The sequence below is a fragment of the Maricaulis sp. genome (assembly GCF_030149235.1).
Taxonomy (GTDB): Bacteria; Pseudomonadota; Alphaproteobacteria; order Caulobacterales; family Maricaulaceae; genus Maricaulis.
Genome location: NZ_JASBRW010000068.1, coordinates 1 through 56,162 on the forward strand (window position 1 = coordinate 1; position 56,162 = coordinate 56,162).

General features: G+C 61.5%; 55 protein-coding genes and 1 pseudogene (1 of these 56 running past the window's edge). 26 read left to right on the plus strand and 30 right to left on the minus strand.

The genetic code is table 11. The annotated features are described in order from the left end of the window. Positions 1 to 319: 319 nt before the first annotated feature. Entirely contained in the window at positions 320 to 1,717 is a 1,398-nt protein-coding gene (mltF, locus tag Q1V51_RS09935; RefSeq protein ID WP_300555884.1) for a membrane-bound lytic murein transglycosylase MltF, read from the plus strand. On the opposite strand, the gene Q1V51_RS09940 is transcribed toward mltF, so the two are convergent. From Q1V51_RS09940 to fliQ, 4 genes are read right to left on the minus strand one after another with little or no spacing between them, the layout of a single operon-like run. Continuing rightward, a complete protein-coding gene (locus Q1V51_RS09940; RefSeq protein ID WP_300555886.1) occupies positions 1,714 to 4,251 on the minus strand; it encodes an ATP-binding protein in 2,538 nt (845 codons plus the stop codon). The genes mltF and Q1V51_RS09940 overlap by 4 nt on opposite strands. Positions 4,252 to 4,291: 40 nt before the next feature. Further along, positions 4,292 to 5,386 carry a flagellar biosynthesis protein FlhB gene (gene flhB / locus Q1V51_RS09945; protein WP_300555888.1) on the minus strand — a complete coding sequence of 365 codons (1,095 nt, stop codon included), beginning with the start codon at positions 5,384 to 5,386 and terminating at the stop codon, positions 4,292 to 4,294. Between the two features lie 12 nt (positions 5,387 to 5,398). Further along, a complete protein-coding gene (fliR, locus tag Q1V51_RS09950; RefSeq protein ID WP_300555890.1) occupies positions 5,399 to 6,151 on the minus strand; it encodes a flagellar biosynthetic protein FliR in 753 nt (250 codons plus the stop codon). After that, positions 6,148 to 6,411, minus strand: coding sequence for a flagellar biosynthesis protein FliQ (gene fliQ / locus Q1V51_RS09955; protein ID WP_300555892.1), 264 nt, complete (start codon positions 6,409 to 6,411; stop codon positions 6,148 to 6,150). The genes fliR and fliQ overlap by 4 nt, the downstream gene beginning before the upstream one ends. 112 nt (positions 6,412 to 6,523) lie before the next feature. Between fliQ and Q1V51_RS09960 the strand changes: the two genes are divergently transcribed. Both Q1V51_RS09960 and Q1V51_RS09965 read left to right on the plus strand, forming a co-directional pair. Continuing rightward, positions 6,524 to 8,413, plus strand: coding sequence for a DUF885 family protein (locus tag Q1V51_RS09960; RefSeq protein WP_300555894.1), 1,890 nt, complete (start codon positions 6,524 to 6,526; stop codon positions 8,411 to 8,413). Positions 8,414 to 8,519: 106 nt separating this feature from the next. After that, complete coding sequence (locus Q1V51_RS09965) at positions 8,520 to 10,403, plus strand: DUF885 family protein (RefSeq protein ID WP_300555896.1); 1,884 nt, start codon at positions 8,520 to 8,522, stop codon at positions 10,401 to 10,403. 74 nt (positions 10,404 to 10,477) lie between these two features. Here the strand turns inward: Q1V51_RS09965 and Q1V51_RS09970 are convergent, their stop codons facing one another. Genes Q1V51_RS09970 through flgB form a run of 3 tightly spaced genes read right to left on the minus strand, consistent with a single transcriptional unit; the run spans position 10,478 to position 11,688 of the window. Next, positions 10,478 to 10,795, minus strand: coding sequence for a flagellar hook-basal body complex protein FliE (locus Q1V51_RS09970; protein WP_300555898.1), 318 nt, complete (start codon positions 10,793 to 10,795; stop codon positions 10,478 to 10,480). Between the two features lie 28 nt (positions 10,796 to 10,823). Then, positions 10,824 to 11,237: a flagellar basal body rod protein FlgC gene (gene flgC / locus Q1V51_RS09975; protein ID WP_300555900.1), complete on the minus strand. Its 414-nt coding sequence runs from the start codon at positions 11,235 to 11,237 to the stop codon at positions 10,824 to 10,826. A gap of 16 nt (positions 11,238 to 11,253) precedes the next feature. Further along, positions 11,254 to 11,688 (minus strand): flagellar basal body rod protein FlgB, encoded by a 435-nt coding sequence (gene flgB, locus Q1V51_RS09980; protein WP_300555902.1) that lies wholly within the window; start codon positions 11,686 to 11,688, stop codon positions 11,254 to 11,256. Positions 11,689 to 11,796: 108 nt separating this feature from the next. On the opposite strand from flgB, the gene Q1V51_RS09985 reads away from it, so the two are divergent. After that, positions 11,797 to 12,120: a flagellar biosynthetic protein FliO gene (locus Q1V51_RS09985; protein WP_300555904.1), complete on the plus strand. Its 324-nt coding sequence runs from the start codon at positions 11,797 to 11,799 to the stop codon at positions 12,118 to 12,120. 43 nt (positions 12,121 to 12,163) lie between these two features. Then, positions 12,164 to 12,874, plus strand: coding sequence for a flagellar type III secretion system pore protein FliP (fliP, locus tag Q1V51_RS09990; protein ID WP_366522736.1), 711 nt, complete (start codon positions 12,164 to 12,166; stop codon positions 12,872 to 12,874). 53 nt (positions 12,875 to 12,927) lie between these two features. On the opposite strand, the gene Q1V51_RS09995 is transcribed toward fliP, so the two are convergent. The 5 genes from Q1V51_RS09995 to Q1V51_RS10015 are packed head-to-tail and all read right to left on the minus strand — an operon-like array spanning position 12,928 to position 19,094. After that, positions 12,928 to 16,290, minus strand: coding sequence for a hypothetical protein (locus Q1V51_RS09995; protein WP_300555908.1), 3,363 nt, complete (start codon positions 16,288 to 16,290; stop codon positions 12,928 to 12,930). Continuing rightward, positions 16,274 to 16,993 carry a hypothetical protein gene (locus Q1V51_RS10000; RefSeq protein WP_300555910.1) on the minus strand — a complete coding sequence of 240 codons (720 nt, stop codon included), beginning with the start codon at positions 16,991 to 16,993 and terminating at the stop codon, positions 16,274 to 16,276. The genes Q1V51_RS09995 and Q1V51_RS10000 overlap by 17 nt, the downstream gene beginning before the upstream one ends. 6 nt (positions 16,994 to 16,999) lie before the next feature. Further along, positions 17,000 to 17,389, minus strand: a complete 390-nt coding sequence (locus Q1V51_RS10005) for a DUF6468 domain-containing protein (protein ID WP_300555912.1) — start codon at positions 17,387 to 17,389, stop codon at positions 17,000 to 17,002. After that, on the minus strand, positions 17,386 to 18,522 hold the full coding sequence (gene fliM, locus Q1V51_RS10010; RefSeq protein WP_300555914.1) for a flagellar motor switch protein FliM: 1,137 nt from the start codon (positions 18,520 to 18,522) through the stop codon (positions 17,386 to 17,388). Before fliM ends, Q1V51_RS10005 begins: the two co-directional genes overlap by 4 nt. Before the next feature lie 11 nt (positions 18,523 to 18,533). Then, a complete protein-coding gene (locus Q1V51_RS10015) occupies positions 18,534 to 19,094 on the minus strand; it encodes a flagellar basal body-associated FliL family protein (RefSeq protein ID WP_300555916.1) in 561 nt (186 codons plus the stop codon). Between the two features lie 256 nt (positions 19,095 to 19,350). Here Q1V51_RS10015 and Q1V51_RS10020 point away from each other — a divergent pair, with 256 nt between their 5' ends. From Q1V51_RS10020 to Q1V51_RS10040, 5 genes are all read left to right on the plus strand, one after another. Next, on the plus strand, positions 19,351 to 20,097 hold the full coding sequence (locus Q1V51_RS10020; RefSeq protein WP_300555918.1) for a flagellar hook-basal body complex protein: 747 nt from the start codon (positions 19,351 to 19,353) through the stop codon (positions 20,095 to 20,097). A gap of 15 nt (positions 20,098 to 20,112) precedes the next feature. Further along, entirely contained in the window at positions 20,113 to 20,898 is a 786-nt protein-coding gene (flgG, locus tag Q1V51_RS10025) for a flagellar basal-body rod protein FlgG (protein WP_300555920.1), read from the plus strand. A gap of 11 nt (positions 20,899 to 20,909) precedes the next feature. Further along, positions 20,910 to 21,836, plus strand: a complete 927-nt coding sequence (gene flgA / locus Q1V51_RS10030) for a flagellar basal body P-ring formation chaperone FlgA (protein ID WP_300555922.1) — start codon at positions 20,910 to 20,912, stop codon at positions 21,834 to 21,836. 19 nt (positions 21,837 to 21,855) lie between these two features. Further along, positions 21,856 to 22,605, plus strand: coding sequence for a flagellar basal body L-ring protein FlgH (gene flgH, locus Q1V51_RS10035; RefSeq protein ID WP_300555923.1), 750 nt, complete (start codon positions 21,856 to 21,858; stop codon positions 22,603 to 22,605). Positions 22,606 to 22,934: 329 nt separating this feature from the next. Beyond that, positions 22,935 to 24,989, plus strand: coding sequence for a hypothetical protein (locus tag Q1V51_RS10040; protein ID WP_300555925.1), 2,055 nt, complete (start codon positions 22,935 to 22,937; stop codon positions 24,987 to 24,989). Positions 24,990 to 24,999: 10 nt separating this feature from the next. On the opposite strand, the gene dksA is transcribed toward Q1V51_RS10040, so the two are convergent. Together dksA and Q1V51_RS10050 are read right to left on the minus strand one after the other, a co-directional pair. Next, complete coding sequence (gene dksA, locus Q1V51_RS10045; protein ID WP_300555927.1) at positions 25,000 to 25,428, minus strand: RNA polymerase-binding protein DksA; 429 nt, start codon at positions 25,426 to 25,428, stop codon at positions 25,000 to 25,002. 173 nt (positions 25,429 to 25,601) lie between these two features. Further along, positions 25,602 to 26,012, minus strand: a complete 411-nt coding sequence (locus tag Q1V51_RS10050; protein ID WP_300555929.1) for a flagellar assembly protein FliX — start codon at positions 26,010 to 26,012, stop codon at positions 25,602 to 25,604. A 245-nt stretch (positions 26,013 to 26,257) separates the two neighbouring features. On the opposite strand from Q1V51_RS10050, the gene Q1V51_RS10055 reads away from it, so the two are divergent. From Q1V51_RS10055 to Q1V51_RS10065, 3 genes are read left to right on the plus strand one after another with little or no spacing between them, the layout of a single operon-like run. Further along, positions 26,258 to 27,373 (plus strand): flagellar basal body P-ring protein FlgI, encoded by a 1,116-nt coding sequence (locus tag Q1V51_RS10055; protein ID WP_300555931.1) that lies wholly within the window; start codon positions 26,258 to 26,260, stop codon positions 27,371 to 27,373. Then, complete coding sequence (locus Q1V51_RS10060) at positions 27,373 to 27,696, plus strand: rod-binding protein (protein ID WP_300555933.1); 324 nt, start codon at positions 27,373 to 27,375, stop codon at positions 27,694 to 27,696. Before Q1V51_RS10055 ends, Q1V51_RS10060 begins: the two co-directional genes overlap by 1 nt. Before the next feature lie 11 nt (positions 27,697 to 27,707). Continuing rightward, positions 27,708 to 28,157, plus strand: a complete 450-nt coding sequence (locus tag Q1V51_RS10065; protein ID WP_300555935.1) for a flagellar basal-body protein FlbY — start codon at positions 27,708 to 27,710, stop codon at positions 28,155 to 28,157. Positions 28,158 to 28,409: 252 nt separating this feature from the next. Here Q1V51_RS10065 and Q1V51_RS10070 read toward each other — a convergent pair whose 3' ends face one another. Continuing rightward, on the minus strand, positions 28,410 to 31,166 hold the full coding sequence (locus Q1V51_RS10070) for a hypothetical protein (protein ID WP_300555937.1): 2,757 nt from the start codon (positions 31,164 to 31,166) through the stop codon (positions 28,410 to 28,412). Positions 31,167 to 31,248: 82 nt separating this feature from the next. Further along, positions 31,249 to 32,130, minus strand: a complete 882-nt coding sequence (locus tag Q1V51_RS10075; protein ID WP_366522735.1) for an NTP transferase domain-containing protein — start codon at positions 32,128 to 32,130, stop codon at positions 31,249 to 31,251. A gap of 24 nt (positions 32,131 to 32,154) precedes the next feature. Between Q1V51_RS10075 and pseB the strand changes: the two genes are divergently transcribed. Both pseB and pseG read left to right on the plus strand, forming a co-directional pair. Next, positions 32,155 to 33,207 (plus strand): UDP-N-acetylglucosamine 4,6-dehydratase (inverting), encoded by a 1,053-nt coding sequence (pseB, locus tag Q1V51_RS10080; RefSeq protein ID WP_300555941.1) that lies wholly within the window; start codon positions 32,155 to 32,157, stop codon positions 33,205 to 33,207. Then, a complete protein-coding gene (gene pseG, locus Q1V51_RS10085; protein WP_300555943.1) occupies positions 33,204 to 34,232 on the plus strand; it encodes a UDP-2,4-diacetamido-2,4,6-trideoxy-beta-L-altropyranose hydrolase in 1,029 nt (342 codons plus the stop codon). Before pseB ends, pseG begins: the two co-directional genes overlap by 4 nt. Here the strand turns inward: pseG and pseC are convergent. The 7 genes and pseudogenes from pseC to flbT all read right to left on the minus strand — a co-directional run. After that, entirely contained in the window at positions 34,229 to 35,395 is a 1,167-nt protein-coding gene (gene pseC / locus Q1V51_RS10090) for a UDP-4-amino-4,6-dideoxy-N-acetyl-beta-L-altrosamine transaminase (protein ID WP_300555945.1), read from the minus strand. The two genes, pseG and pseC, sit on opposite strands and share 4 nt — an antisense overlap. Before the next feature lie 111 nt (positions 35,396 to 35,506). Next, positions 35,507 to 36,340, minus strand: coding sequence for a flagellin (locus Q1V51_RS10095; protein ID WP_300555947.1), 834 nt, complete (start codon positions 36,338 to 36,340; stop codon positions 35,507 to 35,509). Between the two features lie 202 nt (positions 36,341 to 36,542). After that, the gene (locus Q1V51_RS10100; protein WP_300555949.1) at positions 36,543 to 36,908 is read right to left on the minus strand and encodes a flagellar protein FlaG; all 366 of its coding nucleotides are present in this window, start codon (positions 36,906 to 36,908) and stop codon (positions 36,543 to 36,545) included. A 103-nt stretch (positions 36,909 to 37,011) separates the two neighbouring features. Further along, positions 37,012 to 37,836 carry a flagellin gene (locus Q1V51_RS10105; protein ID WP_300555951.1) on the minus strand — a complete coding sequence of 275 codons (825 nt, stop codon included), beginning with the start codon at positions 37,834 to 37,836 and terminating at the stop codon, positions 37,012 to 37,014. A 354-nt stretch (positions 37,837 to 38,190) separates the two neighbouring features. Then, positions 38,191 to 39,015, minus strand: coding sequence for a flagellin (locus Q1V51_RS10110; RefSeq protein ID WP_300555953.1), 825 nt, complete (start codon positions 39,013 to 39,015; stop codon positions 38,191 to 38,193). Positions 39,016 to 39,213: 198 nt separating this feature from the next. Further along, positions 39,214 to 39,585 (minus strand): flagellar biosynthesis regulator FlaF, encoded by a 372-nt coding sequence (gene flaF, locus Q1V51_RS10115; RefSeq protein ID WP_300555955.1) that lies wholly within the window; start codon positions 39,583 to 39,585, stop codon positions 39,214 to 39,216. Then, positions 39,566 to 39,971 (minus strand): annotated as a pseudogene (gene flbT, locus Q1V51_RS10120) (flagellar biosynthesis repressor FlbT); the annotation flags it as partial. The pseudogene flbT and the gene flaF, both read right to left, overlap by 20 nt. Positions 39,972 to 40,149: 178 nt before the next feature. Here flbT and Q1V51_RS10125 point away from each other — a divergent pair. Beyond that, the gene (locus tag Q1V51_RS10125; protein ID WP_300555959.1) at positions 40,150 to 41,940 is read left to right on the plus strand and encodes a tetratricopeptide repeat protein; all 1,791 of its coding nucleotides are present in this window, start codon (positions 40,150 to 40,152) and stop codon (positions 41,938 to 41,940) included. On the opposite strand, the gene Q1V51_RS10130 is transcribed toward Q1V51_RS10125, so the two are convergent. Beyond that, the gene (locus Q1V51_RS10130; protein WP_300555961.1) at positions 41,937 to 42,710 is read right to left on the minus strand and encodes a glycosyltransferase family protein; all 774 of its coding nucleotides are present in this window, start codon (positions 42,708 to 42,710) and stop codon (positions 41,937 to 41,939) included. The genes Q1V51_RS10125 and Q1V51_RS10130 overlap by 4 nt on opposite strands. A gap of 138 nt (positions 42,711 to 42,848) precedes the next feature. Here Q1V51_RS10130 and pseH point away from each other — a divergent pair, with 138 nt between their 5' ends. From pseH to Q1V51_RS10155, 5 genes are all read left to right on the plus strand, one after another. After that, entirely contained in the window at positions 42,849 to 43,382 is a 534-nt protein-coding gene (pseH, locus tag Q1V51_RS10135; RefSeq protein ID WP_300555963.1) for a UDP-4-amino-4,6-dideoxy-N-acetyl-beta-L-altrosamine N-acetyltransferase, read from the plus strand. Between the two features lies 1 nt (position 43,383). Next, positions 43,384 to 44,454 (plus strand): pseudaminic acid synthase, encoded by a 1,071-nt coding sequence (gene pseI, locus Q1V51_RS10140; RefSeq protein WP_300555965.1) that lies wholly within the window; start codon positions 43,384 to 43,386, stop codon positions 44,452 to 44,454. A 56-nt stretch (positions 44,455 to 44,510) separates the two neighbouring features. Continuing rightward, the gene (locus tag Q1V51_RS10145; protein ID WP_300555967.1) at positions 44,511 to 45,389 is read left to right on the plus strand and encodes a MoxR family ATPase; all 879 of its coding nucleotides are present in this window, start codon (positions 44,511 to 44,513) and stop codon (positions 45,387 to 45,389) included. 183 nt (positions 45,390 to 45,572) lie between these two features. After that, the gene (locus Q1V51_RS10150) at positions 45,573 to 46,109 is read left to right on the plus strand and encodes a hypothetical protein (RefSeq protein WP_300555969.1); all 537 of its coding nucleotides are present in this window, start codon (positions 45,573 to 45,575) and stop codon (positions 46,107 to 46,109) included. A gap of 43 nt (positions 46,110 to 46,152) precedes the next feature. Further along, on the plus strand, positions 46,153 to 47,328 hold the full coding sequence (locus Q1V51_RS10155; protein WP_300555971.1) for a VWA domain-containing protein: 1,176 nt from the start codon (positions 46,153 to 46,155) through the stop codon (positions 47,326 to 47,328). Here the strand turns inward: Q1V51_RS10155 and Q1V51_RS10160 are convergent. Then, positions 47,325 to 47,948, minus strand: a complete 624-nt coding sequence (locus Q1V51_RS10160) for a glutathione S-transferase family protein (RefSeq protein WP_300555973.1) — start codon at positions 47,946 to 47,948, stop codon at positions 47,325 to 47,327. The two genes, Q1V51_RS10155 and Q1V51_RS10160, sit on opposite strands and share 4 nt — an antisense overlap. Positions 47,949 to 48,111: 163 nt before the next feature. On the opposite strand from Q1V51_RS10160, the gene Q1V51_RS10165 reads away from it, so the two are divergent. Next, the gene (locus Q1V51_RS10165; protein WP_300555975.1) at positions 48,112 to 48,435 is read left to right on the plus strand and encodes a chorismate mutase; all 324 of its coding nucleotides are present in this window, start codon (positions 48,112 to 48,114) and stop codon (positions 48,433 to 48,435) included. Here the strand turns inward: Q1V51_RS10165 and Q1V51_RS10170 are convergent. Further along, positions 48,432 to 48,773 carry an Hpt domain-containing protein gene (locus tag Q1V51_RS10170; RefSeq protein WP_300555977.1) on the minus strand — a complete coding sequence of 114 codons (342 nt, stop codon included), beginning with the start codon at positions 48,771 to 48,773 and terminating at the stop codon, positions 48,432 to 48,434. The genes Q1V51_RS10165 and Q1V51_RS10170 overlap by 4 nt on opposite strands. 148 nt (positions 48,774 to 48,921) lie before the next feature. On the opposite strand from Q1V51_RS10170, the gene Q1V51_RS10175 reads away from it, so the two are divergent. Next, positions 48,922 to 49,404, plus strand: coding sequence for a hypothetical protein (locus Q1V51_RS10175; protein ID WP_300555979.1), 483 nt, complete (start codon positions 48,922 to 48,924; stop codon positions 49,402 to 49,404). A 263-nt stretch (positions 49,405 to 49,667) separates the two neighbouring features. Next, positions 49,668 to 50,312 (plus strand): hypothetical protein, encoded by a 645-nt coding sequence (locus Q1V51_RS10180; RefSeq protein ID WP_300555981.1) that lies wholly within the window; start codon positions 49,668 to 49,670, stop codon positions 50,310 to 50,312. Positions 50,313 to 50,386: 74 nt separating this feature from the next. Here Q1V51_RS10180 and Q1V51_RS10185 read toward each other — a convergent pair whose 3' ends face one another. From Q1V51_RS10185 to Q1V51_RS10195, 3 genes are all read right to left on the minus strand, one after another. Beyond that, the gene (locus tag Q1V51_RS10185; protein ID WP_300555983.1) at positions 50,387 to 52,087 is read right to left on the minus strand and encodes a HAMP domain-containing methyl-accepting chemotaxis protein; all 1,701 of its coding nucleotides are present in this window, start codon (positions 52,085 to 52,087) and stop codon (positions 50,387 to 50,389) included. An 87-nt stretch (positions 52,088 to 52,174) separates the two neighbouring features. Next, positions 52,175 to 54,190, minus strand: a complete 2,016-nt coding sequence (locus tag Q1V51_RS10190) for a TonB-dependent receptor (protein WP_300555985.1) — start codon at positions 54,188 to 54,190, stop codon at positions 52,175 to 52,177. 28 nt (positions 54,191 to 54,218) lie between these two features. After that, a complete protein-coding gene (locus Q1V51_RS10195) occupies positions 54,219 to 54,728 on the minus strand; it encodes a hypothetical protein (RefSeq protein WP_300555987.1) in 510 nt (169 codons plus the stop codon). Positions 54,729 to 55,035: 307 nt separating this feature from the next. Here Q1V51_RS10195 and Q1V51_RS10200 point away from each other — a divergent pair, with 307 nt between their 5' ends. Continuing rightward, positions 55,036 to 55,551 (plus strand): paraquat-inducible protein A, encoded by a 516-nt coding sequence (locus Q1V51_RS10200; protein ID WP_300555989.1) that lies wholly within the window; start codon positions 55,036 to 55,038, stop codon positions 55,549 to 55,551. On the opposite strand, the gene Q1V51_RS10205 is transcribed toward Q1V51_RS10200, so the two are convergent. After that, a complete protein-coding gene (locus Q1V51_RS10205; protein ID WP_300555990.1) occupies positions 55,512 to 55,985 on the minus strand; it encodes a MarR family transcriptional regulator in 474 nt (157 codons plus the stop codon). The genes Q1V51_RS10200 and Q1V51_RS10205 overlap by 40 nt on opposite strands. Positions 55,986 to 56,070: 85 nt before the next feature. On the opposite strand from Q1V51_RS10205, the gene Q1V51_RS10210 reads away from it, so the two are divergent. Further along, a protein-coding gene (locus tag Q1V51_RS10210; RefSeq protein WP_300555992.1) for a fumarylacetoacetate hydrolase family protein crosses the window boundary here: on the plus strand, positions 56,071 to 56,162 show its start. 550 nt of this gene lie beyond the right edge of the window; 92 of the gene's 642 nt are visible here — the first part of the coding sequence; it begins with the start codon at positions 56,071 to 56,073; the stop codon falls past the right edge of the window.

Below are 56,162 nucleotides of genomic sequence, written 5' to 3' on the forward strand. Positions count from 1 at the left end.
TTATCCATCTCTTCGTCTTTCACGAGTCGAATCGCGCCCCTGCTCATAACCGTATTCCCTTATTTCACGCCGCCATCGGGCGGGCAACTGACCAAAAACGTACCAGCTTTGTTCCGGGAACACAAGGAGAACATATTCCTATCCTTCAGGACTATGTCCCGCGCCTTTGAGGGTCCCCGAAGCGCCGGATAAGTCCATACTAATCACCGTGCATGACAATAACGGTCACCCCCTTTGTCACCCCCTCCGCCCGTCTGCTGCGGGCCATATCCCGGGTCGCGTCATTGCCTCGCGGCCCCACCCCGGCTAGCCTGATGGCATGGGTTTGAAACTTCGCCGCTTATACAGGGCATTCGGGGTCATAGGGCTGGCACTCGGCCTGACCCAGTGCGGGCCGCAGCCCGTCGAGCCGGCGCCCGCGGAACCTGCTGTCCGAATCGCCTCTCTTGAAGACCTGCTGATCAGCGGACGGCTGATCGTGCTGACCCTGGACGGGCCGACCATCCATACCACCGATACCGATACCGGCGCGCCAACCGGCTATGAGGTCGACCTGGTGCGCGCCTTCGCCATCGATCTGGGGGTTTCGGTCCGCTACGAGGTGATGGAAGATATTGAGTCGCTGCTGGCCGCGCTGGACGCGGGCGAAGGTCATATCGCGGCCGCCAACCTGACCGTCACGGAAGAGCGCGCCCGCCTGCATGCATTCGGCCCGGCCTATCGCACGGTGCGCGAACAGCTGGTCTGCAATGATAATGGCCCGGTTCCGACCCAGTTCGATCGCTTGCCAGAAGCCCGTATCGTCGCGCTGGAGGGCTCCAGCTATCTCGACACGCTGCAAACCCATGCCCGCATGCTGGGCGGGCTGGTATGGGACGAGGCCGGCGCCGGATCCGCCATGCCCCTGCTGGAGCAGGTACAGGCCGATCGGTATGACTGCACCCTCGCCGACAGCCACCTGGCCGATTTCGCCCGCCGGCGCCTGCCCGATCTGGTGGTGGGCCTCGATCTGAGCGAGGAACAATCACTGGCCTGGGCCTATGACAGTGAGATCGATGGCCTGGGCGAGGCGCTGGAAACCTGGTTTGCCGGCGCCCACGCCACCGGCTTTCTCGAGGAACTCGACGAGCGCTGGTTCGGTCGATTTGGCGATTTTGACTATGTCGATATCGCCGAATTCATCAACCGGGTCGAAACGCGATTGCCTGAATACGAAGCCCTGTTTCGCCTCGCGGCTGATGATTCCCCGTTTGAATGGGAATTGATCGCAGCCCAGTCCTACCAGGAAAGTCATTGGGACCCCGACGCCGTCAGCGCCACGGGAGTCGAAGGGCTGATGATGCTGACCCTGTCGACGGCAGAACGTGTCGGTATCGAAGACCGCACCGATCCGCGCCAGAGCATTGAAGGCGGGGTGGCCTATCTCAGCGATCTCTATCGCCGCGTGCCCGAAAGTGTGACAGGCCAGGACCGGCTCTGGTTCGCCCTCGCTGCCTATAATGTCGGCATGGGTCACATGTATGACACGCGCGCGCTGGCGGAACGGCTGGGGCGCGACAAGAACAGCTGGGCAGACCTGGAAGCGACCCTGCCTTTGCTATCCGACCCGGAATACTATCCGAGCCTGCGCTATGGCTATGCCCGCGGCTACGAGCCCGTCGCCTATGTCCAGAAAGTGCGCGAATACCGCGCCCTGCTGGAAGCCAACCGGCTCTAGTCCTGGGCGGCAGCCGCTGCGGTCAGCTCTTCCTTCACCTTCTCGGCCAGCTGCGTCAGCGTGAAGGGTTTGGGCAGGAAGGAAATGTCCTGCTCTTCCGACAGCGTCTTGGAGAACTGCTCGGCAGCATAGCCGGAAATGAAGACGATGCGTGTCTCCGTCAGCATGTCCCGCGCCTTTTCCAGCAGGCCCGGACCATCCAGCCCCGGCATGACGACATCGGAGATCAGGAGATCGAAGCCTTCCGGCGTATCCTCGAGGATCTCGAAGGCTTCTTCGCCATCACAGGCCTCGACGACGTCATAGCCGCGCTTGGCCAGGGTCTTGGCCGCGATATTGCGCACCGCGTCCTCGTCCTCGACCAGCAGGATTCGGCCCTTGCCAGACAGGTCGGCCGGCGCCGGTTCGGCGGTCTTGGCCACCTCGGCCTCGGCCAGCTCGACGGTTTCTTCCTCGGTCGGCTGATAGCCCGGCAGGTAAATGGTGAAGGTTGTGCCCTTGCCCACTTCGGAATCGGCGAACAGGAAGCCACCGGACTGTTTGACGATGCCGTAGACAGTGGCGAGGCCCAGACCGGTTCCCTTGCCCGCTTCCTTGGTGGTGAAGAAGGGCTCGAAGATTTTCGACAGGGTCGCCTCGTCCATGCCGTGGCCCTGGTCCTCCACCTCGATGGCGACCCAGTCCCCGTCGCGCACACTGGGGGCGCCGGCGCGGGTGACGTCCTCGTCCTTGACCGATTTGGTCCGGATGATCAGCTCGCCACCGCCCTGATCGCGCATGGCATCACGGGCATTGGCGGCGAGGTTGATGATCGCCGTCTCCAGCTGGCCCTTATCGGCCTTGATCAGCGGCATGTTGCGGCCGTGGACAATGTCCAGCTTGACGGTTTCCTCGACGATCTGGCGCAACAGGACAGAGACTTCAGACAGCATGTCACCGACATCAAGTGTCTCGGTGCGGAAGGTCTGCTTGCGCGAGAAGGCCAGCAATTTCTTCACCAGGCCGGCGGCCCGGGCCACGGTCTGGTTGATTGACTGCAACTCACCATAATCGGGATCGCCGACCGGGTGACGGTTCAACAGCTCATCCGTATTGAGCCGGACCGCGGTGAGCAGATTGTTGAAATCATGCGCCACACCCCCGGCCAGCTGGCCGACGGCCTGCATCTTGTTGGCCTGGGAGAATTGCCGTTCCAGATCCTTCCAGCTGGTCACATCGATGATGTAGGCCACCCGCTTACCGCCACGCGAGGGGGCAAAGGCGAGGTGGACGTAGACCGGCTTTTCTGCCGCCAAGCAGGCCTCGGCCGGCTCGCTCGACCCGGTCATGGCGAAGGCGAAGGTGTCCTGTGCGGTGCGTCCATCTTCCCACTGGAAGATGTCGCAGAATTTCACGCCGGGCACCGCCTTGCCCTCCGTGAGCTGGACCAGGGCCGGATTGACGTCTTCAATAATGGCGCTTTCCGGATCGGCACCGTCCAGGCGGACGACACCGAAGGGGGCGCTGGCAAACATGTCATCAAGCGTACGCCCGGCACTGCTCGCCGGGGTCATGGCCTGGGCCACACCGGGAGGTGCTCCGGTAGCCGACAGTCCATAGATCACACCGCGGCCAACAGGCTTTTCGCCGGCGGCCCACTCGATAACGATGGTGATCGGGCTTTCAATCCCGTCGCGGGCGCGCAGGCGGGTATCGATCCGCGCCAGCCCTTCACCGCCGCGCGAGCGGAGGACGGTGCGCGCCGCATCGCCGGCCAGGATCTTATCCAGCGCCGGGAAGGCCTCGCCCTCGGCCAGGCCCAGCCAGGCCCGCAGTGTGGAATTGCCCATGGCGATCTCGCCATTGGCGCGCAGGGAGAAAAGTCCGACCGGCGCATGCTGGGACCAGTCGGCCAGCGATACCGAAGTGGCGCTATCTTCGCCGGAGACCGGCGCCAGGCGCCACAGGATCAGCTCGTCATCCTGGCGCTTCGCCTCGAGCCGGTATTGCCGGGTTTCACCATCGCTGAGTGGCAGGGGCGGCAGGAGTTCGCAGCCCGTCTCGCCCTTGGCCGCGCTGCGGGCCAAGCGATAGACGGCGCCGTCGCCGCCCCCGGCGCCAGACCAGAGCCGGTCGATGGTCGGCAGGCCGAAACTCTGACCGAAACTGCCCGCGGCCTTGGCCAGCGCGCGATAAGCTTCATTCCCCCAGCGCACACCGCCGCGGCGATCGGTAATCACCACCGGGTCCGGGAAGACGTCCATGGCGGCATAGCCCAGCTCTGCCGGGGCCGGCATGGCATTGCGCGCCACGGTGTTGCGGAGGGTCCGTCCCGCGGTTTCACCGGCCGCGATGGCGTAGAGGACAACCAGGCCGGCCAGGGCGAGACCGGCGAGGAAGATGAAGCCTTCCCAGCCCTCTTCGCCATTGCCGAACAGGGCCGCACCGGCCGCCGCGACCACGACGAGGACGAGGATATACAGCGTCATTCGTCCGAAAGGCTTGTCCCAGAAGGACTTTCGGTTCTGGCTATTGGCGGTTGGGGTATCGGCCATGACGGAACTCCGGCACGAATCAGAAAGAAGGGCTTACAGACTACTCGCTCGGGCGATATTGCGCCCGTCTATTTCCGCCGGACAGTGACAGAACATAGCCGATCACACGAGCTACAGCCTTGAAGTGATCAACAGGAATTTCCTCGTCCAGTTCGGCCGTGGCCCACAGCGCCCGTGCCAGTGGCGGATCCTCGACGATCGGGACGTCATTCTCCTTGCCCAGTTCGCGAATGCGTAGGGCCACAGCATCAACGCCCTTGGCCACACAGATCGGAGCCGGGGTTTCACCCTGCTCGTAATGCAGCGCGATGGCATAGTGGGTCGGGTTGGTCACGATGACCGTCGCATCGGGGACCTTGGCCATCATGCGCTTCTGCGCCCGTTCCTGGCGGATCTGGCGCAGCTTGGCCCGCACCATCGGGTCGCCTTCGGACTGTTTCAGCTCGTCCTTCACCTCGCGGCGTGACATCCGATTGCGTTTGATGAAGGTCTGGCGCTGATACATGTAATCAAGCGCCGCGATCACGGCGTAAACGGCCAGGCAGGCGATCAGCAGCTCGATCGCCGTCTGCTGCACGATTGGCAGGATCGCGGTGACGTCCAGGAAAGGCAGTCCGGACAGCGTATCCCGCTTGGGATAGATAACGATGAAAGCGGCCAGCGCGACCAGCGCCATCTTGCCGACCCCCTTGAGGAAGTTGGCAATTGCCTCCATGCCGAAGACGCGCTTGAAGCCGCTGATCGGGTTGATCTTGGACAGTTTGGGCTGGATTTTCTCGGTGGTGAACAGCATGCCCTGCTGCACGTAGTGACCGGCGAAACCGGCGATGACCAGGACCAGGACCGGGAAGCCGACCATGGCCGCGATCATCCAGATCGTTTCCTGCATGGTGCCCATCATGGCCTGCGGCTCGACCGCAAACATGTGCGCTTCACCGAAAAAGACCTGCATTGATCCGGCCATGCGTCGCGCAACGGCGGGGAAAATGAAGGCGAGCAAGAGAAGCGCCGACATCAGGATGAACCAGCCGGGGATTTCCTGAGACTTGGCGACATCACCCTTCTTGCGCGCGTCCTCAAGCCGTTTCTGGGTCGGTTCTTCGGTTTTTTGACTTTCGTCTTCGCCCTCGGCCATGGACCGGTCTCCCTAGCTCAGCTCGAAGGCGAAGCGCTGCATGCGCTCCAGCCAGACAGCAGCCATCGCCCCGATGGCGATGAGGAGGATGAGCAGCCCGAACATGATGTTGGCGGGCATGGCGACGAAGAAGATCTGCAATTGCGGCATCAGACGCGAGAGGATGCCGAGGGCGAAATAGAAGGTGAGGCCAAAGACGATCAGCGGCGCGGCGATCTGGATGGCGATCCGGAAGGTGTCGATGAAGGCCTGCAGCGCCCAGTTGGCCGCATCCGCCATAGAGGGAAACTCCCCGGCCGGGAACATGGCGTAGGAATTCACCCCGGCCTGCAACAGGAGATGATGCGTATTGGTCGCGAACAGCAAGGTGATGAAGACCAGGTTCAGGAAGGTACTGATCAGGGCGCCCTGTGCCCCCTGCGACGGGTCAAAACTCTGCGCCATGGCCAGGCCGGTCTGCATCGAGATGACCTGACCGGCGATCGCCGCGGTGGACATCAGCAAGCGCGCAATACCGCCGATCATCAGCCCAATCAGCACTTCGCCGAGGACCAGGCCGGTCATCATTAACGGCTCAGCCGGCATGGGCGGCATGGAAGGCGCCAGGATCGGCCCCAGCGTCAGGCAGACCAGCAGCGCGAAGGACAGGCGGATGCGCACGGGAATGCTCGGCTCGCCGAAGCCCGGCATCAGCATCAAGATCGCCCCGAGCCGGGCGAAGACCAGACCGGCCGCAAAGATTATCGCCGGCAGGTCGAAACTCATGGCATGGCGATCCGGTCGGTGATGGCGATCATGAAACCGCCCAGCAGCGCCCCCATGAGCGGCAGGAAGACCAGCAGGGCAATGAAAATGGCGATAATCTTGGGCACGAAGACCAGGGTCATTTCCTGGATCTGCGTCAGCGCCTGGAACAGGGCGACAATGACTCCGACCGCCAGCCCGATGATCATGACCGGCGCGGCCATGGCCAGCATCAGCCAGATCGCCTCTCGGGCATAGTCGAGAACCTCGGAGCCGGTCACGTCCGTCGTCGCCTTTCAGGGTAAGGAATCAATTACCGTTAATTATCTTTACCATTCCGGGATCGCCGTTAAGAAAGAGTCAATTCTGGTAAACGAGGGGGAAGGACAGCCCATGTCCATTCGTGAAATTCTCGCCGGTGCGAGCGCACTGGCCGTTCTGGCAGCCTGTTCGCCGACAACAGACGAAACCACCACGCCGGCCGCGCCGCAGACGACCGCAAGCAGCACTGAAACTGCGCCGGCAACGAGCAGCGAGCAGACCGAAACCGAGCGCCTTTTCGCCTGGTTCCAGAGCGAATTCGAACAGGAAATCGCCCGTTCTCCGCTCGGCCAGACCTATCTCGGCATGGTCACCGACATGGAAGCCTATGGTCAGTGGGACGATGTGTCGGAAGCAGAATTCCGCGCCAACCTGCAGCGCGAAGCCGACCGCATCCGCTACATGAACGAGAATTTCGACTTCGAAGCCCTGACCCAGGAAGCCCAGGTCTCCTGGCGCTTTGCCGAGTTTATCGCCGCCAATAACCAGCAGCAGGCGGAATTCTGGGATCACGGCCTGGTCTTCACCCAGTTCTTCGGCCCGCACTCGCAAATGCCGACCATCCTCATCGGCTATCACCGGGTCGATTCGGTCGAGCACGCTGAAGCCTATATCTCCCGCCTCAACGGCCTCGGCCCGCTGATGCGGGAGTTCACTTCCCAGGCCGATCAGCGCGCCCAGAATGGCGTGGTGCCGCCCGCTTTCGCCTTCCCGGTTATCATCGGAACGGCAGAGGGCATGATCACCGGCGCCCCGTTCGACGACAGCGGTGAAGACAGCCCGCTGATGGGTGATTTCCGCCGCAAGATTGATGCGCTGGAGATTTCCGACGAGCAAAAACAAGACCTTGAGGATCGTGCAGCGGCGGCCCTGACGGACAGCGTCGGCCCGGCCTATCGCGATCTCATCGCCACCATGCGGCGCCATGAAGAGCTGGCCGGCGGCGCCAATAACGGCGCCTGGGCCCTGCCGGAAGGCGCGGCCTATTATGAAAGCCAGCTGCGCAATTACACCACGCGCACCGACATGACGGCGGAGCAGATCCACGAGATCGGTCTGGCTGAAGTCGAGCGTATCCATGGCGAAATGCGCGACATCATGGCCCAGGTCGGCTTTGAGGGCTCGCTGCAGGACTTCTTCGAATTCGTCCGCACCGACGACCAGTTCTACTATCCCGATACCGAGGAAGGCCGTCAGCGCTATCTCGACGAATCCGCCGCCATGATTGACGAACTCATGGTCGTGGCGCCGCAGTATTTCGGCCAGCTGCCGCGAGGCCAGATGGATGTCCGCGCTGTCGAGCCCTATCGCATCGAGACGGCCACCGGCGCGTTCTACGAGCAGGGCTCACTCGATGGCACGCGTCCGGGCGCCTATTATGTCAACCTCGCCAATATGCGCGACAACCCGACCTATCTCATGCAGTCCCTGGCTTTCCATGAAGGCGCTCCGGGGCACCATTTCCAGGTCGCCCTGTCGCAGGAGCTTGAGAACACGCCAATGTTCCAGCGTCTTGCCTGGTATTCCGCCTATGGCGAAGGCTGGGCGCTCTATGCCGAGAATCTCGGCAAGGAGATGGGCTTCTTCACCGACCCGTACCAGGACTTCGGCCGCCTCTCCTATGAGGTCTTCCGCGCGGCCCGCCTCGTCGTCGATACTGGCATCCACCACTATCAGTGGTCCGAGGAGCAGGCCAATGAGTACATGCTCGAGGCCACGCCGATGCCGGCCGGTGATATCGCCAATGAAGTCCGCCGCTACATCGTCTGGCCAGGGCAGGCGGTGTCCTACAAGGTCGGCATGCTGACCATTCTCGAACTGCGCGGCCGCGCCCAGGAAGCCCTCGGCGAGGACTTTGACTGGGGTGAGTTCCACGATGTTGTTCTGACAAATGGTTCTGTTCCGCTGAGCCTGCTGGAAGAGCTGGTCGAGAACTACATCGCCGAAAAACAGGCCGGCTAGACCGGGACCCAATACGATGCGGTGAGGCCGGCCCTGATGAGGGGCTGGCCTTGTCCGTTTAAAGACTTAAATTCTGGCGCAGCCAGTTCACTCGAGGGGAGTACCCATGTCTTTGATCAAACGCCTCGCGCTCGGCGCCTCGATCGCCGTTCTCGTCACCGCCTGCTCTCAGCCGGGCGATGACGATGCCACCACAGCCGCTGCCCCGGCCGCCGAAACCGCAGCACCGGCCGCTGAGGTCGCCAATGAGGCCGCCGAAACGGAAACCGCACGCCTGAATGCCTGGTTCGAACAGGTCTTCCAGGATGGCATCGCGCGCAGCCCGATGTACCAGACCTTCCTGGGCATGAAGACGAATTACGACCAGTGGGGCGATGCCTCGCCGGAGTTTGCCCAGGAAAGCTACGAGATCGGGCAGCAGAACTATCAATACATGCTGGCGAATTTCGACTTTGATCAGCTGGATGAAAGCGCCCAGATTTCCTGGCGCCTGTTCGAACGCAACGCCCTGCGCGACCAGGACGGCCAGCGCTGGGTGGATCACGGCTACACGTTCACGCCGCGCTCCGGCCCGCACATGAACACGCCGACCTTCCTGATCAACAATCATCGCGTCGATACGCTGGAAGATGCCGAAGCCTATATCGGCCGCCTCAACGGCATGGGTGATTATCTCGACCAGCACATTGCCAATGCGCGCCGCTCCGCCGAGCTGGGCGTTTACACGCCGCGCTGGACCTATCAGCCAATGATCGAGACATCGCGCAATGTCATTTCCGGCGCCCCGTTTGACGCCAGCGAGACGGATAGCCCTCTGATGGGCGATTTCCGCCGCAAGGTCACCGCGCTCGAGCTCTCCGAAGACGAGACGGCCCGCCTGATCGGTGAGGCCGAAGCCGCCCTCACCGGTGTGGTTCAGCCGGCCTATGAGCGCATCATTGCCCTGTTTGAAGAGCAGGAAGCCGTAGCCAGCGAAGATGACGGCGTCTGGAAGCACCCGGACGGTGCGGAGTTCTACAACTACCTGCTCAATGGCTATACGACGATGGATATCTCCGCTGAGGAGATCCATCAGATCGGCCTGTCCGAAGTGGCCCGCATCCATGGCGAGATGCAGGACATCATGACCGAGGTCGGTTTTGAGGGCTCGCTGCAGGACTTCTTTGAGTTCATGCGGACCGATGAACAGTTCTATTATCCGAACACGGATGAAGGCCGTCAGCAGTATCTCGATGAAGCCACCGCGCTGATCGATACGATGACGGAGACCTTGCCGCAGATGTTCAACACCTTCCCGCAGGCCGAGCTGGAAGTGCGTCGCGTCGAGCCGTTCCGTGAAGCGTCCGCGGGCAAGGCCTTCTATCAGCGTCCGGCTCCGAACGGATCGCGTCCGGGCGTCTACTACGCCAATCTGCGCGATATGGCCCAGATGCCAATCTACCAGATGGAAGCCCTCGCCTATCATGAAGGCGCGCCGGGTCACCACATGCAGCTGGCGATCATGCAGGAGCTGCAAGGCATCCCGTCCTTCCGTCGCTTTGGCGGCTATACGGCCTACACCGAAGGCTGGGGTCTCTACACCGAGTACTTCCCGTTAGAATTCGGCTTCTATTCCGATCCCTATTCCAACTTCGGCCGCCTTGCGATGGAGCTTTGGCGCGCCTGCCGTCTCGTCGTCGACACCGGCCTTCACTACCACCAGTGGACTCGTCAGGAAGCCGTCGACTATCTGCTGGAAAACACGCCGAACCCGGAAGGCGACTCGATCAACGCGATTGACCGCTACATCGTCTTTGCCGGCCAGGCGACGGCCTACCAGATCGGCAAAAACGAGATCCTGCGCATGCGTGGCGATGCCGAGGAGCGTCTTGGTGACGCCTATGACATCCGCGAATTTCACGATGTCATCCTGCGCGAAGGCGCCCTGCCCCTGGCGGTTCTGGAAGAACAGATCGACGCCTATGTCGAGCGCACGCTCGCGGCGCAGTAAGCGTCCGCGTCGCCGTAACAGAAAAGGCCGCCCATCAGGGCGGCCTTTTTTTGATTTGATCGGGCCTCGATAGCCTAGATCGGCATGCGCAGTATTTCCTGGTACGCTTTCACCACCTCGTCACGCACAGCGACGACCGTTTCCAGAGTAATCTCGGCGGCCGAGACGGCGGTTGCCACATCGATCAGGTCAGCCTGACCAGTCAGGCTGGCCTGGGTCATCGCTTCAGCCCCGGCCAGGGTTTCCTGGGTGCTGGCGACAGCATCGGTGACAAGCCCGCCAAAATCGATATTGGCAGAGCCCGCCGCGGCGCTATCGCCGCCGGGCGTGACCTGTTGCGCTGCGCGCGCGGCGGCCTGGTAGGCCTGAAGGGCGGAAAGGTCGGCAGCCATGGTTTTCTACTCCAGCTGTACGTCGCTTTTAGCGGCGCAGAAGATCGAGGGTCCGGTCCATCATGCGGCGATGGTTCTCGATCATGTTCAGATTGGCTTCGTATGTACGCATCGCTTCGCGCATATCCATCATCTCGACGAGAGACTGGACATTAGTGGTGCGCACATAGCCCTGTTCGTCCGCAGCCGGATGGCCCGGATTATATTCCATCTTGAACGAGGACATGTCCGGCACCGCATCAGTCATGCGGACCGTATTCACGCCGGTCACGCGATCCAGCTCGGCCTCGAAGACCGGGATCTGACGGCGATAGGGATCACCGCCGGGCGTGCGCGCCGTGGAATCGGCATTGGCGATGTTTTCCGAGATGATGCGCATGCGCGCGGCCTGGGCACGAAGGCCTGCCGCGGAAATCTGCATCGTATCGTTATGACCAGCCATGGATCATGCTCCTCATCTAGCCGCCCGGCCGCCGGATAGCGACACGCAGGAGGCCGATACTTTTCTGGTAGAGGCTCAAAGCGCTTTCATAGCGCATGCGGGTTTCCTGAGCCCGGACCATTTGTTCTTCCACCACAACAGAATTGCCGTTGACCGTGGTTTCGCTGTCAGGGCTGTCGGACGTGGAATAGGTCCGCGCAACACTGCCGCCGGAATTGCCCTGAATGTGATTGGCCTGCGTCGTGCGCAGCTCGAGATTGCCGCCGCTTGCACGGGCCTGACCCATCTCGCGCGACAGCGCACTCATGAATGCATTCTCGTCGAGATCCTGCGGCGTGAAGTCAGGCGTATTCGCATTGGCGACATTGTCCGCGATAACGCGCTGCCGCTCAGCATTGAAGCCCATATTTTCGCGCAGGAGCGCCAGAATCGGCACATTGTCGAGCCGCATCAGCGAATCCCTTTCGTAACCAGTGTTAAGGCTGCGCGCGCACGGTTAACGCCGGTTTAACCGCATCACCTCAGAAGGCGAATATCCCATGTATCAGGCGGCTTCTCGATGACCGACGCGGTGGACTGGACGCAATATCTTCTCGCCATGCTCGTGCTGGCGGGCCTGCTCGGCCTTCTGGGCCTGTTTGCCATGGCCGTTCAGCGCGGCTGGATCCTACAGGGCGTCACCGGACTGGCCGGTTTCAAGCCTGACGAGCGGCGCATGAAGATCCGCGAAACCCTGGTGCTTGACCCGCGCCGGCGCATGGTCATCGTCGAGGTCGATGATGAGGAACATCTCCTCCTCCTAGGCGCCACGAATGAGACACTCGTGAAAACCCAGCCGGCGGCCCCACGCCCGGCAGCCGTTGAGGAGATGCCTGATGCGTAAGGGCTTCTGGTTCTATCTTCTGCTCTTTGCGACCGGCATTGCGATGCTGGTCGGTGCCGGTGGCAGTGCAGAGGCGCAAAGCGTCACCATCGACACCGGATCAGATGGCGAACTGACCGAACGCGTCATCCAGCTTATCGCGCTTTTGACGATCCTGTCCCTCGCCCCCTCCATCGTCATCATGACGACGAGTTTCGTGCGCATTATCGTGGTCCTGTCACTGCTGAGAACCGGGCTGGGTCTGCAGCAAAGTCCGCCCAATGCGGTGCTGATTTCGCTCGCCCTTTTCCTGACCGCCTTCATCATGGCGCCGGTTTTCACCCAGTCCTATAATGACGGGATCGAGCCCCTTCTGAACGGCGAAATCGAGATGATGGAGGCCTTCGACCGCTCCTCCGGGCCGGTGAAGGACTTCATGCTGATGCATACGCGAGAGGCCGACCTCGAGCTTTTCATCAACATGTCCCAGGACCCGATCCCTGAAACACCACAGGAGACCTCATTCTGGGTCGTGGCACCGGCCTTCATGATCTCCGAATTGCGCCGCGCCTTCGAGATCGGTTTCCTGCTCTTCATCCCCTTCCTCATTATCGACCTCGTGGTCGCCTCGATCCTGATGTCGATGGGTATGATGATGCTGCCGCCAATCATCATCTCCCTGCCGTTCAAGCTGATCTTCTTCGTGCTTGTGGACGGGTGGCGATTGGTTACCGGCTCGCTGGTGCAGAGCTTCGGAACATTACCTGGAGGATGACCATCCCGGACGGGAGTCCGGGCACTGGCTTTCATCGAGATTGAGATTGGGCGCTAGGCCCCTTCCCCGTTAAAGCGCGCCCTGAACGGTGCGATAAACGCTTCCAGCGTATCGATCCCGGCGATGCGGCCGGCAAGATCATTGAAGCGGACGTTACCCGGGGTGGCATTGTCATTGGTCAGGAGCGCGAAGGCAGCGGCCTGGTCCGTCGCATCCATCATCTCGCCGAAGCGCTGGCCAAGCCGGCGCGCACTGGTCCGATCGCCGGCGAGCGAGTAGGCGATGGCCGCGCGCATGACATCATTCTGCTCCGGCGGGGTGAGCGGCGCCGGATTCTGGTAGCGGTTGCCGAGCAGGCGCTCGATCCGCGGACCGGTCTCCTCCCAGTCGCGATTATCCCAGGCGATGTCGGCGCGCAGCCGGCCCGCGGCATCGCTGCGGTCATCGGCAATCAGGTCCAGCGCAGCATCAACACGGCCCATCTCCGACAAGGCGCGGGCCTCGAGCAGATAGCGTTCATCGACGAGCTGCGAGGGCAGCCCTGCGACGCGGGAGCGGCGGATGGTGTTGAGCGCGTCTTCATAGCGGTGGTCCATCAGATAGACCACGGCGAGATCAGTGGCGACACGGGCACGAGCAATCGGTTCGCGCAGACGGTTATCAACCTGATGCTGCAACAGCTCGGAGGCCGGGTCGAGCAGGTCAAAGGCAATCAGGCGGTCGGCGAGGCGCCGGATCATGCGATCGCCATCGGCGCCGATCGGGGCCAGGTGCTGATACTGATAGAAGACAGCCACAGCTTCGATCGGATCCATCCGGTCCGCCTCGCCCTCCAGGAAGAGCCGGCGGAAGATGGAGTTCATGTCCTCAAAGATACGGCGCTCACTCTCATTGCCGGCGAACCGCGACTGTGCCATGGCCATGGTTTCAAGGCCGCGGCCATATTGCCCGCTCTCGACATAGAGCTGGCCCAGCGTGCGGATGGTCTCGCTCTCGATACTGTCGCCGCGCCAGCGGAAACGCAGGTTCTCCAGCTCCTCGATAGCGGCATCACGCTCGATCCGGCCATCGGCCAGCTTGAGTCGCGTCATCTCGTAGATGGCGCTTGCTTCCATGGGCGGATTACCGGACACGGCCAGCTCTTCAAGACGGGTGATGGCGGTGTCGAGATCGCCATTGGCCTCGGCGAGGCGAGCGGAAATATACTGTCCGTCCAGCCGGGTTTGCTCGTCCGGCTCTCCATTCTCGATGGCGTAGAGATGCTGCTCGGCCGATGCGAAATCGCCCAGTTCCAGAGTCGCGCGAGCCAATGCGGCCTGATAGCGCGCCTGCCAGACCGGCGGGTAGAAGAAAGCCGCATCCTCGCCACGTCCGAGGCGGCGGCGGGCATCCTCCCAGCGCTCCTGCTCCACAGCGATCATACCGCGCCACATATCGGCGGCGGGGTCCATGGCCAGTGATGGTGTCGACAGATAGGTCTGCGCATCGTCGAGACGATGCATCATGAAACTGGCGACACCGCGCAAAGCGAGAACATGGCTGTCATTGGTCAGATCCGGCTCGTCGCGCGTGGCCAAGTTGAGCATACCCAATGTTTCCGGCGCCAGATCATGGGCCAGCAGGAAGCGCGCGAGCGAGACGCGGCTGTCAGGGCTATTCTGGACCGCGGCGCTACGGGTCCGGGCGCGCCACTCGTCGGCGAAATAACCATTACCGCGCCAATTGTCGAAATCCATCAGGGCCGGGGAGGAAATATTCGCCAGTACGGACGCATCACCCTGACTGCGGGCGCCATCTGAAGCGGGTGTCAGATTGAGCCCCTCGGGCCGCCCGACAACTGCACCGCCACCAATGATGGACACCGCAACATCATCGGCGACCGCCTGAACCGCAATGCCCTGAGCCGAAGGCAAGAGCGCACCGCCAACAAACGTACGGCGGGTCGCGAGCCCCTCAACCGGCCCGCCAGCCGTTACAGCGGCTATACGATCCCCCACCATCGGGTCATCGATCCAGCGCACCTCGCGCGGGCTGGACATATCGACCAGGATACGGCCAAGACGGCCCCGGCGCGCATCGCGGCGTACATTGATCGGGCGCGGCGGGCTATCAATCCGCTCGGAGAAAACCACTGTCCATTCATCACCGTCCTGACGGACTTCGGCCTGGGTGGTCGAGGGCACAACCATGCGCACAGCAACATAGTCCTCGCCGCTGTGAACGGTATGGGCGCTGGCATGACGGCTCTGGCGGAAGGCCAGCTCGCGCATATCCAGTTCGGCCAGTGTATCAAACACGATCCAGATCGCTTCACCCCGGCGGAAAACCGCCGCTCCCACCGGGCCCGTCCAACCGAATTCCGTGCGCAGGTCGCCGTTAAACTCGGACACGGCAACCCGAACGATGCCGCTTTCCGGGATCGGATTACGGATTTCAGGCTCGGGCTCGGGAGCCAGGGCCTCGTCCACCGGTCCGGTCACCGTCGGTGTCAAAATCGCGGGCCCGGCCGGGTCCGGCTCAGCCTCCGCGATCGCTTCGGCTGCCTGAACCAGCGGCTCGGCGCTTTCCTCAGGAAGCAATTCGGCAATCTGTTCGAGCAGGCTCTGGGCGCTGGCGGCATCAGGGCTGACAAGGTCGATGGCAATACGCTCGCCCTCGCCCCAGGCCCGGGCGCGCACGCCCTCTTCCAGCTCCAGCTGCAAGACCCACTCATCACCTTCGCGTCGCCCCTGAGCATTCCGCAACAAGGCTGGCGGCGAGCCTGCCAGGCGCGCCAGGGACACCTCGGCGGGCCGGGCAAAGCGCAATTCGGCGATATTGCCGTTCTGGCGCAGGGCGTAATCGACCGTTTCCGGCCAGATCAGTTCCAAGCGCGTGTATTCGGAATTCTGCCCGATGCGCAGATCAACCGGCATGGCCGGGACCGGCGGTGGCCCTTCCGGCGCACGACCAGCCTCTTCCTCGGCCCGCGCAGCAGCCTCGATTTCAGCCAATTCACGCGGCGACACCACCGCTTGGGGCGCCGGAGCGCCCGGCGGTACAAGATCGATGGCAAGCCAGTCATAGCTGGACGACACATGCGCATCGGCTTCCTGGTTGAGGGCGACCCGCAAGGTCCGCCCGTCATCGTCAAGACGCGCCCGCGCAGCCAAACTACCCAGTTGCGACGCCAGGTCACGAACATCGGCGCTGACCGGTTCCGAGAAGGTCGCGATCAGCACGGTGTGCTGGATATCGACCTCCGCGTCAGGACGGCGGTCGCCGACATCATCGGCATAGTCAATGAGAATTCGCGCACGTGTCCCGTCACGATCGACGGAAAGGGTCGCCGGTGCTTGGGTCAGTGCGGTGGAGCTCAGAAGAAATGAAAGTGCGAGCCCGGTTGCCAGACGCGTATGTCTAGCTGTCTTCGGCAAGCCGTTCCTCCAGCTCGTCCAGCGTCTCGGGCAGATCGCCGCGGCTCGCCATGAGCTGTGTCAGGGCCGCTGCCGATGCTGGCTCCATGGCTCCGAGGATCTCACCGAATTTCCGGGCGGTCATCCGCGAGGCGATCTGGACCTGCACGGTCGGATCAAGCGCCGGGATCAAGGTCGCAGCGTTACGGGCGTCCATGGCATTGTACCAAGCCACGATCACCGACATGTCTTCTTCGTCCCGCTCGGACAACTGCCCAACCAGGGTCTCGATCTGGCCACGCAGCCCATTGAGCTCTTCGATCTTGCCATCAACGCGCTGCTCCATAGCGAGCATCAGCGCTTCGCGCGTATCCAGCTCGGCCTCGCGGGAATCCAGCTCGGCACGACGCTGGCCCAGGGCCCGAATCACGCTTTCCTCTTCCTGGGTGCGGATACCGGAAGCAATTCGACGCTCGAACGCCGCCGTGGCATCCGGTGCCGGCTCAGGAGCGGCCTCAGGTTCTTCAGCGGGAGCCTCTTCGATCGCTTCGGCTTGGGCCGGCACTTCCTCGTCCGCTTCAGCCACAACAACGGTCATGGTCGCCGCTTCGGCACGGGCGCTGAGCAGGTCAACAGTTCCATTGGTCACGGAAATGGCCTTCAGACCGAACATTCCGCCCAGCAGGATAGCGATAATGGAGAAGAGGCGAATTGACGGGGCCATTTGAGCTTACCTGACGTCTTTGAGGTCGTTGAGCACAGAGGAGCCCGCGCCCTCCGGGAAGATATCGGCGGCACGGCGGCGCGGTTTGCGCTTGGCCATGCTGTCGACGGTACGGTCAGCACGATTGGCCACCAGGCTCAGCTCATCCGAGAGCCTGCGCGCCTCCCGCACACGCTGCTCAAGCACTTCCGCCGACTCCGAGGTGGCGCGCTCCAGAGCGACCAGGCTTGCCCGGGCGCGATCGGTCGCGTCATTGAGCTGGATAACGCTTTCGCGCACCCCATCCTGCCCGGTTTTCAGCGCATTCAGCCGCCGATCCACGCGCCAGCACATAACAATGGCAACGAGCAGCAAAGCCGCGACCGCGCCCTCGAAAATCAGACCGGCATAGCTCATGCGAACCTCATCATTGCTTTTTTCGCGCCCGGGGTAAGCGGCCCGTTCAGCCGCAGGGCAACATGATGTCCGATACGACCCATACGGCCGCGTGTCAGGGTCACCGCGCCACAGCGCAGCTCAACATCGCTCATCGGCGTGGCGTCGAGGAAGAAAGTGTCGCCAACCTTCAGGTCGGACACCTCACCGAGGGAAATCTTCTGTTCGTCCAGCACCGCGTGGACCTCCATCTTGGTCGACCAAAGCTCGGTAGCCAGGTGGCCTTCCCAGATATTGTCGCGACCGAATTTCTCACCCATGAACTGCTGCAGCAGCATTTTCCGGATCGGCTCCAGTGTCGCGTAAGGCAGCAGGAGCTCGATACGTCCGCCGCGGTCTTCCATGTCGATGCGAAGCTTAACGAGGATGGCCGCGTTGGCCGGGCGGGCAATGGCGGCAAAGCGCGGGTTGGTCTCAACGCGCTCGAGGTCGAACTCAACCTCGGTCAACGGAGCGAACGCCTGCTTGGCATCATCCAGAACCACCTCGATCATGCGCTGCACGAGCATACGTTCGATCGTGGTATAGGGCCGCCCCTCGATACGCATGGCCGAAGTTCCCCGGCGACCGCCGAGCAGCACGTCCACAATCGAGTAGATCAGATTGGAATCGACCGTCAGCAGGCCGTAATTGTCGAGCTGCTGGGCCCGGAACACCGCCAGAATGGCGGGCAATGGGATCGAGTTAAGATAATCACCGAAACGGATCGAGGAGATGTTGTCGAGCGACACCTCGACATTGTCCGAGGTAAAGTTTCGCAGGCTGGTGGTCATCAAGCGAACGAGACGGTCGAAGACGATTTCCAGCATCGGCAGACGCTCGTAAGAGACGAGTGCCGAATTGATAATGGCGCGGATACCCGACTTGTCGCCCACATCATCATCGGACAGCGAGAAGCCGAGCAGACTGTCGATTTCATCCTGGTTGAGGATGCGCTCAGGCCCCCCGCCGACGGTCGGGAGCTCTTGCGCGTCGTCCCCGGCGCCGACCATGGCTTCCCATTCGGAGGCGAGATCCAGGTCATCGCCGTCCTCGGCCATGGCCTCCCACTCTGCCGCCAGGGCATCCTGATCCATTTGTTCGTCGTCAGACATCCGCGCTCGCCTTAGTCAACAATCATAAACTCCTGAATCCACACCGCATCGACCTGTGCAGGTTCGATGGCGAGATTCACCCGGCGCAGCAACTCCAGACGTACACGGTGCATGCCGGCAGACCCGTAAAGGTCGTCCTCGCGCAGCTCGCGCAAGAAGACGATGAACTGGTCCATGATCGGATCGAGATGTTCTTCGAGTACCGGCCCCAGATTGGCGTCAGAGCTCTCGAAGGTCAGCTTGAGCTGTACGATGACCGGCCGGCCATCACTGGAACGGATATTGGTGGTGATGGTCTCCTCGGTGCCGTCACCCTCGCGCAGGTCGTAATAATAGACCTCGGTCGAGTGATACTCCTCAGCCGCGTGCTCGCCGTACGCCTCGCCATGCTCACCTTCGGCCACGACCTCCTCGTCGCCACCGCCGGAGAGCAGCAAGAATGCCGCAACCGCGCCCAGCACCAGAATGACAGCCCCCAGGCTGCCAAAGATCACCAGTTTGGGAAGGCCTTTCTTCTTGCCTTCCTCTTCTGCACCGTCTTCGTCTTCGAAGTCTTCGTTTTCGTCCGCCATCCGGGAACCCCCACGGGAATCACATTGGTACGATTAACCGACAGGCCGGTTAACGTTCCGTAGCTTTGGGGGGGTCAAGAGGTAAATTTTGCCCACTTTGCACCCCTTCCTGCCGGGCAAATCTGCCACCCACACAGGCCCCATCATGCTTAACCTTTGATTCTTAAGGCCGTTAACCATGGCACGGCTTGTGCACCATGTCAGGCAACCGCCGCAGCATGACGGTGGATGTGTCATCCAGAATGGAGACCACCCGATGGACAACGCAATGATGATCGGCCTGTCGCGCCAGATGACCCTTCGCCGGGCAATGGATGTCGTGGCCAATAATATCGCCAACGCCAATACGGCCGGCTTCAAGGTCGAGCACCTGTTGCACGAAGCCCAGCCGGCAGATACCGCCACGCACACCGATGGTCCCAGCGACATCCAGTTCGCCACGACCTGGGGTATGGGCCGGGATTTCTCCCAAGGCGATATCGAACTGACCAACCGCCTCTATGACATGGCCATTGAAGGCGAGGGCTTCTTTGGGGTCGAAACCGCCGGCGGCGTGCAATACACCCGCGACGGACGTTTTCGCCTCGATGAAATCGGCCAGCTGGTCACCGCAGACGGCTCACCTGTTCTCGACGCAGACACACGAGCGCCGATCGTGCTCGACCCTTCGGTGCAGGATCTGCGCATTGTGGGCGGTGGCCAGATCCTTGAAAACGGCAATCCGGTCGGCCGCATCGGTGTGTTCGAGATTGAAGATCGCGCTCGCCTGTCGAAGGCCGGCACCGGCCGCTTCGAATATCCGCTGCAGCCTGGCGAGGCAGAACCTCTCGCCATGTTCGAACCGGTTGTGCGGCAGGGCTATGTCGAGGCCTCCAATGTCAGCTCCATTACCGAGCTGACCGACATGATGGCCGTCATGCGCAGCTATCAGTCCGTTTCGAAATTCCTCAAAGAAGCTGAAGACCTGCAGAAACGCTCCATCGAGCGTCTCGGCAAGGCATAAGGGAGGAGCCCGATCATGCGTGCTCTCACGACCGCCGCCACGGGCATGGAAGCCCAGCAACTCAATGTCGAGGTGATTTCCAACAACCTCGCCAACATGAACACAACGGGATTCAAGCGCCAGCGGGCCGAGTTCCAGGACTTGCTCTATCAGAACGTCGCCAATGTCGGCGCTGACAGCTCCGATGCCGGCACGATCGTGCCCACCGGGGTGCAGGTCGGCCTGGGCGTGGAAACCGCCTCGATCTATCGCATTACTGAACAGGGTTCGATGACGCAGACCGGTAATGATCTCGACCTGGCCATCTCCGGTCTCGGCTATTTCCGGGTTCAGCTGCCCTCCGGCGGCGACGGCTACACCCGGGCCGGCAGCTTCTCGCTCAGCCCCGACCGCCAGATCGTAACAGCAGACGGCTACACCGTCGCACCGGGCATCGCTGTGCCGCAGGGTACGCGCTCCATCTCCATCAACCAGCAGGGCCAGGTCCAGGCATTGATTGATGGCCAGACCGCACCGCAAACGGTGGGTCAGCTCGAACTGGTGACCTTTGCCAACGAAGCCGGTCTCGATGCCATGGGCGACAATCTCTATCTTGAAAGCGCCGCCTCTGGCGCCGCCAATGCCGGCACGCCGGGCTCACCGGGCTATGGAACAATCCGCCAAGGCTTCGTCGAGGGCTCCAACGTCAATGCCGTGTCAGAGATCACCTCGCTGATCCAGGCGCAACGGGCCTACGAGATGAATGCCCGCGTCATCACGGCTGCGGACGAGATGCTCTCTACCAGTGCCAATCTGCGCTAGGGGGAAGCTAGATGATCCGCTCCACCCTTATCGCCCTCACCGTCCTGGCCAGCGCTCCGGCGCTGGCTGGCGAACCGGTGGTGCTGCGCGAACGGCTCAGCGTCGACGGCGCCCAGATCACCCTTGGCGATCTGTTCGAAAACGCCGGCGAAGCTGCAGACACGCCGGTCGCCCGTGCTCCGGCACCGGGCGCACGCACCTCGCTCGATGTCAGCTATGTCCAGCGCATGGCGGCACAGAACGATCTTGACTGGGCCAATGCCGGCTATCTCCGCCGCGTTACGGTCAGCCGCAACAGCCGCGTCATTACCGGCGAAACCCTGACCGACATCCTGGAAGGCGAGCTGATGATGACGGAAGGTCGTCGCCATGAGGTGCGCCTGTCAAACACCGCGCTGATGCTGCACGCCCCAGTCGACAGCATTGGCGGGCCCGAAGTGCTATCGCTTAACTTTGACCCGCGCTCCGGCCTGATCGCCGTCGAGGTCCGCCCATACAGCGATGGGGATATCGTCCGTGTCACCGGCCGGGCCTATGCCACCATGGATATTCCGGTCCTCGCCCGTCCCGTCTCTGCCGGTGAAGTGATCGACGCCGACGATATCGACTGGATTGCCGTACGTGCGGACCGCGTGCGTCCCGATGCAATCACGGATCCGGAAAGCATTATCGGCTCGGAAACGCGCCGCGCGCTGCGGGCCAACGAACCCCTGCGCGGCTATGACCTGCAGGAGCCGGTCGTGATCAGCCGCGGCGAGATCATCGCCCTCACCTTCCAGGCTCCCGGCATTCAGCTGTCAGTGCGCGCCCGCGCCCTTGAAGACGCGGCCGAGGGCGAATTAGCCCGTTTCGTCAATCTGCAATCAAACCGCACCGTGGAAGCCCTCGTTGAAGGCCCCGGCCGGGCCAATGTCGGCTTCGGCGCCGCCAGCTTCTAAGGCCTAAAGGACCAGTCCCATGCTCAAGAAACTCGCTATTCTGATCGCTCTGGGTGCCGGCCTACAGGCCTGCGCCACCACGGATCGCCTATCCTATGTCGGCCAGACCCCGCCGATGACGCCGATCGAAAACCCGGCCCACATGGTCGGCACCGGCGCCTCGCAAATTCCGATGCCGGTCAATGCCATGCCTAACCGCACCATGGCACCGCGCACCAGCAACTCGCTGTGGAATGCCAACTCGCCGACCTTCTTCGGTGACCCGCGCGCCGCCCGTGTCGGTGACATTCTCACCGTCAATATCGACATCTCCGACCGCGCCCAGCTGTCCAACTCGACCAATCGCTCTCGCACCTCGGCAGAGGACAGCGATCTGACGCAATTGTTCGGCATCGATCTGACCGGTTTCTTCAATGACAATATCGACCAGACCAGCCTGGGCAGCTTCGGCTCGACCTCATCACTGGAAGGCGATGGCTCGGTCAACCGCAATGAGACGATCTCGCTGACTGTCGCCGCCTTGGTTACCCAGGTTCTGCCAAACGGCAATCTGGTCATCGCGGGGCGCCAGGAAGTTCGCGTCAATAACGAGGTTCGCGAGCTGCTGATCTCGGGCATTGCCCGTCCTGAAGACGTCGGCTCGGACAATACGATCAGCCACACTCAGATTGCGGAAGCCCGCATCTCCTACGGCGGCCGCGGCCATCTGACCGATGTCCAGCGCCCCTCCTACGGCCAGGAACTCTACAACATCCTGATGCCGTTCTAGGACCACAAGATCCCGCCACCATCGGGTATCCACTGGCCGTCATGGTTCGCCATGACGGCCTCTTTTTTGCGGCCGCTGAGGTATTGCGTTCGTGCGTCTAGCCGGTCCTGTATCCGGGTGCTGATCTTTACTCCGCCTGCCGTTTTGGCCCTCACCTAATGCAGATGTGGTGATGCTCTCACTCGCCAGCGCGTCAGAGCCAGAGACCTTCCGCACGCCGGCCCGACCGGCCTACCCGACCCACTCAGCGAGCACTCCTTTTTTGGCTCGACGCATGAGACAGTTTGCCCTGATCGGGTATAGGGTTTGATCAGAATCCGGGGGACCGAATGATCAAACACCTGACAGCTGTGCTTGTAAGCTTTGCGATTACCACCTGCACTTGGGCGCAGGACACAACGGCGGAAGCCGCAGCCGACACTTTCTACGACATGTCGGAGGCCCATCGTGATCATTTCCGCTGGATCGATTTGTCAGATATGCGGGCAATCCGTGCGAGCATTCAGAGCGCGCTGGCCCAAACGCAGTCCTGTGCTGGCGGAGACTGCCCGGATTTCGACTGTCCGGCGGCCAATGGCTCACTGTCCAGTGCCGGCGAACTCTACATGCGGCTGAGTGCCATGAAGAACGCGCTGGATCACATGCATGCGCTCGAGCTGGCTCACCTGCACAATCTGCACGAGGAAGCCAATCTTACCGAGGCAGAGGCCCAGTATCAGAACGATGTCTTGTTCTGGCAGGGCGCGGTGATCGGTCTGAGCGCCTCCTTTATCCAGACGGTTTTCGTATTTGGAGACCTCGACGCCATGTCGGATCCGACACACGGCGCCCTGGCCATGCTCAGCGCGACAGATGAATTCCTACGCGACACTGAAGCGCTTTATGAAGACCTTGCGGCTATTCGCACTCGGGCGTTACCGCGCTTTCGCGAGCGCACAGACCCCCTCGAGGACGGAATCAGCTTCATCTACGACATGAAATCGACCTCCGAGAATTTCGCCAATGGAATTCGCGACCTGCGTGGGGGCAATCTCTCGACAGCGCAAGCCAATGCGATCACGATGTTCGCGCGCGCCGTTCGGGCCTGGGGCCTCGAGCAATTAAGCCAGCGCCAGGCTGAAGTTGCAGCACTCAATGATGACGCATTTCGCGAGCGTCAAGAAGCCAATGAGTTTGCCGAACGCCTGCGTGGTCTGGGGCTCCAAAGAGAGCTAGCCGCCTTGACGGTTACCGATGCGGAGGCACTCCTCAACGGATTGAGTGGGTGCATACAGGCAAATTGCGCGGTCAGTCCCTCGCCGCTTCCGCCCGCGCCGCAAACTCTGCTGCCGCCGGATGGCCAGAGCGGGAACGACTTGCCGCGAATTGATCACGCCGAGCTTGAACGCAACACGGCAAGCATCCTTGCCATTGGCCTGAGGCTGCAACCCAATTGGATTCGCCCCTATTGCGAAGTCTCAGAGGAAACGACGGACACAGATGACAGCGCCTTTGGGGAAACCCCGCAAATGGACCTGGGTCAGATCCGCGATGACTGCCGCGTCATCGAGAATGCCGGGATTTGCTCCATTGTAACGGAAGATCGACGTGAACAATGCGCAGCCGGTGCCGCCCTTGCTGTCGCCGCATGTGCCGAAATGCCGGTGATTGGTGCGCGATTTGCCCAAGCTGAGCCGCTCTCGCCCGCATTCAATGCGGCGCTCTCTGACATGTGCCGCGCGTCTTGCGCAATGCTCTACGGAACGGATTTTCATCTCGATCAGCAAAGACTGGTCGCGCTCGACCAGATCGAAGAGCTGGAACAACAGCACCTCGCCAATGGCGGACCAGTTATTTCAGCTAATAGGGGCAGCGCCCGGCAGGCCCAGATTCAGGACCTGGAAGACCAGCTCCGGCAGCTGCGCACTGCGACCGGGACAGAGTTCGTTGAAACCTATTATGACCCGGCGACCAATACTTATCGCGACGGAGCCCAGGAGGCGGGTGGGCTATTCCTCGTCGCCAGCCGTCCGGGAGGAATGAATGCGACCGAGAACCAGCTTGCGGAGGAACTACGTGCCCGCATCCAGACACTGCGAGCGGAGGAAGACGAACAGGCTTGGCGCCCAAGAAGTGTGTGGGGCGATCAGGCGACTCAGTTCTGGCAAACTTACGGGCCTCATCAATTCCTGATGTGCGGCGGAGAAACCATTTCGAACCGTTACCAGGAATGCCTGGCCGGCTGCAGCAGCGGTGGCACAGCCCAATATGAGGCTTGTAGCGTTCGTGCGCCGGATCTGGACGTCAATCTGGGGCCATTCCTTTACCCGCCGGAGGACCCGCGCAGCTCTTCAATCCCGAGCTTCAATGCCCAGAACGCCCTTCGGCAAGCGCAACAGCAGTAAAACAGGCGGTTCAGTCGTCGCGGTGAACGCGTTCCTTGCGCTCGTGACGCTCCTGTGCCTCGAGGCTCAGGGTCGCGACTGGGCGCGCATCGAGACGGGCGAGAGCAATCGGCTCACCGGTCTCTTCGCAGTAGCCGTAATCATCTTCCTCGATGCGACGCAGCGCGCTGTCGATCTTGGAGATCAGCTTGCGCTGGCGATCACGGGCACGCAGTTCAAGCGAACGGTCCGTCTCGGTTGAGGCCCGATCGGCAAGATCGGGCAGTGCGCCCATATCTTCCTGAAGATTGGAGATTGTCGACTTGCTCTCGCGAAGGATCTCTTCCTTCCAAGCGTTCAGCTTGCGCCGGAAGTATTCCTTGTGGCGATCATTCATGAAGGGTTCGTCGTCAGACGGAATGTAACCCTTCGGCAATTCGATACGATTTTCGTCGCTCATCGCTTTCATCTCAATCACCCGCGGACAGCCGCACTCCCCCGAAAGCGGGGCGGAGCATATTCACCCGCAGGCCGCTGTCAACGCGTAGCCGCCGTTAGGGTTGCCAAAACCCAGCATCTAGTTGGAATTGTTCACGGAATTAGCGGTTGCCGCGCGCAACCGTTATTCGCCTGCTAGCCGAATTTCGCCAGCTCGACGGCTGCGCGGGTTTCGACCTCATCGAGCGCCGCTTCGAGACGCGCATCATTGGTGGCATCACGGCGCGATTGCAGCAATTGCATCAGGGCCTCGAGCTTGGCTTTGGGCAGGCCGCCCTCAAGCAGGGCCACCTTCAATTCATCCAACACGTCAAGCATGTCAAAGGCGCGGTCGGTAGCCTGCTTGCGAGCCTCGGTAAAGTCCCCGACAGACTGCAGCGCAAGGATGGCATCGACCCCCTGAATGGACGAGGCCGCGCTGGCACCCATCGCCGAACCGGTGCTTGCCATGTGTTCCGGGGTAAAGGTTTCGCCAGCCGAGCGCGTTGCGCCCTTTCGCTTAGCGGAAGAGATGGAGCTGGTGGCATTGGGTCCGGTAATTTTCATCGCAGAATCACATCCTGACTTGAATGGTTAAGGCATGCGCCTTCGCCATTAACAGAGGCTTAACTCTACCCTCTTGCTGGGAAAATTCTACCGGGCAGGCCTGCCAGGGGGGATATTCTGCCGCCGCCGGCACCCCGCTATAATTATATAGATCATTGTTTTTATTACGATTTAATTATGAATACCGGCGCGCATTCTGGCACGCTTCTGGCAACGGGTCTGGCGAAGTTTCGGAGACCCGAAAAATGCGCCACATCCTCATCGCCATCGCCGCCCTCATCCTCACCGCTCCTGCATTCGCCAATTCGCGGATCAAGGACATGGTCGATGTCGAGGACGTTCGCGACAATCATCTGGTCGGCTATGGCCTGGTGGTCGGTCTGGACGGTACCGGCGACAGCCTGCGCAATGCGAGCTTCACCAACCAGTCGCTCAACGCGATGCTGGAACAGTTCAACGTCAACACCCGCAATGCCAACCTGAACACGCGCAATGTTGCCGCGGTGATGGTTACGGCCTCGCTGCCCGCCTTTTCCTCGCAGGGCAGCCGGATTGATGTGACGGTCTCCGCCATTGGTGACGCATCCTCTCTGCAAGGCGGTACGCTGGTCGCAACGCCGCTGTTCGACAGCCTTGGCCGGGCCTGGGCCGTTTCCCAGGGCACGCTGACAGTTGGCGGCTTCCAGGCGGAAGGCGACGGCGCGTCCATCACCCGCGGTGTGCCGACCTCCGGCCGCATCGCCAATGGTGCACTGGTCGAAAACCCGTTTGCCGGCACCGGCGTTGACCCGTGGGCAGAGATCGCCAACCGCACCGCACTGCGGCTGTCGCTGCGCAATCCCGATTTCACCACGGCCCGCCGCATGGCTGATGCCATCAACGCCTATATCGGTGGCGGTGCGGCCCGCGCCGTCGATCCGGGTACGGTCGAGCTGAGCCGTCCGGCCAGCTTTGGAGGCGACATGATCGATCTGCTGGCCGAGGTCGAACAGCTGCGCGTTGAGGCTGACCTGCCGGCCCGCGTCATCATTGACGAGAACACCGGCACGATTGTCATGGGCCAGAACGTCCGCGTCTCCACCGTCGCGATTGCCCAAGGCAATCTGACCATCACCATCACCGAGACGCCGATTGCCAGCCAGCCCAACCCGTTCGGCGATGGCCAGACCGAAGTGCTTGAGCGCACCGACATCCAGGTCACCGAGGACAATATGCGGCTCGGCATCCTGGAAGGCTCCGTCTCCCTGGCAGAACTGGTTGATGGCCTCAACGCGCTAGGTGTGACGCCGCGCGACCTGATTACCATCCTGCAGGCCATCAAGGCCGCCGGAGCCCTGCAAGCCGATATCGAGGTGCTGTAATGGACAACCTCCTCAATATGCAGATGAACCAGGCGCTGGCGGCGACCCAGAGCCGGGGCCAGACCGCGCCCGACATTTCCGGTGTTCGCACCGAAGAACAGGCTCGCGCGGTCGCCGAAGAGTTCGAAGGCTTCTTCATCGGTCAGATGCTGGAAGCCATGTTCAAGGGCGTTGGTGAAAACAACCCGCTCAGCGGCGGCTCGGGCGAGAATGCCTTCCGCGGCCTGCTGCATGAGGAATACGCGAAAGTCATGGCCGAGTCCGGGGGAATTGGCCTGAGCGACAAGCTGACAGCCGAAATCCTGCGCTTGCAGCAAGAATGAGGGAATAGAGCATGACCGAACTTGCGGCCCGTAACGGAGCAGAGCGCGCCCAGGCGTTGTTGAAGCTGACGCAGCGGCTCACGGATCTAATCCGTCAGGAGACCTCCTTGTTCAAGGAGCGTCGCCCGCAGGATGCGCTGCCTTTGCAGGATGAAAAGTCCAAGCTGGCCAATATCTATCGCACCGAAGTCTCGCGTGCCCGGCAGGAACCAACGCGCTTCGCCGGTGCTCCAAGCACAGTCAAGTCGGCGCTGCGGCAGTCGACGGAAGTCTTCCACAAGGCGTTGGCAGAAAATGGTCACGCCGTCGCAGCCATGAAGCAGCTGACTGAAGGTGTGGTCAAAGCTATTGCCGATGAGGCCGCTCGCCAGAAATCAGCTGGCGGCGGCTACGGCCCGGGCGCCACACACCAGACCCATGCGCCAAGCGGGATGAACCTGGCAATCAACCAGACGATCTGAGCCCTCCCCTCAGCTGCAGATACAAGAACGGGGCGCCGGTTGGGCGCCCCGTTTCTTTTTGGGCCCGCACGTGACGCGATCGGAATTTCTTGATCCCACCCAGCTAGGTGCTGCCTCCGTTACCGGCCTCGGCAAAGCGTCCGCGCAGGGCCAGAAAGCAGCGAGTGTGCGATGACTTAGTATCGCTGAGATGGTGCCCAGTTATGAATGGGCGTCCGGTATCAGGATCTAGTATCTCACACCCGTTGGAAACTAGAAGAATGCCGTGGCACTACTGGCTGGGCCTGAATTGAGGCGTGCCAGACCGGCCTGATAATTTGCCAGCTGAGCGTTGTAATAAGCTGGAACCGTACCACCACCGCGGCCCGCCTTCGGCCCCTTGAGCAAGGCCTTCAAGGCCGGGTCCATGGTGATATCGCGGTATGCCCGCTGGATAATCGACATGGCGCTCTGCAGGCTTTCCTGGGCAGCTGCAGCGAAATCCTTGTCGGCAATCGACAGCTCGTTGGGCAGATCCATCGCAAACAGCGGCGGTCCGTCAACGCTCTTGTCGTCCTTGTCCAGAAGAGAGCCTGTATTCACGATCGCCCCCGGCTTGATACCCAGCGACTTCAGCAAATCGCGGCCATCCGCGCCGGCGAAGACTTCAATCGTCTTGTCTTCAGCCGCCTTGATACGCAGCCGATCACCCTCGCTGGAGCGGCGCACATCGGCTGTCCCGTCCAAAACCAGGGCCGCATTGATCTTGAAGGTCAGGGCCCGGATCGTGTCATTGCTGTCGACAGTGATCTTTTTGCGCCGGCCACCATCGACGGAGAGGTAAAAATGATCGCCCTCGCGTGCGGAGCTGCGATCAGTGACCACACGGCTATCGGTATAGGTCAGCGAGCCCGTCGGCAGACCGAGGGCGTCAAGAACACTGTCATCCTGTGACCCGACGACGATCCCCTTGGCTTCCGCAAGACCGCCGCGGCCGGAAATCTGGGTCGACCAGTCCACTCCACCGCTGACGGCATCCAGCTGGGCGACAAAGGCGTCGCGCTTGCCGACTTCGGCATTGCCGCCAATGGCGCCGGAGGTCTTGCCCGCAAGAAAGACTTTGCCATTGTCGACAGCGATGGCATTGCCAGTATCGTCATCATTGGAGCCGACGAATGTGGTGTAATCGATGCTCGCACTGGCACCATCGGTCATCTTGACCAGGAAGGCGTCACGCACCCCGCCATTGTGCGCGGCGAGCGGTGCTGACGGGGCAAAGCTGCTGCCCGCTGCGCCGGTCAGGTAAATATTCGCACCATCAACCGCGACCTGGCCGACCTTGCCGTCCTCCAGCGCGCCAAGTGTCTGCTCCCATACCGCAGCGCTGGCACCGTCAGCGGCCGCGAATTTGCGCACTACCGCATTGCCGTCTTCGGATCCGGCAACGATCAGATCGCCGTCGCTGGCAATGCTGAGCGTATCAATGGTCTCGTCGCCCGCCGCGCCGACGCGGCGCGTGTAGAGCGTTTCACCGTTTTGATCGAGAGCCCGGATAAAACCGTCAGACAGACCACCGGCATGAACCTGGTTGCCAAAGGCGGCATCGGTCTTGCCAGCAACATAAACCGTGCCGTCGTCAGCGACCGCGACCGAACTGGCCCGGTCATCGCCGGTACCGCCGAAGCGCCGGACCCATTGCTCGACGCCGTCCGCGTTGAATTTCGCAACAAGCGCATCGCTGTTGCCGACATCCAGCGTGTCGCCCAGGTCACCCTTGACCTCACCGGCCACGACAACGTCGCCGCTCGCATTGACGGCAATCGAAACTCCCTTGGCCTCCTCCGCCGCACCGAGCACACGGCTCCAGACGCGGTTTCCGAGGCTGTCATACTTGGCCAGAACCAGATCCTGGCTGCCCTTGAGCAATTGACCGTCAACGCTGCTTGTCGTCTGGCCCACGACAAAGAGACCACCATCAGCCGCATTGGCGCTGGCCTGGATTTCCAGCGGATTATCCTCGGCCTTCTGACGCGTCTCGCCGTCCTCTGAACCCACCACCTCGACTTCGGTCAGGGTCTGGTCGGCGCTGAAACGGGTGGAGACCTCGGTCGTCGGGGTCCCGGAGGCGATATCGGTCAGCTTGACGATCTGGCCGCCTGCCGTCTGGTTGATGCCGGAGACCCCTGTGAAGTAAACTGCCGGCTGTGCCGCTGGAGCAGAAAAGGCGACGCGTTCGGTTTGGGCACCCTTGACCAGAAAACCGAAATCATCGCCCTGCACGACCCCGTTCTCGTCTTCCTCACCGATCTTGGTGCGCTCAAAGCGGGTGATCATCCCAGCCGCCTCCAGCTGGGTATTGATATGATCAGCGATGTTATCGAGGTTGCGGGGTGTAGCGCCCATATCAGCCAGATCAATATTCACATCAGTCGTGATGCCACTCTTCGTCACCGAGACGGTGAAACGGACATCGCCCGTCAGGCTGGCCACCTCGGCGTCGAAAGCGCCGCTGTGGATCGTGCCGGTAGTGAATTGCGACAAGCCCCGCGATACGGCGACTTCACTCTCCAGCTTGGACAATTTCTCGCCCTTGAGGAGGTTCACCTCGGTCAGGTTCATGTTGTCGAAATAGGTATCGAGATCGGCAAGGCCATTGACGAAGCGCTTCTCAAGAAAGTCTCGGCGGGATCCCGTCGTTGTCTTGTCCGCCGCTTCTTCGGCCAGGGACATCAAGCGTTTGAGACCCTGGTGCAGCGAAAACAGCGCCTTGTGATCCTTCGCCGCATCGAGGCCGGAGAACTCCCGGTCCGGGTCGCGAAAGAAAACACCATCCGCAAGCACCTTGCGACGCAGCTCTTCGAGCGTGGTCACATCACCGCGGATATCCCAGGGCGGTGTCACTTCGGCGGCATTGTTGCGGCTCGCCGACGAGGGCAGATTGGACAGGGCCGAATTGGTCGCGACGGACGCAGAAATGCGCGAGTTGAACCAACTCGTCAGCACACCAGCGTTCAGTCCGATAACGGTCACGGCACGAGAATCCTTTCTACCGACTCACGAGTGTGACGCCGGAACGCAAAGAAAGGGTTTCCAAACGGAGTTAACCGAACGCTCAGGCGGCGATTTTCAGAGAAGCGACAGCGCTTTCGATATCGGCGCGCAGATGCGCTACCGGATTGCCCTCGCCGGCCGCTTCGGAAATCTCGCCCGAAAGATCCGGACGACGCAGGCAGAGTGCCGCGAGCTCGGCTGCGGAAGCTTCGCCAGCCGCTTCGCCCAACTCATCGAACAAGAGACGGGCCTGGTCCAGCTGCGCCTGATTGCTCACCATCCAGTTCAGGCTCTCAAGACCGCCACCGGGGCCACGCAGGTTGGCTTTTTGCAGATAGACATGCTCGCGCATCCACAAGGTCGCATCCTCACGGGCATAGTCTTCACGGGCAATACGGTTCGCTTCTGCAGCAAGAACAGCGGGGAAGACCTCGCATTCAAGCCCCCGTGGGAAGAGGGCCGGCATGGTGTTGCACGCATAGTCGGCACTGGCACTGTCATAGAGCTCAAGCACCTTGGCGCAGATACCCGGGTCGATGAAGGGCGACGCCGCGCTGACCAGAACCACGGTCTCGACCCCATAATCCTCGACCGCATGCGTAAGATCCGAGAGTGGATCACTGTCCGGCCCTACAGATAGAAGGTGGCCATTGCGCAGGATTTCAAGCGCCAGCTGGGTTTCGACTTCGCTTTCCGGAATGGTGCAGATGACCTGGTCGACCCCCGCAATCCGGGCGCATCGATCGAGCACGCGGATAAGCGCCGTTTTCTCGCCAAGAGACTGCAAGATCAGATCTTTGTCTTGGAACTGAGTGGAACGCGCTTGGACGATTGCGGCGGTAGTCATGACCGGGCCTCGGGCTGGGGAGCTAATTGTTATAGATTGACGATGCGCCCGGGTTCCTAACGCGCCGTTAACCCAACCGGCACAGCGTCGGCGCATCGTTTCGAATCGAGAGAAACCGCCATGGCAACCTCTTCGACGCCTGCTGCACACCGCGACTTCTCTGAGCCGCGCATCGACCTCAACGGCAAGACCATTCTGGTCACCGGAGGCACCGGCTCATTCGGCCGGCAATTGACCCAGACCATATGCCGCGAGTTTAAGCCGAAAAAGCTCATCATCTTCTCCCGGGATGAGCTGAAACAGTATGAAATGGCGCAGGATTTTTCGCCCAATGACTGGCCGTTTTTGCGTTATTTTATTGGTGATGTCCGCGACGAGGCCCGCCTCGACCAGGCCATGCGTGACGTTGATGTCGTGATCCACGCCGCGGCCCTGAAACATGTGCCGATTGCCGAGTACAATCCATTCGAATGCATCAAGACCAATGTCATGGGCGCAGAGAATGTGGTGCGGGCGGCGATCAAGCGCGGGGTCAAACATGTGTGTGCCCTGTCGACTGACAAGGCGGCCAACCCGATCAATCTCTACGGCGCCTCGAAGCTTGCATCGGATAAAATATTCACGGCAGCCCAGCATATGGGCGGAGAAGGCGGGCCGGTTTTCTCGGTGGTGCGCTACGGCAATGTCGTTGGTTCTCGCGGTTCGGTTATTCCCTTCTTCAAGAAGCTGATTGCCGAGGGCGCGCCGGAACTGCCCATCACCGATGCCCGCATGACCCGGTTCTGGATCACACTTGAACAGGGCGTGGACTTTGTCTTGTCCAGCCTGGCCATGGCGAAGGGGGGTGAAGTATTCGTCCCGAAGATCCCGTCTTCCAGCACGGTTGATCTGGCGAAGACATTAGCGCCCGACTTGCCGCATAAAATCATAGGCATACGCCCCGGAGAAAAGCTTCATGAAGTGATGGTGCCGGAGGATGACGCCCATACGACGATGGAGCTTGGCGATCGTTACGCCATCTTGCCCGCCTATGGGGAAAGCCGGCGTCAGGCCTATCTGGACAACGGCGCCGAGCCGGTGCCGGACGGGTTCAGCTATGCCTCGCACACCAATCCGGAGCAGCTCGATAGTGCCGACCTGAAGGCCTATCTGGACGGCGTGCTGGAGCAGTGAGCCAGCACCGCGGGCATTTGCCGCGCATCATCATGCGCGCCGATGCCCGGCCTGAGCTGGGTGGCGGCCATATCACCCGCTGTCTTGCGCTGGCTGATGCTGCGAGATTTCGCGGTGCGGATGTGGCGTTTGCGTGCAATCCCGGCGCATCCGCCGTCGTCCCCCGGCTGGATGATTGCGGATTTCCGGTCCTGGTTGCGCGCGATAGCGGTGAGCTTCCGGTCCCATCTGAGTGGAATGGACGCGCCGACGCCGCAATTATCGATCTTTACGACAGCACGGTGGAGGATGAGCGCGGCTATCGCGCCATTGCCGGGTGCGTCGCGGCCTATGAAGACCTGCCGGAACGCATCCATGACTGCGACCTGCTGATCGACCAAAGTCTCGGCGCCAGCGCAGCGCAATATGCCGGGCGTATTGGTGATGACACAACCCTGCTGCTTGGTCCCCAATACTATGCGGCGCGAGAGGAATTCATTACCGCTCGGCCCGCGGCACTGGCCCGCCGCCAGACGCCGGAATTGCGCCGCATCCTGATCAGCATGGGTCTGACCGATGTGCGCGGGATCAGCTGGCAGGTCGCGCGGGTTGTGCTGGACGCCTTTCCCGGCGAGGTCGAAGTCATTCTCGGCGCCCGGGCGCAGAGCCGAGAGGCGCTCGAGACGCTCAGCCGGGAATATGACCGATTGACCCTGACGATCGAGGCCCGCGACATCGCCCGGCGCATGACGGACGCCGACCTCGCCATCGGAGCGGGCGGCGGCACGGCGCTGGAACGTTGTATTCTGGGACTGCCCAGCCTGATCCTCGTCCTCGCCGACAACCAGCTCGCCCTGGCCAATCACCTGCACGATAGCGGTGCTGCCGAGCGGGTTTCACCAAACGCGCCAATCGAGAAGACCTTGCCCGAGGCACTCGCCAGAATGACGCCTGAACGTCTGGCGGAAATGGCGCAAAACGCCCAATCGATCAGCGATGGCGCGGGTGCCGCACGCCTGGCCGAAGCCATCCTGACCCGGCTCTAGAGCGCCATCACCATCTTCAGCGCCTCGACGACCCGCACCGGATCATCATCCGACATCCCCTGATACAGCGGCAGGCTCAACGTGCGCTCATAATAGTGCCGCGCGCCCGGCAGGTCGATCTGACCATAGCGCGCCCTGTAATAAGGCTGATCGGAAACCGGGATGTAATGCACCTGGGTGCCAATACCGTGCTCACGCAGGCCGGACATCACCTGGGAACGGGTCAGGCCCGCCGCTGCAAAATCGATCCGGGCCGCATAAAGGTGCAGGCAGGCATCATTGCCGGGCACGCGGGCGATTGGCTGGACCACGGGTGCCAGCCCGTCCAGCGCCCCATCATAGGCTGCGGCAAGGGCCTGGCGTCTGGCCTTGAATGCCGCCAATCGGCGCAGTTGAGACCGGGCCAGCGCGGCCTGGATATCGGACAGGCGGAAATTCCAGCCCAGGGCCTGCATTTCATGCCACCAGGGCTCGTCTTCCTGGCGTTCATGCCGGCCCGGATCCCGCTCAATACCATGGCTGCGCAGGATCTCGATCTGGCGCGCCGTATCGGCCCTTGCGGTCGTCACCAGACCGCCCTCCCCGGCGGCGATCGTCTTGACCGGGTGGAAGGAGAAAGTCGCCGCATCGGCATGGGCACAATTGCCCACCTCGCCCCACGGCGTGGTCGTGCCGATGGCATGGCAACTATCCTCGACCACCACGGCACCAGCGGCCCGGGCCAACGGCTCGATCGCCGGCATGTCACAAACCTGTCCGGCCAGATGCACGGGCAGTACCGCCTGGACACGGCCACCCGCGCGATCAATCGCATCCTGCAGTGTCGCGGCAGTCATCAGCCCGGTTTGCGCATCAACGTCGGCAAACACGACCTCAGCTCCGCAATAACGCGCCGCATTGGCTGTCGCCATGAAGGTTATAGCAGGTACGATCGCGACATCGCCCCGCCCCAGCCCCGATGCTGCCAGAGCCAGGTGAAGCGCTGTTGTCCCGTTGGAACAGGCCCGGGCATGAGGCGCCCCGGTCGCCGCTTCGAAATCCTGCTCAAATTCCCGGACCGCGGGCCCGGTGGTCAGCCAATCGCCCCGCAACACGTCTGTGACCGCATCGATGTCGGCCTGGTCGATTGATTGCCGACCATAGGGCAGGAAGCTGTTGCTCATCGCCTTGTCCTCTTAAACGCGCACATCATGTGGCGAGTCGCCCTTACAGAAACGGCTCCCCGAAGGGAGCCGCAACCGTGGTGGTGGAGAATGTCAGGCCAGCCAATCGGCTTAGCCCTGGAACAGGTTGAGAATGATCTGCGGCGCAGAGTTGGCGATCGACAGCGCCTGAACACCGAGCTGCTGCTTCACCTGCAAGGCCTGCAGTTTCGCGCTCTCGGTCGCGAGGTCCGCGTCGACGAGGTCGCCGACACCTTTCTCAAGACTGTCCATCAGCTTGTTCACGAAGCCGGAATGGGCCTCGAGCTTTTTGGTGTCCGAACCCAGATTGGCCAGCGCCTGGTTGACGTTGTCGAGGCTGGTCTGGATCGTGGTGGCAATGCCGCTCGCTAGGGTCACCGTGCCGAGGCTGGCCGTCGCCGCCAGCGTGATGATCGCGCCGCCAAAGGTCAGGTCATGGGACTTCAGGGTCACTGAACGGGTCGCGTCGGCATCAGCGAGGAATTCGATACCATTGGTGACCGCGCCATTGATCATGTTGGCGCCATCGAACTCGGCATTGTCGATGATGACCTGGATCTGATCGAGCAGCGACTTGAAGTCACTGTCATAAGCGGCACGGGAGAAGGTATCGAGCGACGGGTCCATCGCCGCCACGGCTTTCTCGCGCATCTGCACCAGGAGGTCAGAAATGGCCTCACCGGCCGCCAGGGCCACATCACCGATCGTGGAGGCGCGATCGAGACCGGACTGCACTGCATCAAGTGCCCGGATGTCTGCCCGCATGGACTGAGCCACCGCATAGATCGCGGCATTGTCCTTCGAGCCACCGATCTTGAGACCCGTATTGATACGAGACTGGACCTGCTCCATCTCCTCATTGGTCTTGGTGAGGTTCTGGAGCGCGATCATCGCGGCGCTATTGGTGTGGACACTGAGGGTCATGCGACATTCTCCGCAACTTCTTACGGCTGCACTTTTGCAGCGTGTTCGACGGACAAGGCGCAAGAGGCGTGCCGAACTGGCACACACACCACAAGCCAATATAAACATTGAATAAAACGCAAAGCACCCCAGCACTGGGCCAGAGTCGTTTGCTTAACATTGCCGGGACTTGCCTGCCCGGGCGGTCATTTTTGCCGGGCGTTCAGGCGCGCTGATTGATCAGGCCTGCGGTCTGCGTGCGCAGATATTCCAGCAGTTCCGAATGGGTCTCAGGCGGCCAGCGGCGCACCGCTTCGCCCGTATCCTGATCGACCATCATATAGATAAAGTCCTTGGACGCGGTATCCCGCGTGATCGAGAGCCGGGAGTTTTTAAACGCTCCTTCGGCCAGTTGCTCGATTTCGGCGGCAGTCTCTTCGGCCGGCTTGCGGCGTAGACTCGTCCCGTCCTGTTTCTCAACAGGTTGAACACGCTGTGCCTCGGATTGCACGCGGTCGGATATCTTGTCCCGGCTGTCGGAGGTTGGAACCACCACGACAGACGATGGGTTGAAGCCTGTCTCTGCCATTTCTTCTTCGCTGACGCGGAGGCATCAGCGCCTCCATAGTGTGTATTCCCGCCGTCAACTCAGGGAATGGGTGGCGGGACTAGCCCGCCACCCGACCCGTGAATTAACGGAAGTATCCCAGGATCGTGCTCGGCGCCGAGTTGGCGATCGACAGAGCCTGAACGCCAAGCTGCTGCTTGACCTGCAGGGACTGCAAACGCGCACTCTCTTTTGCCAGGTCCGCGTCGACGAGGTTGCCGATACCCTTTTCCAGGGCATCAGACAGCTTGGCAACGAAGTCCTTGTGCACTTCGAGGGACTTCGAACCCGTACCCAGGCGCGCCAGCGACTGGTTCAGGTTGTCGAGGGAGGTTTCAATCGTGGTCACGATCGTGGCCGCATCACCTGCCGTCGCGAAGGACGCGGTAGCAGCCAGGGTGACAACACCACCGCCGAGCGAGAGGTTCTCGTCGGAAATACGGATGGTGTTGGTACCGTCAGCATTCGCCAGAGCGGAGATCGAGGTCACAGAACCGTCGATCATGTTCGTTCCGTTGAATTCTGCGTTGGAAACGATCGTGGCGATCTGATCCCGCAGCGATTTGAAATCTTCGTTCAGAGCTGAACGAGAAGACGCGTCGAGCGAGCTATCAGCGGCGGCCAGAGCCTTTTCCTTCATCTCTACGAGGAGATCGGAAATTGCCTCACCACCGGCCAAGGCGACATCAGCGGTGGAAGCAGCCAGGTCGAGCGAGTTGCCGACAGCGGAGTAACCGTTGACGTCAGAACGCATTTTCTGCGCAATTGCGAAGACACCACCATTGTCCTTGGCGGACGAGACGGCCAGACCCGTGTTGATGCGGGACTGAACCTGCTGAAGCTCTTTATTGGTCGAGTTCAGGTTTTGCAGCGCAACCATGGCGCCGGCATTCGTGTTGATAGTAGCCATTTCTTGGCCCTTTCCTTTCTAGGTTCTCGAGCTTTTTGCTCGCTGGGTCTTCTGACCCTCCTGTGGAAAGAGCAAGGACGGTGCCAATTGCCTATTGACGCAGGGCGTTAACCTCGATTCGTGTGATTCGGTAGGCGATATTTGCCGACTCAAATCTGCCGGGAGTAACCATCGGCCCGGCAGAAATTGCCCACCAAACAGGCAAAACCGCCCGGCAATATCTGCCGGTCGGCAAAAATGTATGGTTTACAGAGGGTTAATTTGCGATTTCAGGCACGCGAAATCGCCACGAGTGGATCCGCAGAAAAAAGTAGCTGGGATCGCCGAAGCGATCCCAGCCAACCCACGGACCGACTACCGGAAGAAGGAGAGGATCGTGGACGGTGCCTGATTGGCAATGGAGAGCGCCTGGACGCCCAGCTGCTGCTTGGTCTGCAGCGACTGGAGTTTGGCACTTTCCTTGGCCAGGTCGGCATCGACCAACGCCCCGATACCCTGCTCAACAGCGTCCGACAGTTTCGTCACGAAGTTATTGTGAACTTCGAGCGATTTGGAGCCCGTACCCAGACGCGCGAGCGACTGGTTCAGGTTGTCCAGGGACGTTTCGATCGTGGTCACGATGGTGGACGCATCGCCCGCCGTTGCGAAAGACGCCGTTGCTGCGAGGGTAACAACACCACCACCCAGCGACAGGTTTTCGTCCGAGATACGGATGGTATTCGTACCATCGGAATTGGCGAGGGCGGAAATCGACGTCACGGAACCATCAATCATGTTCGTGCCGTTGAATTCCGCGTTCGATACAATCGTCGTGACCTGATCACGCAGCGACTTGAAATCTTCATTCAAGGCAGTGCGCGACTGTGCGTCGAGAGATGCATCAGAAGCCGCGAGGGCCTTTTCCTTCATTTCGATCAAGAGATCGGAAATCGCCTCACCTGCGGCGATTGCAACGTCTGTGGTCGAAGTCGAGAGGTCGAGACTTTGCTTGACCACACCAAAGCCGGCGACCTGGCTGCGCATGCGCTGGGCGATAGCGAAAACACCGCCATCGTCCTTAGCGCCGGCAACCCTCAGGCCGGTATTGATGCGTGTCTGGGTCTCGGCCAGATCCATATTGGTTTTGCTCAGGTTCTGCAGGGCGACCATGGCCGCCGCATTCGTGTTCACAGAAAGCATGTTCTAAGTCCTCCGTTCTGGAAGCAATGGAAGTCGAATTTTTCGACCCTGGGCCTTTTGCCCGCACATGACGTCGCAAACCGCGTGCCGAAGCGCTGCAGTGATTTTTTCAATATTTTCAGTGTTATAGAATATTAAAAGGCGCCACCATCGCGGTAGCGCCTATTTATGCCGGGCAAAACTGCACAGGCGGCAAAACTAGCCCACCTCAGCTCCGGAAGCCTGGGGCATTAGCCCCTGCATGATCATCCGGTTGATATCAACCAGGTCGTCGATGGCGGACGGCTCACGCATCGCCACGCTGGTATGCTTCGACACGAAGAGCGAGAGGGAAATAATGGACGCGCGGAGCTGTTCAGGCAGCTGGTTCTCCTCGCTCGCACAATCCGTGGCGAAATTGCTCCACATGCGGCGGTTGAGATCGAGCGCTTCGATACGGGACTTGATATCCTCTTTGGGCGCATCCTTCGCCGTCATCAGCCCGCGCGTCACATGCGCGAACAACCGGTATTCGGTGGCACGGGGGTCTTCGCTGCGATTGGACGCAGCCTGATACGCCTGAAGGGACATTACGCCAGTCTCTCCGATTCATACTTCATGAGCTTGCGGCAACCGAGAAGCGCCTTGTAGTACTCGGACGCCATCACATCGCGGCTCACAGCAACGCAGATCGCGAGCATTTCGGGATCGCTGACCACGCCCATGAACTCATTCATGCGCAGCACGAATTCGTCATACAGATGGTCTTCTGCCTTGCCCGCGAGATACATCATCATGATCGGGAAATAGATCCGGCGCACCGGCGTGGTGACATCTTCCTCCTGGAGGATGTCCTTCTCACGCAGGACAGAAGCCTTGTTCTTCAGCACCAGATTCGCGCGCCGGTCGCCGTTTTCGATAACAGCTCCGTTGATCACGAACTTCTCGCCGGGCTTGAGCGAGATTTTCAAGGGCATCGAGACAACTCCAGCTTCATGACACCACAAATCGGTTCCGGATCCGTGGCGTAAGACTGCAGAGCGCGGGTGAAGAAAAGGTTTCCAGCCGCTGCGCGCATGCGAACTTAGTTGTTAGCGAGTTCTTAAATCGAATCCTGAGCCTTTGACCTGTTAATCAGCTGCCCAGGTTGCCCCCATGCAGGCTCAGCCCCTCAATCTTGAAGCCGAACTCGCCGCCGGAGCGGAAGAAGAAAAGCATGAAACGCCCCTCGTCGCGACCCAATCCGCGACAGCGTTGAAGCTGGACACCCACGTCAAGCGCCTGCCCAAGGACACACGCAAGCGGCACCAGAAAGTCGTCAGCCTGGTCAAGCGCGCGATGCGCGCCTCCGATGGAGGCGATCATCCGGCCGGCGCGCGCAAGGCGCACGAGGCGCTTGGGATCGCTCCGGAACTGGCTTTGACCAACCATGTGATGGGGTTGATGCTGCTACGCTTGGGCCGTTTGTCGACCTCGCTCGATTTCTTCGAGAAGGCCTGGAAGCTCGACCCCCAGGACCCGGAAATCTATCAGAAGCTCGGCCTTGTAGCCTGGAAGCTGGACATGCTTCCGGCCGCGGAGAAATTCTATCGCCTGCAAAACCAGATCGCCCCCAACCGCGTGGACGGCATTCTCAACCTGACCGGAGTTCTGCGCGACATGGGCAAGTTCGATGATGCCATCGAGATCCTGCGCACGGCGATCTATTCCGACCCGGAGAATTATGACCTCTGGAACTCGCTCGGCTCCGTGGTGTCGGAAAGCGGCAAGCCGACCGAGGCGATCACCTTCTATCAGGAAGCGCTCCGCCTGAAGCCCAACTATTCCCGGGCACACAACAATATGGCCAATGTGTTCGAGCTCATCGGCGAGCCGGAGCAGTCACTGCCGCACTATGAAGAGGCCCTGAAGAACCCGATCGACGCCGAGGATGAGGCGACCATGTCGCATGGCCGGTCGCTGGTCATGCTGGCCGCGGGTCATATCCGCGACGGCTGGGCGGCGAACGAGACCCGCCTCAACCCCGATCGCAAGGGCGCCACCCTCTTCACCATCGACAAACCGATGTGGGACGGGGTCGATCCTGCCGAGATCCGCGGCAAGACCGTCATACTCGTCGGCGAACAGGGCCTTGGCGATGAGGTGCTCTATCTCAATATCGCCAAGGACATGATCGAGGCGATCGGGCCGGAAGGCGAGTTGCGGATCGCCTGCGAATACCGGCTGGTCGACCTGGTTCAGCGTTCCTTCCCGCAAGCGCGCGTCTATCACCACATGTCGACCGTGCTGGAGGGCCGCGATGTTCGTGCCACTCCGCAATTGGAAGAGGGGGCCGATTTCTGGACACCGATGGCGACGCCTTTGCGCGCCTTCCGCAATTCGCTCGAGGACTTCCCGACCGAACCCGGCTTTCTCACCGCGGATCCGGAACAGCAGGCCTTCTTCCGGGCCCAGATGGACGGCTTCGGCAAGGGGCTGAAAGTCGGTATTTTGTGGAAGTCACTGAAGATGACCGCCAAGCGCGCCCGTTTCTTCTCAGCCTTCGATGCCTGGGAGCCGATCCTGAAAGTCCCCGGCATTGACTTCATCAATCTACAGTATGGCGAGGTCGATGAAGAAATTGCGCTGGCCAAGGACCGCTATGGCGTGACGGTGCACCAGCCAAGCGATATTGATCTGAAGATGGACCTCGACAAGGTCGCGGCCCTCTCCTCGGCCTGCGATATCGTTATCGGCCCGATGAACGCCACCTCCAACCTGGCGGCGGCCTGCGGCGGCATGGTCTGGTTCTTCCACTCCCACAGCTCGGCCTGGACCCTGCTGGGCGAGGACCGGCAGTACTGGTACCCGCAAACGCGCTCCTTCTTCGGCGAGGGTTTCCAGGACTGGGATACCACGATGAAGAAAATCGCGGCGGCACTGGCCGAACGCGTCGAGGCCAGCTAGCCGGCCCAGCGCCGCTGCAGCGATGCCCGGATACCGCGGGCGAGCCGCAGCGTGTCGTGGCGCTTGGCATTGATCGCCGTCAGCTCGGGATGCTGGCGGCACACCTCCGCCAGTTCCGCCCAGCCGATCACCGCCGCCCGCTCCTCACCGAGATGGGCATACACAGCCTGGCAGAATGCGAGATCCTCCGGGTAATCCAGCGTCCACCTCAATCGTTCAACGCCATCGCCGGGGCCTGTGAGATTACCCAGTGTCAGATGCGCCTGCGCGCGAATCCACGGCGTGACATGCTCACGGGCCGCGGCATCAGTCGCCTTGGCTTCCGCCTCGTACAGCAGCCCGGCAGAAAAAACCTCGCAGTCCAACCCGTGAGGGAAGAGCGGCGGGGCGGTATTATTGACATAGTCGGCCGGCGTCTCCCGCCACAGCGCGATGACCTGGTCGCACACACGCGGATCGAGGAATGGGCAATCGCTGGTGACCCGCATCACGGTCTCCGCCTCGACCGCCCGAGCGGCCTTGGCATACCGGGTCAGTACATCATCCTCCGGTCCGCGCGCCACCGCGTAACCGGCGGCCGCAGCAGCTTCGGCAACCGCATCATTCTCCGCGCTGTCCGGGACGGCGACAATCACAGTGTCCGCCGCAACAATACGGGCGCAGCGATCAAGCACCCGGGCCAGAGCGGTCGTCGACCCCAGCGGGTTGAGGATCTTGCCGGGCAGGCGTGAGGAGCCAAATCGGGCCTGGACGATCACGGCGAGGGTCATGCGGGCGCTCCTGAAGTTTCCCCTTGGTTAGAGCATGCTTCGCCGCCCGCGCGAAATCAGACGCCACTGCAGGCAGACACGGCTTGTTTACGCCCGCGGGGCGAGACTCATCGCATTGATTCGATCAACGGACCGTGCATGAGCGACAGCGCCGACATCACCCTTCTGCCCGCGCGTGAGGCAGATATCTGGGACGTGCTCGCCTGGCGCAACGCGCCCCATGTGCGCGAGAACATGTACACATCCGATCCGATCGACCGCGAAACCCACCAGGCCTGGTACACAGCCGCCCTGGCCGATACGACCCGCGAACTCTGGATCATTTCCGCCGGCGGCCGGAAATGCGGGCTGGTGACGCTGACTGATATCGCGCGCACCCCGCCGTCCAGCTGCAGCTGGGCCTTTTATATCGGAGATCCCGGCGCGGTCGGAAAAGGCGTTGGCAGCGGTGTGGAGCGACGCGTGCTCGAGCGTGTTTTTGCCCGTCTCGAGCTCGATGTTCTGCGCTGCGAAGTGCTGGCCTTCAATACGCCCGTTATCGGGCTGCACCGAAAATTCGGCTTCGAGGAAACCGGCCGGATCGAAAACCGCATCACCCGTGATGGCGATGGTCTAGATGCCATCTGCCTGGAGCTGACCCGCGAGCGCTGGCGCGCACGCCAGGAGGCCTGATATGAGCTCTTCCCACCCCGAGTTTGAATTCGCCGGCCGCATGATCGGCCATGAACACCCGCCCCTGGTCATTGCGGAGGTCTCTGCCAATCATCTCGGCGAGATTGACCGGGCGCTGGAAACCATTGAAGCGGCGGCCAAATGCGGCGCCGATGCGATCAAGATCCAGACCTATTCACCCGACACCATCACCATTGATCATGACGGCCCGGGTTTCGTCATGGAGGGCGGTCTGTGGGACGGGCGCAATCTCTATGATCTCTACAGCGAGGCCCAGACGCCGTTCGACTGGCATCCGCGTCTGTTTGAAAGGGCGCGCGAGCTGGGCGTCACCCTGTTCTCCACGCCGTTCGATCATTCCGCTGTCGACCTGCTCGAAAGCCTAAACGCCCCGGCCTACAAGATCGCCTCCTTCGAGATCACCGACCTGCCGCTGATTGCCCGCGTCGCGCAAACCGGCAAGCCGATCATCATGTCGACCGGCATGGCCAATCTGTCGGAAATCCATGAAGCCGTCCGCACCGCGCGCGCGAATGGTGCGCCGGGCCTGGCCATCCTGCACTGCCTGTCCTCCTACCCGGCCCCGATCGACCAGTCGGACCTGCGCACGGTCCCGCATCTGGGCCAGGCCTTCAACGCCGTGCCCGGACTGTCCGACCACACGCCCGGCACCGCCTGCTCTGTTGCCGCGATCGCGCTGGGTGCCCGGGTGATCGAGAAGCACTTCACCCTGTCACGCGATGATGGCGGGCCGGACAGCGAATTCTCCCTCGAGCCGGATGAGCTGAAACGCCTGGTCGAGGATTGCCACAATGCCTTCAAGGCGCTGGGTCAGGTCCGCTATGACCCGGCCGGTTGCGAGCGCGGCTCGCTGACCTTCCGTCGCTCCATCTATGCCGTCGCCGAAATCAAGGCCGGTGAAACCTTCACCGAAGCCAATATCCGCTCCATCCGCCCCGGCCATGGCCTGGCGCCCAAACACCTGCCGGATATCCTCGGCCGCAAGGCCAGCCGTGACATCGCCTATGGCGAGCCCATGGCTATGGATGCGGTCGACTGGGCCGGCAAGTAGAGCGAATTTCACGTTCGCCCTACCCAGCCCCCATCAATCGCGCTAAGTCGGTTCCCATGCGTTTTGAAGGTACAGACAGCTATGTCGCTGATGCAGAGCTTTCCGCCGCGGTGAATGCGGCGATCGCTCTGGAGCGTCCGCTGCTCGTCAAGGGCGAGCCGGGCACGGGAAAAACCGAGCTGGCCAAACAGGTCGCCAGCGCCATGGGCATGCCGCTGATCGAGTGGCATATCAAGTCCACGACCAAGGCCCGCCAGGGTCTTTACGAGTATGACGCCGTCGCCCGCCTGCGCGACAGTCAGCTCGGTGAAGACCGTGTCCACGACATCCAGAATTACATCCGCAAGGGCAAGCTTTGGGAAGCCTTTGCCGCCCCGGAACGCTCAGTCCTGCTGATCGACGAGATCGACAAGGCCGATATCGAGTTTCCCAACGACCTCCTGCAGGAACTCGACCGCATGGAATTCCATGTCTACGAGACCGGCGAAACGGTGAAGGCTGTGAACCGCCCGGTGGTGATCATCACCTCCAACAATGAGAAGGAACTGCCAGACGCTTTCCTGCGCCGCTGTTTCTTCCACTTCATCGCCTTCCCGGACGAGGAGACGATGCGCGCCATCGTCGAGGTTCACTTCCCGGGCCTCAAGGGCCGCCTCCTGTCGGAAGCCCTCAAGCTCTTCTTCGACATCCGCCAGGTGCCCGGTGTGAAGAAGAAACCGTCGACCTCGGAACTGCTCGACTGGCTCAAACTCCTCATGGTCGAGGATATCGACCCGGCCATCCTGACCGAACGCGATCCGCGCAAGCTGATCCCGCCGCTCCATGGTGCCCTGCTCAAGAACGAGCAGGACGTGATGCTGTTCGAAAAGCTCGCCTTCATGGCGCGGCGCCAAGGCGGCAACCCGCCGGGCAATGGCGGTCCGGGCGCGGCCTGAACCCGTCCGAACATAAACCGAGTGAAGCCGGCCGGTTGGGGAACGCCCCGACCGGCCGGTCTTCCTTTGCGGCCTAATTTTAACACCTTACACCAAATTCACTGGTGCTGATTTCGACAAGCTGCATGCTGGGGCGCGTCAATGGATCTGGAGCTACGGCTCCTCGCACACAGGATTTCACACATGTCGGCACTCCTCGCCCTCTCCGCGCTCTTCCTCCAGGCGACACCGGTTTGCGGGGTGGACGAGGCTGAACGCACGCGCCTCATGGCCCTGAATGAGGATGCCTTCGATCAGGACATGCAGGGCGGCTGGCGCGCCGTGGCCAATCAGGGGCCGGATTGCTTCGTCACGGCGGCCGAACTGATCCAGGACTATGTCGCCCTGCATGGTGCGGAAAACCTGGAGCAACCCGGCCTCGCGCACTGGCATGCCGGGCAGATGTTCGCCATGGCTGGCGAGACAGAACGCGCGCTACCGGAGCTGCGACTCTCCTATAAGCCGGCAAGCGATAATCCGATGGACGCGATGTGGAACAGCTATGCCGACGGCACGATCGCCTTTCTCGAGCGGGACCGCGAAGCGCTGATTGCCGCACGAGATGCACTGCCAGACCGCCCCATGAGCAATCGCGGCGTGCTTGACGGTCTGATCAATTGCTGGGATCGCCCCATGATGGAGGCCTATCAACAGGACTGCCGGACGGGCGAAGTGAACTAGCCTGCGCGGTTCCAATGCGCTTGAGCTGAGCTATGTTAGGTGCATGCTGCATCACTTCTTCACCGAGCTTCGCGCTGCCAATATCCCCGTCACCACACGGGAATACCTCACCTTGCTGGAAGCATTGGACAAGGGCGCGATCAGCCCGGACATCGAGCATTTCTATGCTGTCAGCCGCGCCGCGCTGGTCAAGGATGAGAAGAATTTCGACAAGTTCGACATGGTGTTCGGCCATGTCTTCAAGGGCGTTGAGGTGTTGAGCGGCCTGTTTGGCGAGGAGGAGATCCCGCCGGACTGGCTCGAGGCCATGCTCAAGCGCCAGCTCTCGGAAGAGGAAATGGCCGAGCTCAAGGCCCTGCCTTTCGACGAGCTGATGGAAACGCTGAAAAAGCGCCTGGAAGAGCAAGAAAAACGCCATGAGGGCGGCTCGAAATGGATCGGCACCGGTGGCACAAGCCCCTATGGCCATTCCGGCTATAACCCGGCCGGCGTGCGCATTGGCGGGGAAAGCCAGAACAAGAAGGCGGTCAAGGTCTGGCAGGAGCGCCGCTACAAGGATCTCGACGGAGATCGCGAACTGGGGACCCGCAATCTGAAGGTCGCCCTGCGCCGGTTGCGCAAATTCGCCCGCGACGGGGCGCTCGACGAGCTCGACCTTGGCGGCACGATCGACGCCACGGCGAAACAGGGCTGGCTCGACGTCATCATGCGCCCGGAACGGCGCAATGCGATCAAGGTCATGGTGCTGTTCGACATTGGCGGCTCGATGGACCCCTATGTCCACATGTGCGAGGAGCTGTTCTCGGCCGCCCGCTCAACCTTCAAGAATCTGGAATATTTCTACTTCCACAACTGCCCCTATGAGGGCGTGTGGACATCCAATCTCCGGCGCCGCGCCGAAACGGTCAAAACCCTCGATATCATGCATAAATATCCGCATGACTGGAAGGTGATCATCGTCGGCGACGCGGCCATGGCGCCCTATGAGATCACCCATGCGGGCGGTTCGGTCGAGCACTGGAATGAAGAGGCCGGCGCGGTCTGGCTGAAACGCATCGTCGACACCTGGCCGCACCTGATCTGGCTCAACCCGCAGCCGGAAGAATGGTGGGACTATTCCCACTCCACCCGCATCATCCAGGACCTGATCGGCCCCGACCGCATGTTCGGCCTGACGCTGGAAGGCGTGGATGAGGCGATGAAGGAGCTGACGCGCTAACCCGCCGCGTGAAACCGGCCCTCATCCATATCAATGCCCAGCTCTGTCTCCACCCGGTTGACCCAGGCGCGGACATTGAGGAATTCATCGAGGTCGAAACCGCCCTCATCGGCGACGCGGGTATAGGCGACGATGGCGATATCGGCGAGGGAGAGCTGGTCGGCGACGATGAAATCGCGTGACAACAGGCGCATTTCCAGAACCCCGAGAGCCCGGCGCCCCTTGGCGTAGAGATCGCTTTCAATCTCCTCCGGGCTCAGCCCCTGATAGGCCATCTTGAAGCGGCGCACGGCGATATAGGGTTCGTGGCTGTATTGCTCCCAGAACATCCATTCGAGCATTTTCGCCATATCGAACCGGTCTTCCGGAATGAGCGCCGAGCCTTCGGCGAGATGGAAGATGATGGCGTTGGACTGGGCCAGGATACGGCCATCGGGGCGGACCAGGCAGGGCACCTGGCCGGCCGGGTTGATGGCGAGAAAATCATCGGTCCGGGTCTCGCCCTTGAGTACCGAGATATCATGCCAGTCATAGGCGAGGCCGAGATGCTCGGCGGTCCATTTCACCTTGAGGCAATTGCCGCTGGTCTTGTCGCCATAGATCACAACCGGGTCTGCCATTCACACCTCCCTAGACTGGCCTTCACTCTAACGCGGAGCGCGCGCAGGCCAACCGGTTTTCGAGCCACGCCCGTCCCGGAGCAGTCCAACCTGTGACAGTCCGCCTCTTGGGCCCTTGCCCGCTCCGCCCTATAACCACGTCCGACGAGTTGGAGATGCGTTGATGAGCGACACTGAAACCGCACAGATCACGGCCCCGGAGGCCTGCGAAACCATGGCGCAGGTGCGTGAGGGTGTGGATGCGCTCGACCGTGAGCTGGTCGCGCTGATCGCGGTGCGGGCGCGCTATATGGAAGCGGCCGCGCGGATCAAGCCGTCACGCGATGTGGTGCGTGATGAGTGGCGCATCAATGACGTGATTTCCAAGGTGAAGGCCGAAGCGCAAAAGGCTGGCCTATCAACCCAGATCGCCGAGCCGGTCTGGCGCGAGTTGGTCGAACGCTCGATCGCTTATGAATTCACGGTCTGGGACAAGACGAGAGACTAGTCCGCCAGCGCCCCGAAGGCCTGACGCGTTTCCTCGACGCACTGGGTAATCTGCACTGCCGCTCCGGCCCAGGCCATTTGCGGCAATTCCTCAGCCTGATCACACAGCTCGCCCAGCGCGAATGCGCCGACCCCGCGGGCGGCACCCTTGAGCGTATGGGCCGCAGTGCGCCATTCGGACGGCTCACGCGCCGCGGCCATCATGCCGGTACATCGCCGCGCCTGGTCGAGCATCAACGACACCAGCTCGCGCTGTAGGGCCTCGTCCTCACCGGTGTATTGCATCAGATGCGCCCGGTCGAAGAAGGGCAAGGCTTCGGATTTATAGTCAGCAACCATGCCGCAAACCTAGCGTGCGGTCCTTAACATCACGCTTAAGACGCCGAAACTGGGCGTCCAAATCCTCATCTAGGTGAATCTTTCGTTCACCCTCGCGTCAGGCGCGAATTTCTAGTGTATCGTGTTGTTTGGGGAATGGAGGATGTCGATGAAATCTCTTGTCGTAGCAGCCTGTCTCGCCATTGGCGCCGGCCTTTTGACCGGCGGCAGCGCGCTTGCCACGGGTAGTTCAGCGACCACATCCGTCGCGACCAGTGCCAGCAGCGACGCCGCTGTACATGATCATCGCCGGCATCAACGCTATGATCGCCGTGATCGCCATCGCGACCGTCATTATGATCGCCGTCAGCGTCATGAATATGGCCATCGGGGCCATCGGCGTTATGACCGTTACCGTCAACGTCACCGCTATTATGACCGGGGCCGCTACGGGCGCGGCTATTATGGTCCCAGCCGCTATCAGCGCTCACGTTGCTGGCGCGAGCGACAATACGGGCATTTCCGCGGTGAGCCGGCCCTGGTCTCGGTCCGCGTTTGTACCGACCGGCATGGCTATACCTATGTCGAGCGCGGCTCGCGCAGGCTGGTGCGCTATCTCGACCGCTATCAGCGGCGCCACCACCGCTATTGAGGCCGACCTTCACTCGTCTCGCGCCAAATTCGACCTGATCTTCGATTTTAACCCTTTTCAGCGACCGCTGGAGCAGGCCATATACACAGGTCTGCCCGGCGGGCGGATGGCCAGACTTGAGATCGGGGGGACCGGCACACACCGGTAACGGTCTCGAGAAAGTTCGCGGCGAACCGATGGGTTGGTGCGCCTGCCTCACAACGGCCGGGATCGTTGTTGAGACTGCGGTATCTGGCGGGGTGTAGAGTGAGTGGGGTCAGTGGATGTCGGTAACGGCTGCCATTTTCGCAGCGAGCCTGATGAGCGGGGCACAACCGTCCTGGCCGTTCGGCTCCGGCTATAATTGCCGGCGCGAACCCGATGGCTATGACTGTTTTTGCGATCGCAACCGGTCGCATGACTTCTGCATTGCCGACTATCGCGATCTCGACCTGAGTGTCCGCGGTCGCATCTGCGCCGCCTTCCCGAATTATTATCGCTGCGAAGCCCCCCGCACGCCGGGCCGCTTTCGCGCCATCATCGATTACCGCGACAGCAATTGGGAGCTGATACTCTATGATGACGGCTTCAATCTGCCACCGCTTCTGTCCGAGGCCGGTGAGGATCTTGATGCCGGTTATCACGATGAATACAGCACTATGAGCTGCACCATGGAGGTGCGCTCATCGCGCGGCGGCTTCGATCTGCGCGGGCGCTTCCTGATTGGTGATAGCGGCGCCTACTCCTTCCGGCGCAGCGACTTCATGGGGCGGCCACCGACCGGTTCGCCACGCCGGGTCGAGCAGCTGCGAATCGAGTGTTTTGACCGCTATACGGGCGAGCGCCTGGAAGACCGCCTGATCGATAATGACTATAGCCGCGACGCTCTGCGCTGGGTCGAGCTGACCTCGGATTTCGGCTTTCGCTGAACACAAAGGCGCCCGGATCGGGAGAAGATCCGGGCGCCCAATGCTGCGCGTTGGCAAAGGCTTCGGGAGAGAGGTCAGCCAGCCTTGCGCACCTCCTGGAGGAAGGTCTCTACAGTCTGGTTGAGGCGGTCGGTGCGTTCGGTCACGGTTTTCACCGCCGCGAGCACGTCGAGCGAGGCTTCACCGGTTTGGCCGGCCGAGCGCGACACCATCTCGACATTGTCGGTGACCGAGCGGGCGCTGGTCGCCGCATGGGCAACCGAGGCGGAAATCTCGCGCGTCGAGGCGCTTTGCTGTTCCGCTGCCGCCGCGATCGCAGACGCCGCCCGGGAGATCTCACCGACCGCGTCCGTCACTTCACCGATCGAGTGTGACGAGCCCTGGGCGGCATCCTGGATCGACTGGATCTGATCTCGGATGTCCTCGGTGGCCTTAGCCGTCTGTGCCGCCAGGGTTTTCACCTCGGATGCAACGACGGCAAAACCCTTGCCGGCCTCGCCGGCCCGTGCCGCCTCGATCGTGGCATTGAGAGCCAGCAGGTTAGTCTGCTCGGAGATGTCGTTGATCAGCTGCACGACATGACCGATTTCCTGCGCGGCGTTACCGAGATTTTCGACCACTTGCTGCACCGACCGGGTGCGCTCATCCGCGCGGCTCGCCATGTCCGACGAGCCCTGGATCTGGGTCGTGACCTCCTGAATCGATGCGGTCAGTTCCTCAGCCGCAGCGGCGACGGATTCAACATTGCTCGAAGCCTCGCCCGCAGCGCTCGCCATTTCACCACTTTTCTGCGACCCCTCGGCCGCCGACTGTGAGAGCTGTTCGGAGATGGAGGACATGGAGGAGCAAGCTTCCGCGACCTCGCCCAGCAGGGTCATGACATCCCGGTCGAACCCTTCGGCCAGCGCATTGACGCGCTCGGCCCGCGCCGCATCGGCGGCGGCCTGGTCGCGCTGTTCGCTTTCCAGGGCTTCGGCCCGCATGGCGTTCTCGCGGAAACGCTTGAGACTGTCGACGACTGCCCCGAGCTCGTCCTTTCGCTCGAGCACGGCGATATTGAGATCATAATCGCCGTTAGCAAGCGTCTCGGTCGCCTGCGCGATGCGGCGGACCGAACGGGCGGTGCGACGCCCATAGAGGAAGGAAACCGCCAGCAGCGCGATACCGACGATGACCGTCACACCGATAAAGGTGAAGATGGACCGACGCGCCGCCGCCTGGGCCACAGCCGTATCATTGCGCGCCAGCTCTGAGGCATGGGCGGCAATATCGGTCAGATCGGCATTGAGCTGGTTGAACACACCATCGAACGGCGCCAGGAAGGCCACCGAGCTGGCAAAGTCCAGTTCGAGCATCTGACCGACAAAATCCAGCGCGTCCTTGTAGAGGCCCAACTGCTCGACCACGTCGTCGAGCGTCTCGCCGCGGCCATAGAGAACCGGGCTGCCGCGCAATTCCTCAATGCGCGCCGACACCGCGTCGACATTGACGGCAACCGCCGCGAATTCACCCATCACATCGAGCGTCTCGCCAGCCGCCTGACGCGTCACGATCTGCAGCACGTCGGCATTGATCGTTTCCAGCTCGGCCTGCAATTGCGTCAGGGCGACGCCGGTTTCCATTTCCGATACCACGCGCACCTGGGTCTGCGAGGCCGAGTTCAGCGACCAGCCCCCGAGGCCGGCGATAGCAGCCAGGGCTATAATCGCCATTACCGGCGCGACCGCGAAGGATTGCACGATCGTCAGCCGGAATAGTGAAACTCCTTTGACCATGTCTCTCTCTCCCTTGCAGGCGAAATCTGCCGGGCGTGGCGATGTCCCGCGGCGCCTGCAGGCCGCGGGATATCAGCCCGACCCCACCTAGAAGCTGGTGGAAAGCTGCAACCAGGTTCGCGATGCGGGCTGGTAGTTCACGTTTGCGATCTCACCACTGCCAAAATTGGCATTTTGAGCATTCAGTGAAATGTTGACGTGATCGTTAACCCTGAACCCGGCCCGGAAGGACGCGGCGATGGCCGCATCAAGATCAAAGCGGGTCAGCGTGCCGAAATCCGGCTGCAACGGGCTGGTGGTTGCCGACACATAGTTGAAGAAAGCGTCGGCCGTGAACCGCTCCCCGGCCCAGCCGATCTGTGCATTGACCAGGTGCTCCGGTGTCGCACTTTCAAAATCCAGCGCGGTGAACAGGCCGAACGTCGCGAGGTCGTCGTCGACACTTTGATAGGTGTAGTTCACACCCCAGTGCCAGCCGCCGTCCGGATCGCCCATCAGGCTGATCTCGGCGCCGGTGGTCTGGGTATCACCGCGGTTGTTGAACAGCAGGACCGGAAGCGGAGCATTCGGCGGCAGGACATCCGGGAAGGCCCCGAACGTGCCGCGAACATCGCTGGTCTCCTGGGTGAAGATCGCAGCGCGCATGTCAACCGTCGGGCTGAGCGCGCGATCATAGGCGATCTCGTAGGCCCGGACGATGGAGGTCTCCATGTTCGGGTTGCCGGTGATGGCCAGCGGGATCGGCGTTGTGGTCGACAGCAGGGTGAAACCGATATCGAACATCGACGGCGCCTGGACACCCTGGCTAGCCGAGAAGCGAACGGCCCCGCCGCTTTGCGGGCGCCAGACCATGGCCGCATTGTAGGAGAACTCCTCGAAGGACACGTCATAATCTTCCTGCGTGAAGATGTAGAAGGCCGGGTTCGGATCGCCGTCACGGCTCCAGTCGACACTGTCGAACCGGCCGGCGAGGGTCAGATCCACCGCGCTGGAGAAACGATGGTTCCACATCGCCGAGAAGGCCATGGTCTCATAACCGAAGCCGCCATTGCCCGGGTCGGGGAAGGAGATCGTTGTACCTTCGCGATATTCTGCGGTCAGCCGGACCGTATCATTGGTGCCGATCTTGAACAGGTTCTGGGCCCGAAAAGTCGTCAGTTCATTGCTGGAGGGTCCGAACTCATAGGCGATCTCGGTCTCATTGCGATAACCGGAGAAGGTCCAGAAGCCGAAGTCCGTATCCGCTTCCACATCGATCTTGTAGGAGTGGAGCTCATACAGCGACCGGGTGGTGTAGTAGATGCTGGTCAGCTCCTGCAGCTGAACCTCGGACGTCGTTGCCTCGGCAATCAGGCGGACATTGTCGGTGATCTGGAAACGGCCTTCCAGCGATGCTGTCTCACGGCTGTAATCACCATCGGCGAGCGATACAGCAAAGGTATTGCTGGCAATCGGCTCAAACTCTTCTGCACCCGCATTGCCGTAGGAGAAACGCACCGAGGCGCGGTCGCCAAAGCTGCGGCCTGCTGTGAAGGCGACATCGTCATAACCGCCATTGCCGATATTGGCGCGCGCGGTGACCCAGTTCTCGAAATCCGGGTTGCGCGTGATGATGTTGACGACACCCGACACGGCGTTGAAGCCATAGAGCGCCGATTGCGGGCCCTTCACCACTTCGATCTGCTGGATCTCCTCCATTTGTACCGGAAGGGTCGACCAGGCCGTGTAGCCATAGCTGTCGAGATAGACCTCACGGCCGTTCACCAGGACCAGAAGGCGCGGCATGTAGCCCGAGGCCTCACCGCGGATTGCGACCTGGCTATCGCCGAAACTGAAGCGGTTATGGCCAACACCGGCATAGTGGCGCAGCAGGCCGGGAATATCGAATTCCGGAGACCGTTCGATATCGTCGCGGGTGATGATAATCATCGTCGCCGGCACGTCGGAAGAGCGCTGCGGCGCACCAGTCGCGCCCGCGGTCACGGCTTCACCGAACAGACCGCTCATGGCGTTGTAATCGAGGGATTGCCCGATGGCGGGCAGGGACAAAACTGCGGCAGCCGAGACGGCAGTCGCAGACATCAGGAGGAAACGCGTTTTCATTTTGATATCCTTAAGCGCCGGAATTGGCCTAAATTTCTTCGATCATCATCGCGAAGGCAGCCGCGAAAGAGACCGACGCAGCACCAGCATTGGCGCGATTGACCACGATGCGAACCGACGGGGCGCTCTGCACGCCCATGACACAGCCCTGCGCCTGAACGCAGCCCATATCGCTGGACACGGAGAGAATGCTCGCGGAGTTCACGGCTTGGGCGACGGAAGCATCACCTGCGACCGCACCGAGCAGGACCGCTGCATGAGCGCCATCCAGGCCGGACAGGTCGGCGCTGTTCACCAGGCGCCCGGTAAGGGTAACGCGCCCGGCCCTCAGGCCGCCGCCGAGTGAAGCCAGCAGGGCCTCCGCCTCGCCGGCACTGGCCGCATCGTGAATGATAGCCAGCACCCGCTCGCTACCGCTTTGGTTTTCAACAAATCCGAGAGCCCGACCGATGACCTCGAGGTCACGCGTGGTCGTTTCCGCAGCCGCCGGGGCCGCCATCAGCAGCCCCGCTGCTACTGGCAGGAGAAAATTGCGCATCGATGTATCCCTTGTTCCGAGGCACGGCGGGCGGTTCAGACCCGCGTTGAACAAGGGGGTAAAGCAGGGAAATTAACCCTAAATTGCCTTGGGATAATACGATATTACCGAAAATATGTATATTACAGAACCCGCTAAGCGCCGGAATTCAAACGCGAAATTCGAAACCCGAATGCGTTTCTCATTTTTCCCTTTAAAGTAATAGGGTTAGTGGTGTTTTGGGACCAGCTGAAGCGTCTGCCGCTTTTCCGCCCAGATCGCGACCACTTATGCAATCAGCAGGAGAAAAATTCAGGATCCGGTGCACATGCGAGCCTTGGCGGACGAAAAACGCGGTCAAATGAGCAGTGCCCTGCTGCTTCTGACCAGCGTGCTATTCCCGCTCGGACTGATTTTGCCGGCTGTTGAAACCACACATGTCTGGCTCTGGCGCGGCGAGCACTCGATCGCCGGCTTTGGTCTCGCCCTGCTCGAGGCAGAGGAATACCTCCTGGCCACGATTGTCTGGATCTTCTCGTTGATCTTTCCGGCCATCAAGCTGATCTGGATGTGGCGCCTGCAATTCCGCAGAGGCGAACTGCCGAGCCATGGCCAGGTGCGATTGCTGGAACTGCTCGGGAAATGGTCAATGGCCGACGTGCTGGTGATCGCGCTTCTGGTTCTCACCGTGCGGGGCAATTTCGTTTTCGGCGCAGCGCCCTTGCCGGGCCTGTTCGTCTTCGCCCTCGCTGTCGCCCTGTCTATGATCGTCTCGGGGAGGATCCAGGCGCAATTGCGGGCGCGTCAGTCCGCCGGAGCGGCCGTTTTGTCCAGCAAGGACTGAGCCCGCGCGCGGACCCAGTCAAGCAGTGCGGCCAGGAGCTGCGCCTCCTCATCGCTCAAACCGGCCAGCAAAGCCGCCTCGGCCTCAAGCGCGGCCGGCGCGACATCGGCGTAGACCGCCTCGCCATCTGCCGTCAGCCGCAGCAAGGACGAGCGCTTGTCCCGTCCATGCGGGCGTTTCTCCACCAGGCCCCTATCAACCAGCGCCCGGACCGCGCGGCTCACCGACACCTTGTCCAGACCCGCTGCATCACCCAGACCCTGGGCGGTGGCTTCGCCATCCTCGCCGAGAATGGCGATGACCCGCCATTCCGGAATCGACAGGCCGAAGCGGGCGCGATAGGCGCGTCCGACCATGCGGCTGACCCGGTGCGAAGCCAGCGCCAGCCGATAGGGCAGATAGTCGTGAAGACGTAGGGGTGTATCCGTGCTCATGGGCGCAGCTTGCCGGGTTGGCCGGTACACAACAAGCACCTGTCTGCGCCTCGACGCAGACCGCGGCGCGGGTTATGGCAGGGCCATGACTGATCTCTTCCCTCCCCGCCGCGCTCCGCGGCTGCCCATTGCCGGCGACAGCCGTGTGTTTCCGGTCAACCGGATCTTCTGCATTGG

Coding starts and splice junctions, on each gene's coding strand:
- Q1V51_RS10165 (WP_300555975.1), top strand. CDS start 48,112: ATGAGCGACACTGAAACCGCACAGATCACGGCCCCGGAGGCCTGCGAA.
- Q1V51_RS10040 (WP_300555925.1), top strand. CDS start 22,935: ATGATCAAACACCTGACAGCTGTGCTTGTAAGCTTTGCGATTACCACC.
- Q1V51_RS09965 (WP_300555896.1), top strand. CDS start 8,520: ATGTCTTTGATCAAACGCCTCGCGCTCGGCGCCTCGATCGCCGTTCTC.
- Q1V51_RS10060 (WP_300555933.1), top strand. CDS start 27,373: ATGGACAACCTCCTCAATATGCAGATGAACCAGGCGCTGGCGGCGACC.
- Q1V51_RS10170 (WP_300555977.1), bottom strand. CDS start 48,773: ATGGTTGCTGACTATAAATCCGAAGCCTTGCCCTTCTTCGACCGGGCG.
- Q1V51_RS10130 (WP_300555961.1), bottom strand. CDS start 42,710: ATGACCCTCGCCGTGATCGTCCAGGCCCGATTTGGCTCCTCACGCCTG.
- Q1V51_RS10175 (WP_300555979.1), top strand. CDS start 48,922: ATGAAATCTCTTGTCGTAGCAGCCTGTCTCGCCATTGGCGCCGGCCTT.
- Q1V51_RS10155 (WP_300555971.1), top strand. CDS start 46,153: ATGCTGCATCACTTCTTCACCGAGCTTCGCGCTGCCAATATCCCCGTC.
- Q1V51_RS10055 (WP_300555931.1), top strand. CDS start 26,258: ATGCGCCACATCCTCATCGCCATCGCCGCCCTCATCCTCACCGCTCCT.
- Q1V51_RS09940 (WP_300555886.1), bottom strand. CDS start 4,251: ATGGCCGATACCCCAACCGCCAATAGCCAGAACCGAAAGTCCTTCTGG.
- Q1V51_RS10100 (WP_300555949.1), bottom strand. CDS start 36,908: ATGGCAGAGACAGGCTTCAACCCATCGTCTGTCGTGGTGGTTCCAACC.
- Q1V51_RS10105 (WP_300555951.1), bottom strand. CDS start 37,836: ATGGCTACTATCAACACGAATGCCGGCGCCATGGTTGCGCTGCAAAAC.
- Q1V51_RS10195 (WP_300555987.1), bottom strand. CDS start 54,728: ATGCGCAATTTTCTCCTGCCAGTAGCAGCGGGGCTGCTGATGGCGGCC.
- Q1V51_RS09970 (WP_300555898.1), bottom strand. CDS start 10,795: ATGGCTGCCGACCTTTCCGCCCTTCAGGCCTACCAGGCCGCCGCGCGC.
- fliM (WP_300555914.1), bottom strand. CDS start 18,522: ATGTCTGACGACGAACAAATGGATCAGGATGCCCTGGCGGCAGAGTGG.
- flgB (WP_300555902.1), bottom strand. CDS start 11,688: ATGCGGCTCGACAATGTGCCGATTCTGGCGCTCCTGCGCGAAAATATG.
- Q1V51_RS10185 (WP_300555983.1), bottom strand. CDS start 52,087: ATGGTCAAAGGAGTTTCACTATTCCGGCTGACGATCGTGCAATCCTTC.
- pseH (WP_300555963.1), top strand. CDS start 42,849: ATGAGCGACAGCGCCGACATCACCCTTCTGCCCGCGCGTGAGGCAGAT.
- Q1V51_RS10150 (WP_300555969.1), top strand. CDS start 45,573: ATGTCGGCACTCCTCGCCCTCTCCGCGCTCTTCCTCCAGGCGACACCG.
- flgA (WP_300555922.1), top strand. CDS start 20,910: ATGATCCGCTCCACCCTTATCGCCCTCACCGTCCTGGCCAGCGCTCCG.
- pseI (WP_300555965.1), top strand. CDS start 43,384: ATGAGCTCTTCCCACCCCGAGTTTGAATTCGCCGGCCGCATGATCGGC.
- Q1V51_RS10145 (WP_300555967.1), top strand. CDS start 44,511: ATGCGTTTTGAAGGTACAGACAGCTATGTCGCTGATGCAGAGCTTTCC.
- Q1V51_RS10180 (WP_300555981.1), top strand. CDS start 49,668: ATGTCGGTAACGGCTGCCATTTTCGCAGCGAGCCTGATGAGCGGGGCA.
- dksA (WP_300555927.1), bottom strand. CDS start 25,428: ATGAGCGACGAAAATCGTATCGAATTGCCGAAGGGTTACATTCCGTCT.
- Q1V51_RS10005 (WP_300555912.1), bottom strand. CDS start 17,389: ATGAGCTATGCCGGTCTGATTTTCGAGGGCGCGGTCGCGGCTTTGCTG.
- pseB (WP_300555941.1), top strand. CDS start 32,155: ATGGCAACCTCTTCGACGCCTGCTGCACACCGCGACTTCTCTGAGCCG.
- Q1V51_RS10125 (WP_300555959.1), top strand. CDS start 40,150: ATGCAGGCTCAGCCCCTCAATCTTGAAGCCGAACTCGCCGCCGGAGCG.
- Q1V51_RS10190 (WP_300555985.1), bottom strand. CDS start 54,190: ATGAAAACGCGTTTCCTCCTGATGTCTGCGACTGCCGTCTCGGCTGCC.
- Q1V51_RS10160 (WP_300555973.1), bottom strand. CDS start 47,948: ATGGCAGACCCGGTTGTGATCTATGGCGACAAGACCAGCGGCAATTGC.
- flhB (WP_300555888.1), bottom strand. CDS start 5,386: ATGGCCGAGGGCGAAGACGAAAGTCAAAAAACCGAAGAACCGACCCAG.
- Q1V51_RS10205 (WP_300555990.1), bottom strand. CDS start 55,985: ATGAGCACGGATACACCCCTACGTCTTCACGACTATCTGCCCTATCGG.
- Q1V51_RS10110 (WP_300555953.1), bottom strand. CDS start 39,015: ATGCTTTCTGTGAACACGAATGCGGCGGCCATGGTCGCCCTGCAGAAC.
- Q1V51_RS09985 (WP_300555904.1), top strand. CDS start 11,797: ATGACCGACGCGGTGGACTGGACGCAATATCTTCTCGCCATGCTCGTG.
- flgC (WP_300555900.1), bottom strand. CDS start 11,237: ATGGCTGGTCATAACGATACGATGCAGATTTCCGCGGCAGGCCTTCGT.
- pseC (WP_300555945.1), bottom strand. CDS start 35,395: ATGAGCAACAGCTTCCTGCCCTATGGTCGGCAATCAATCGACCAGGCC.
- flgH (WP_300555923.1), top strand. CDS start 21,856: ATGCTCAAGAAACTCGCTATTCTGATCGCTCTGGGTGCCGGCCTACAG.
- Q1V51_RS10020 (WP_300555918.1), top strand. CDS start 19,351: ATGGACAACGCAATGATGATCGGCCTGTCGCGCCAGATGACCCTTCGC.
- flgG (WP_300555920.1), top strand. CDS start 20,113: ATGCGTGCTCTCACGACCGCCGCCACGGGCATGGAAGCCCAGCAACTC.
- Q1V51_RS10015 (WP_300555916.1), bottom strand. CDS start 19,094: ATGGCGGACGAAAACGAAGACTTCGAAGACGAAGACGGTGCAGAAGAG.
- Q1V51_RS10050 (WP_300555929.1), bottom strand. CDS start 26,012: ATGAAAATTACCGGACCCAATGCCACCAGCTCCATCTCTTCCGCTAAG.
- flaF (WP_300555955.1), bottom strand. CDS start 39,585: ATGTCCCTTCAGGCGTATCAGGCTGCGTCCAATCGCAGCGAAGACCCC.
- fliP (WP_366522736.1), top strand. CDS start 12,164: ATGCTGGTCGGTGCCGGTGGCAGTGCAGAGGCGCAAAGCGTCACCATC.
- mltF (WP_300555884.1), top strand. CDS start 320: ATGGGTTTGAAACTTCGCCGCTTATACAGGGCATTCGGGGTCATAGGG.
- Q1V51_RS10075 (WP_366522735.1), bottom strand. CDS start 32,130: ATGCGCCGACGCTGTGCCGGTTGGGTTAACGGCGCGTTAGGAACCCGG.
- Q1V51_RS10065 (WP_300555935.1), top strand. CDS start 27,708: ATGACCGAACTTGCGGCCCGTAACGGAGCAGAGCGCGCCCAGGCGTTG.
- Q1V51_RS09960 (WP_300555894.1), top strand. CDS start 6,524: ATGTCCATTCGTGAAATTCTCGCCGGTGCGAGCGCACTGGCCGTTCTG.
- Q1V51_RS10095 (WP_300555947.1), bottom strand. CDS start 36,340: ATGACCCTCAGTGTCCACACCAATAGCGCCGCGATGATCGCGCTCCAG.
- Q1V51_RS10200 (WP_300555989.1), top strand. CDS start 55,036: ATGCGAGCCTTGGCGGACGAAAAACGCGGTCAAATGAGCAGTGCCCTG.
- fliR (WP_300555890.1), bottom strand. CDS start 6,151: ATGAGTTTCGACCTGCCGGCGATAATCTTTGCGGCCGGTCTGGTCTTC.
- Q1V51_RS10000 (WP_300555910.1), bottom strand. CDS start 16,993: ATGGCCCCGTCAATTCGCCTCTTCTCCATTATCGCTATCCTGCTGGGC.